Annotated in this window: 38 protein-coding genes and 4 riboswitches (1 of these 42 cut by a window edge); of the genes, 14 read left to right on the top strand and 24 right to left on the bottom strand. The window is 69.9% G+C overall.

From position 1 onward, the window contains the following. The coding region (locus tag BST15_RS01515) for a PPW family C-terminal domain-containing PPE protein (RefSeq protein ID WP_474623349.1) at positions 1-394 on the top strand (394 nt) is incomplete at its 5' end. Between the two features lie 22 nt (positions 395-416). Here the strand turns inward: BST15_RS01515 and BST15_RS01510 are convergent. Beyond that, entirely contained in the window at positions 417-1,073 is a 657-nt protein-coding gene (locus tag BST15_RS01510; RefSeq protein ID WP_046191448.1) for a pyridoxamine 5'-phosphate oxidase family protein, read from the bottom strand. A gap of 40 nt (positions 1,074-1,113) precedes the next feature. On the opposite strand from BST15_RS01510, the gene BST15_RS01505 reads away from it, so the two are divergent. Continuing rightward, positions 1,114-2,430 (top strand): aminotransferase class I/II-fold pyridoxal phosphate-dependent enzyme, encoded by a 1,317-nt coding sequence (locus BST15_RS01505; protein ID WP_046191449.1) that lies wholly within the window; start codon positions 1,114-1,116, stop codon positions 2,428-2,430. 64 nt (positions 2,431-2,494) lie between these two features. After that, positions 2,495-2,614, top strand: a riboswitch (cobalamin riboswitch). A 96-nt stretch (positions 2,615-2,710) separates the two neighbouring features. After that, on the top strand, positions 2,711-4,441 hold the full coding sequence (locus BST15_RS01500) for a PPE family protein (protein WP_083070768.1): 1,731 nt from the start codon (positions 2,711-2,713) through the stop codon (positions 4,439-4,441). Positions 4,442-4,599: 158 nt separating this feature from the next. On the opposite strand, the gene BST15_RS01495 is transcribed toward BST15_RS01500, so the two are convergent. The 4 genes from BST15_RS01495 to BST15_RS01480 are packed head-to-tail and all read right to left on the bottom strand — an operon-like array spanning position 4,600 to position 9,180. Further along, complete coding sequence (locus tag BST15_RS01495; protein ID WP_046191487.1) at positions 4,600-5,178, bottom strand: DUF7676 family protein; 579 nt, start codon at positions 5,176-5,178, stop codon at positions 4,600-4,602. A 14-nt stretch (positions 5,179-5,192) separates the two neighbouring features. After that, positions 5,193-6,956, bottom strand: coding sequence for an ATP-binding cassette domain-containing protein (locus BST15_RS01490; RefSeq protein ID WP_046191485.1), 1,764 nt, complete (start codon positions 6,954-6,956; stop codon positions 5,193-5,195). After that, entirely contained in the window at positions 6,953-7,993 is a 1,041-nt protein-coding gene (locus tag BST15_RS01485) for a FecCD family ABC transporter permease (protein ID WP_083070767.1), read from the bottom strand. Before BST15_RS01485 ends, BST15_RS01490 begins: the two co-directional genes overlap by 4 nt. Next, the gene (locus tag BST15_RS01480; RefSeq protein WP_046191237.1) at positions 7,990-9,180 is read right to left on the bottom strand and encodes an ABC transporter substrate-binding protein; all 1,191 of its coding nucleotides are present in this window, start codon (positions 9,178-9,180) and stop codon (positions 7,990-7,992) included. The genes BST15_RS01485 and BST15_RS01480 overlap by 4 nt, the downstream gene beginning before the upstream one ends. 37 nt (positions 9,181-9,217) lie before the next feature. Further along, positions 9,218-9,406, bottom strand: a riboswitch (cobalamin riboswitch). Then, positions 9,394-9,526, top strand: a riboswitch (cobalamin riboswitch). It overlaps the preceding riboswitch by 13 nt. 83 nt (positions 9,527-9,609) lie before the next feature. On the opposite strand from BST15_RS01480, the gene cobN reads away from it, so the two are divergent. The 4 genes from cobN to BST15_RS01460 are packed head-to-tail and all read left to right on the top strand — an operon-like array spanning position 9,610 to position 16,149. After that, the gene (cobN, locus tag BST15_RS01475; protein ID WP_046191236.1) at positions 9,610-13,191 is read left to right on the top strand and encodes a cobaltochelatase subunit CobN; all 3,582 of its coding nucleotides are present in this window, start codon (positions 9,610-9,612) and stop codon (positions 13,189-13,191) included. Then, a complete protein-coding gene (gene cobF / locus BST15_RS01470) occupies positions 13,188-13,925 on the top strand; it encodes a precorrin-6A synthase (deacetylating) (protein WP_046191235.1) in 738 nt (245 codons plus the stop codon). The genes cobN and cobF overlap by 4 nt, the downstream gene beginning before the upstream one ends. After that, a complete protein-coding gene (locus tag BST15_RS01465) occupies positions 13,925-15,385 on the top strand; it encodes a cobyric acid synthase (protein ID WP_046191234.1) in 1,461 nt (486 codons plus the stop codon). Before cobF ends, BST15_RS01465 begins: the two co-directional genes overlap by 1 nt. Beyond that, a complete protein-coding gene (locus tag BST15_RS01460) occupies positions 15,382-16,149 on the top strand; it encodes a cobalt-precorrin-6A reductase (RefSeq protein ID WP_083070766.1) in 768 nt (255 codons plus the stop codon). Before BST15_RS01465 ends, BST15_RS01460 begins: the two co-directional genes overlap by 4 nt. Here BST15_RS01460 and BST15_RS01455 read toward each other — a convergent pair. After that, complete coding sequence (locus BST15_RS01455) at positions 16,102-16,548, bottom strand: hypothetical protein (RefSeq protein ID WP_046189919.1); 447 nt, start codon at positions 16,546-16,548, stop codon at positions 16,102-16,104. The two genes, BST15_RS01460 and BST15_RS01455, sit on opposite strands and share 48 nt — an antisense overlap. Before the next feature lie 123 nt (positions 16,549-16,671). Between BST15_RS01455 and BST15_RS01450 the strand changes: the two genes are divergently transcribed. Both BST15_RS01450 and BST15_RS01445 read left to right on the top strand, forming a co-directional pair. After that, on the top strand, positions 16,672-16,962 hold the full coding sequence (locus BST15_RS01450; protein WP_046189897.1) for an antibiotic biosynthesis monooxygenase family protein: 291 nt from the start codon (positions 16,672-16,674) through the stop codon (positions 16,960-16,962). Positions 16,963-16,976: 14 nt separating this feature from the next. Beyond that, positions 16,977-17,402, top strand: coding sequence for a nitroreductase family deazaflavin-dependent oxidoreductase (locus BST15_RS01445; protein WP_046189898.1), 426 nt, complete (start codon positions 16,977-16,979; stop codon positions 17,400-17,402). A 74-nt stretch (positions 17,403-17,476) separates the two neighbouring features. Here BST15_RS01445 and BST15_RS01440 read toward each other — a convergent pair whose 3' ends face one another. The 5 genes from BST15_RS01440 to BST15_RS01420 all read right to left on the bottom strand — a co-directional run bounded on the left by BST15_RS01440 (position 17,477) and on the right by BST15_RS01420 (position 25,712). Next, a complete protein-coding gene (locus BST15_RS01440) occupies positions 17,477-19,654 on the bottom strand; it encodes a glutamine synthetase III family protein (protein ID WP_046189920.1) in 2,178 nt (725 codons plus the stop codon). A 163-nt stretch (positions 19,655-19,817) separates the two neighbouring features. Beyond that, positions 19,818-20,747, bottom strand: coding sequence for a cobalamin biosynthesis protein CobD/CbiB (locus tag BST15_RS01435; RefSeq protein WP_046189899.1), 930 nt, complete (start codon positions 20,745-20,747; stop codon positions 19,818-19,820). Next, complete coding sequence (locus BST15_RS01430) at positions 20,744-23,101, bottom strand: bifunctional hydrogenobyrinic acid a,c-diamide synthase/histidinol phosphate aminotransferase CobBC (protein ID WP_234708255.1); 2,358 nt, start codon at positions 23,099-23,101, stop codon at positions 20,744-20,746. The genes BST15_RS01435 and BST15_RS01430 overlap by 4 nt, the downstream gene beginning before the upstream one ends. 2 nt (positions 23,102-23,103) lie before the next feature. Continuing rightward, positions 23,104-23,718 (bottom strand): cob(I)yrinic acid a,c-diamide adenosyltransferase, encoded by a 615-nt coding sequence (gene cobO / locus BST15_RS01425; protein WP_046189901.1) that lies wholly within the window; start codon positions 23,716-23,718, stop codon positions 23,104-23,106. Then, positions 23,718-25,712 carry a VWA domain-containing protein gene (locus BST15_RS01420; RefSeq protein WP_046189902.1) on the bottom strand — a complete coding sequence of 665 codons (1,995 nt, stop codon included), beginning with the start codon at positions 25,710-25,712 and terminating at the stop codon, positions 23,718-23,720. Before BST15_RS01420 ends, cobO begins: the two co-directional genes overlap by 1 nt. 26 nt (positions 25,713-25,738) lie before the next feature. Further along, positions 25,739-25,865, bottom strand: a riboswitch (cobalamin riboswitch). Between the two features lie 44 nt (positions 25,866-25,909). On the opposite strand from BST15_RS01420, the gene BST15_RS01415 reads away from it, so the two are divergent. Continuing rightward, positions 25,910-26,707 (top strand): dienelactone hydrolase family protein, encoded by a 798-nt coding sequence (locus BST15_RS01415; protein ID WP_046189903.1) that lies wholly within the window; start codon positions 25,910-25,912, stop codon positions 26,705-26,707. 2 nt (positions 26,708-26,709) lie between these two features. Then, positions 26,710-27,915 carry a bifunctional cobalt-precorrin-7 (C(5))-methyltransferase/cobalt-precorrin-6B (C(15))-methyltransferase gene (locus BST15_RS01410; RefSeq protein WP_046189904.1) on the top strand — a complete coding sequence of 402 codons (1,206 nt, stop codon included), beginning with the start codon at positions 26,710-26,712 and terminating at the stop codon, positions 27,913-27,915. Here the strand turns inward: BST15_RS01410 and cobM are convergent. The 6 genes from cobM to BST15_RS21170 all read right to left on the bottom strand — a co-directional run bounded on the left by cobM (position 27,901) and on the right by BST15_RS21170 (position 32,748). Further along, positions 27,901-28,671, bottom strand: a complete 771-nt coding sequence (cobM, locus tag BST15_RS01405; protein ID WP_046189921.1) for a precorrin-4 C(11)-methyltransferase — start codon at positions 28,669-28,671, stop codon at positions 27,901-27,903. The genes BST15_RS01410 and cobM overlap by 15 nt on opposite strands. Next, positions 28,659-30,191: a precorrin-3B C(17)-methyltransferase gene (gene cobJ / locus BST15_RS01400; protein ID WP_046189905.1), complete on the bottom strand. Its 1,533-nt coding sequence runs from the start codon at positions 30,189-30,191 to the stop codon at positions 28,659-28,661. The genes cobM and cobJ overlap by 13 nt, the downstream gene beginning before the upstream one ends. A gap of 10 nt (positions 30,192-30,201) precedes the next feature. Next, on the bottom strand, positions 30,202-30,867 hold the full coding sequence (locus BST15_RS01395) for a precorrin-8X methylmutase (protein ID WP_046189906.1): 666 nt from the start codon (positions 30,865-30,867) through the stop codon (positions 30,202-30,204). Further along, positions 30,864-31,715 (bottom strand): nitrite reductase, encoded by an 852-nt coding sequence (locus BST15_RS01390; RefSeq protein ID WP_046189907.1) that lies wholly within the window; start codon positions 31,713-31,715, stop codon positions 30,864-30,866. Before BST15_RS01390 ends, BST15_RS01395 begins: the two co-directional genes overlap by 4 nt. 188 nt (positions 31,716-31,903) lie before the next feature. Beyond that, positions 31,904-32,563 carry an enoyl-CoA hydratase-related protein gene (locus tag BST15_RS01385; protein ID WP_046189908.1) on the bottom strand — a complete coding sequence of 220 codons (660 nt, stop codon included), beginning with the start codon at positions 32,561-32,563 and terminating at the stop codon, positions 31,904-31,906. Further along, positions 32,560-32,748, bottom strand: coding sequence for a hypothetical protein (locus BST15_RS21170; protein ID WP_207572042.1), 189 nt, complete (start codon positions 32,746-32,748; stop codon positions 32,560-32,562). Before BST15_RS21170 ends, BST15_RS01385 begins: the two co-directional genes overlap by 4 nt. Between BST15_RS21170 and trpS the strand changes: the two genes are divergently transcribed. Then, positions 32,747-33,766 (top strand): tryptophan--tRNA ligase, encoded by a 1,020-nt coding sequence (gene trpS, locus BST15_RS01380; protein ID WP_046189909.1) that lies wholly within the window; start codon positions 32,747-32,749, stop codon positions 33,764-33,766. The two genes, BST15_RS21170 and trpS, sit on opposite strands and share 2 nt — an antisense overlap. Further along, a complete protein-coding gene (gene yhjD, locus BST15_RS01375; protein WP_046189910.1) occupies positions 33,763-34,689 on the top strand; it encodes an inner membrane protein YhjD in 927 nt (308 codons plus the stop codon). The genes trpS and yhjD overlap by 4 nt, the downstream gene beginning before the upstream one ends. On the opposite strand, the gene BST15_RS01370 is transcribed toward yhjD, so the two are convergent. From BST15_RS01370 to BST15_RS01340, 7 genes are all read right to left on the bottom strand, one after another. Next, positions 34,655-35,110, bottom strand: a complete 456-nt coding sequence (locus tag BST15_RS01370; RefSeq protein WP_046189911.1) for a carboxymuconolactone decarboxylase family protein — start codon at positions 35,108-35,110, stop codon at positions 34,655-34,657. The two genes, yhjD and BST15_RS01370, sit on opposite strands and share 35 nt — an antisense overlap. Positions 35,111-35,112: 2 nt before the next feature. Further along, entirely contained in the window at positions 35,113-35,400 is a 288-nt protein-coding gene (locus tag BST15_RS01365; protein WP_046189912.1) for a GNAT family N-acetyltransferase, read from the bottom strand. Between the two features lie 9 nt (positions 35,401-35,409). Then, on the bottom strand, positions 35,410-36,534 hold the full coding sequence (nagA, locus tag BST15_RS01360; RefSeq protein ID WP_046189913.1) for an N-acetylglucosamine-6-phosphate deacetylase: 1,125 nt from the start codon (positions 36,532-36,534) through the stop codon (positions 35,410-35,412). After that, the gene (locus BST15_RS01355; protein ID WP_409366534.1) at positions 36,531-37,940 is read right to left on the bottom strand and encodes a sugar porter family MFS transporter; all 1,410 of its coding nucleotides are present in this window, start codon (positions 37,938-37,940) and stop codon (positions 36,531-36,533) included. The genes nagA and BST15_RS01355 overlap by 4 nt, the downstream gene beginning before the upstream one ends. 45 nt (positions 37,941-37,985) lie before the next feature. Beyond that, a complete protein-coding gene (locus tag BST15_RS21995) occupies positions 37,986-38,378 on the bottom strand; it encodes a DUF4345 domain-containing protein (protein ID WP_052734894.1) in 393 nt (130 codons plus the stop codon). Continuing rightward, positions 38,375-39,607 (bottom strand): D-alanyl-D-alanine carboxypeptidase family protein, encoded by a 1,233-nt coding sequence (locus tag BST15_RS01345; RefSeq protein ID WP_046189915.1) that lies wholly within the window; start codon positions 39,605-39,607, stop codon positions 38,375-38,377. Before BST15_RS01345 ends, BST15_RS21995 begins: the two co-directional genes overlap by 4 nt. 81 nt (positions 39,608-39,688) lie before the next feature. After that, positions 39,689-40,681 (bottom strand): SMP-30/gluconolactonase/LRE family protein, encoded by a 993-nt coding sequence (locus BST15_RS01340; RefSeq protein WP_046189916.1) that lies wholly within the window; start codon positions 40,679-40,681, stop codon positions 39,689-39,691. A 52-nt stretch (positions 40,682-40,733) separates the two neighbouring features. Here BST15_RS01340 and BST15_RS01335 point away from each other — a divergent pair, with 52 nt between their 5' ends. Next, positions 40,734-40,913: the beginning of a sigma-70 family RNA polymerase sigma factor gene (locus BST15_RS01335; protein WP_046189917.1), read on the top strand. It continues 720 nt past the right edge of the window; 180 of the gene's 900 nt are visible here — the first part of the coding sequence; the start codon lies at positions 40,734-40,736; its stop codon lies off the right edge, out of view.

The following is a 40,913-nucleotide window of genomic DNA, read 5'->3' as shown; positions in this document are numbered from 1 at the left end:
GTGTCAGCGGCCGCCCGGCCCGCCTCCGCCGGCCGCGCCGCCGCTGACACCGGGGGACAGCCTGGCCGCGATGTACCTGGTGGCCGGTATGGGTCAGCAGGCCCGCCGAGGTGTGGGCACCAGCGCTCGCCGACGCAGAACCCCCGAACCCGAAGATGCCGCTGCGCCGGCGGAGCCTGTGGTGGCAGCCGAACCGGCCAAGGCCCGTCGGCGCCGTCGGGTCAAGACCGACTTGATCGGCCGCGGATACGAATACATGGATCTCGAAGACCCGGACAGTGCCGTTGCGCCGAGTGGGCTCACCGCGCTGAGCGGGGATGCGTTCGGTAGCGGTGCCGTTGCCCCCTTGACGCCGGGTACCTGGATGGCGGCACGCGGCGCTCAATCGCCCTAGCTGGTTGCGCGTCGGCCGGGTGTCACCGGGGCCTGCGGTAATCGCGAAGGTAGGGCGGCAGTTCGATGGCCGGGTCGAGGTCGGCGGCGGGTTCTGGGTGCCCCGCGACCAGGCTCAGCGGAACGACACCCGCCCAGTGCGGCAATGCGACGTCCTCCGGCTCATCGCTGGGGCCGCCGTCTCGCACCGAGGCCGACACTTCTACGAGGTCCAGGGCCAGCACCGCGGTGGCCGCCAACTCCCGGCGGTTCGGCGGGCGGGCATCGACGGCCCGCCCCGGCGCGACGTGATTGAGCAGCGCATCGAGGCCGAGCAGCTTTTCGTCCTCGCTCTCGACCAGGCGCGCCGATCCGATCACCACCACCGAGCGGTAGGTCATCGAATGGTGCAGGGCCGAGCGCGCCAGCACCAGCCCGTCGACCAGGGTGGCGGTGACGCAGACCGGCAGGCCGTCGGGGCCGGCCGCCAGCACCGGGCCGCTACCGGTCGAGCCATGCAGATACAGCGTCTCGTCGACCCTCGCGTGGGTGGTCGGCAGTACCACCGGGCGGCCGCCCCGGGAGTAGCCCAGGTGGCAGATCAAGGCCTCATCCAGGATCCGATGCACCGTGTCGCGGTCGTAGCGTGCCCGCTCCCGGTACCGAGTGGGGGTGGTCTGCGGTGTCGGCGCATAGGACATGGGGTTGCCTCCATTAATGTACTAGTGCAATATAGGAGTTGTGGCAGTACAATACAGCATCACGGGTGAGGGTGCGGAGGCCATCGCGGCCAGCATCGAGGAGGGCGTCGCCCGTGGTGCCCTGGCGCCCGGGTCCGCACTGCCGCCGATCCGCGGCCTGGCCCAGCGGCTCGGCGTGAATCCGAACACCGTTGCCGCCGCCTACCGGCTACTGCGTGACCGCGGTGCCGTCGAGAGTGCGGGACGACGCGGCACCCGGGTACGCGACCGGCCGGCGACCACTCCGCGATCACTGCGCGGACTGGCCGTCCCTCCGCAGGTGCGCGATTTGTCCACCGGAAACCCCAACCCGGCATTGCTGCCGATCGGGGCGGTGACGTCGTTGTCCGCCGGCCCAGCGGTGCTCTACGGGCAGGCGCCGATCGAGCCCGAGCTGGCAGAGCGCGCCGCGATCGACCTGGCCGCCGACGGTGTGCCGGCCGAACACCTGGCGGTCACCTCAGGAGCCCTGGACGGGATCGAGCGGGTGCTCAGTGCGCACCTGAGGCCCGGTGACCGGGTGGCCGTCGAGGACCCGGGCTGGCCCAACCTGCTCGACCTGCTGGGCGCGCTGGGGTTGACCCCGGAGCCGATGGCCGTCGACGACGACGGTCCGCTGCCCGCCGATCTGTCCCGCGCGCTCAGACGTGGGGTGCGCGCAGTGGTGGTGACCAGCCGCGCGCAAAACCCCACCGGCGCAGCGGTTTCCGCGGACCGTGCGGCGGAGCTGCGTGAGCTGTTGGACGGATCGGACGTGCTGCTGGTCGAAGACGACCACGGCGCGGCCATCGCCGGTGCGTCGCTGCACCCGCTGGCAGGAGCCACCCGGAACTGGGCCTTCGTCCGATCGGTGGCCAAGGCCTACGGCCCGGATCTGCGGCTGGCGGTGCTGGCCGGGGACGGGCGCACGGTCGAACGGGTGCAGGGCCGTCAGCGGTTGGGGCCGGGCTGGGTCAGTCATCTGCTGCAGAACCTGACCGTTGCCCTGTGGCGCGACGCCGGCGCGGCGCGGCAGGTGGCCGACGCCGAAGCCGCCTACCGTACGGCCCGCGTCGGGCTGTGTGCGGCGCTGGCGGACCGGGGGGTGGTGGCCTACGGCCGCTCCGGGCTCAACGTGTGGATCCCGGTGCCCGACGAGGCGGTGGCCATGACGCAGCTCTTCGCCGCGGGATGGGCGGCGGCCCCGGGGGCGCGGTTTCGGATTCGCAGTGCCCCAGGTCTGCGGATCACGGTCGCGGAGCTTGGTGCTGCCGACGTCGGTCCGCTGGCCGACGCCATTGCCGAGGCCGTGCGCGGTCCCGGCCGCGCGAGCGTGTAGCCGCGCGCGGGGGTCATCGGACGCCTCGGCATGCGATACTGCAGCGGTACGGCAACGATGGTGCAGGAAGCCGGTGTGAATCCGGCACGGTCCCGCCACTGTGATCGGGGAGCGACCCTCAAACGCCACGGCTCTGCAAAGGGCTGGAAGGCGAGGCGAGCAGTGATCCGAGAGTCAGGACACTCACATCGTCGCATCCTGCGACCCGGGGCGGTGTACCCCGAGAGAGCTGGCAAACCCCTATGTTGCGCCCTGTTTGGGTGGCATCCGGTGGTTGGCGATGACCGCGCCGATCTGGATGGCCTCCCCGCCAGAAGTACATTCAACGTCACTGTCGGCCGGACCGGGGGCTGGCCCCTTGCTGTCGTCGGCCGCCGCCTGGAGCGCGCTGAGCGCTGAATACACCGCTGTCGCCGACGAGTTGGCGGCGGTGCTGGGTGCGGTGCAGGCCGGGTCATGGCAGGGCCCGTCCGCGGAGGCATTCGTCGCTGCCAACGCCCCCTACCTGGCCTGGCTGCTGCGTGCCGCCGCCAACAGCGCGGCCACCGCGGCACAGCAGCAGACCGCGGCCGCGGGCTACACCGCGGCGCTGGCGGCCATGCCCACCATGGCCGAGCTGGTGGCCAACCATGTCACCCATGCGGTCCTCGTGGGCACCAACTTCTTTGGTGTCAACACGATCCCGATCGCGGTGAACGAAGCCGACTATGGGCGCATGTGGGCGCAGGCCGCCGCTGTGATGACCAGCTACCAGGCGGTGGCCGGCGCGGCGGTGGCCACCGCCGCGGCAGCCCAGACTGAACCGGCACCGGCGGTGCTCAAGACGCCCGGCAGCGCGGCGGACACCGCACCGGAGCCCCCGCAGTGGTTTCTGGACTTCGCCAAATGGCTCGAAAGTCTGGTTCCGAGTCCGCCCTATCCCGACATCAGCCAGTACCCGCTGTATATCGAGCTGCAGGAGTTCTTCGCCAAGATCGGCTACACCGGAATCGGCGATCCCTTCGCCGACTTCTTCGCCGCCCTGCAGGCCGGCTCGCCGCTGCTGCCGCCATGGCCGGTCCCCGGTTGGTGGCTGGGCTGGACCGGCAACCCCTTCAGCTTCTTCAACCCCGCCAGTTTGGCCTATGTCTTCTCGGTGCCGCTGGACCCCGGGTCCTACTTCGCGTTCACCAGCATCGTGATCATCGATGACCTGATCGCGATCATGTACACGGCGCTGTTCAATCCCCAGGCGCTGGGCGTGGTCGTACCGTTGGCGATGGTCGAGATCGTCACGTCCACCATCGGCAACACCATTCAGGCGCTGAACTACCTGATCACCCAGACGGCGTTGCTGCCGGCGCTGGCCGCCTCGATGGCCGGAACCACCGTGCTCGGATCCGGAGTGATCGGTGGTCTGGGCATCGGGGCCATGGCGCACCATGCAGCGGTCGCTGCGGCGGTGCCGCCGCCCGCGCCTCCGCCGCCCAGCCTGGTCATGGCCCAGCCGCCGGCTCCCGCCCCAGCCCCGGCTCCGGCGCCAGCTCCGCCTCCCGCACCCGCACCGGCCGCGGCGGCACCGCCGCCTCCCGCCGCCCCACCGCCTACTCCGGCCGGGCCGCCCTCGGTCACCATGCCGGCCTACATGTACATGGTCGGTGGCCTGGATATGGGTGCGCGGCGTGGTTCCGGCACCAGTTCACGCAAGAAGGCCGCCTCGAAGCCGGCCGAAACGGGCGCGCCCGCAGAGGAAGCGGCGGCGCAGCCGGCCGCGCACCGGCGTCGGCGACGGAAAAAGGTCGGCATGCTGGGCCGCGGTCACGAGTACATGGATCTTGAGCCCGATCCGATTCCCGAGCTGGCCGGGGTGGTCGCGTCGGGCCGCGGTGTTGGAGCCCGGGGCCTCGCCGGGGCCGCCCACCGGGTGACCAGTGCGCGGCCGGGCGGCCTGACCGCGCTGGCCGACGACGGGTTCGGCAGTGGCGCGGTCAGCCCGATGATGCCGAACACCTGGCCGGCCGAACCGGACTAGCCGGTAAGGTCGGCCAGGCGCGGTGGCTCTCCTGCGTCGAGCCTCGCTAACCGCCGGTTCTGTTGCGGCGGTTCAGCTTCGGCTCTCCTGCGTCGAGACTCGCTAACCGCCGGTTCTGTTGCGGCGGTTCAGCTTCGGCTCTCCTGTGTCGAGACTCGCTAACCGCCGCAGCGAATCCGATTGCCCCCGCGGTCCAGCGGGTCGGGCCCCAGCCCCAGGTATTTTTCGCGCAGCCTGTCCCATAGCTCGAGCTGCGCCCACTCGGGCTCGTCGCGCATCTGCTGGTCGTTGGTGAGGAACGGGTTGGGCAGCATGATCGTCATCATCTGCTCGTCACGCCCGTTGAACAGGCGCACCCCCCACGACTGGGGGTTGCCGTCCTTGCCGATGCGCCGGTACAGCTCCGCCCGGCTGCAGCGGCGAATGCGGCCCAGCTCCGAGCCGCTGGCCCGGTGCTTGCCGATGCACAGGTGGAAGTGCCAGCGGCCGAAATCGATGGTGGCGTAGCCGTCGAGCATGCCGATCTTGCGTGGCGCGTTGGGGGCGGCCACCTCCCAGGCCGCGCCTTCCATGATGATGCCGAACCAGATCTGGTCCCAGTATTCGTCGAAGCACAGGTGTAGCAGATCCAGCAGGCTCTGCTGGTCGGTCGGCAACGGCCAGAGCTGCTCGCGGCCTCGGTCTTCGGTGTCGATGATCGGGGGATCGGCGACGACGGTGCCGGTGTTCTCGGTCATGGAAATCCCTTCCTTCACAGGTTCATCCGGGTCTGTGGTTTATGAGTCAGCGTGCAGTCTCCGCACAGTCCGCTACCGGGGGTTCGGTAGTACAGGCAGCAACTGTTGCGCCGGTAGTCGGTGCCGGACTCGCTGAAAGACACCGCGCCGTTGAGGTATTCGTGCTCGCACATGCGGCGGGCCAGCTCCCAGCTCGGCTCGGCCGCCAGATCTCCGCCGTGATGCCAGCTCAAGGCGCGCGCGGCGCCCAGGGCGGCGGAGGCGGCATTGCCCAGCAGTAGCCGCTCGGAGATCGGAGTGATCGCTCGCACCGCGGCGACCAACGGCTTCAGGTGCTGCGTCACGACCATGTCGGCCAGCGCCGACTCAAGGCTCTCGCTACCCGCAGAGCCTTGCCATGCAAGCGGATTGGCCAGATGCAGCCGGATGGTTCCTGCCGAGTCGGTGTAGCAGAGCTGCTCGGGGTCCAGCTCGATCAGCAACCCGTGCTCGGCGAGCCCGCCCAGCCCGATCGACCACAGGCGTGCGGCGTACCCCAGGAAGAATGTCGACGCCGCGACGCGCAGATCCTCCGCACAGATCCGCTCCTGCACGTGCGAAAGGGTGCGCGCAAGCAACTCGGGGTCGCAATAGAGCTGGGCCACCGGCCGCCAGTCGGTTTCATCGGAAACTCCGGTCGATACCGCGAAATAGGAACTCACCGAAGATAATTCGGCCAAAGCCGTGATCGCCTGCTCCCGCGGCACGCAGCGCTGCGGGGATGTCGCCAGGGTCCGCAACCGCTGTGGCAGGTCGCGCAGTGTGCTGACCTGGCCCGCGCCCGCGGTGCGCAGTGTGACGGCGCCGGGATCGGCGGCGCAGACCACCAACTCGGCGCAGTCGCCGATGTCCCAGCCCTCCCGGGACAGCACCCGCACCAGTGCCGAACGCAACGGCTCTTCGGCATCGACCCGGGCGGTGCGCGCCGCACCGTCGTGGTGGGCTCGTGCACTGAGCTCGAACATGCCGCTGGCCACGTCGAAACGCAGGGTGTCGTTGCCGAACATCTCACCGATCCGGCCGGACAGCATCAGCTCCTCGCCGACGGCATCCACCAGAGCGCCCGCCGGGTCCATCAACCACACCCGGTCGGCAATTCGTAGCGCCAACTCCAGGTCGTGGGTGCTCAGCACCACTGCCAGCTGCTGTTCGCGGGCCAGTGTGCGCAGCAGCCCGAACAGCGCTGCCCGCGACGACACGTCCAAGAACGCGGTCGGTTCGTCGAGGATCAGCAGACCGGGCTGTTGGGCCAGTGCCCGGGCGGTCAGGACCCGCTGGCACTCGCCGTCGGACAGTTCGGCCGCGGGCCGCGCCGCCAGGTGTTGTGCACCCGTCGCCGCCAGCGCCCAGTCGATGATCTGCTCGTCGGCGGGGCGTAGCCGGCCCCCCAGCCCCAGGTGCGGGATGCGGCCCAGCCCCACCAACTCCCGGGCCGACAGGAAACCCGGATCGATGCGCTCGGTCAGCACCACCGCGACACGGCGGGCCAGCTCGTCGCGTGGCAGTGCGGTCAGGTCGGCGCCGTCGAGCAGAACTCGTCCGCCCAGCGCGGGCTGCAGTCCGGCCAGGGTCCGGATCAGGGTGGATTTGCCGGCGCCGTTGGGCCCGATCAGCACGGTCAACTCGCCCCGGCGGGCCTGGGCGGCCAGTCCGGCCGCCACCGTCACCGGCCGGCGGCGGTTGCGGTAGCCGATCACCAGCCCGGCAAGCTCCACCGCCGGCGCTGCCGAGGGGCTCATGATGCCAACCCCGGGCCGCGGCGAGCCCGCAACAGCACGGTGATCACCACCGGCGCCCCGACCAGCGCGGTCACCGCATTGATCGGGATCACCAAGTCACTGCCGGGCACCTGACTGACGATCCCGCAGCCCAGCGCGGCGACCGCTCCCAGCAGCATCACCGTCGGCACCACAACGCGGTGATCGGAGGTGCCGACCACGATGCGCGCCACGTGCGGCACCACCAGTCCGAGGAACGCTATCGGCCCGCAGAACGCGGTCGTGACACCCGCCAGCAGCGATGCCGACACGACCGTGACGATCCGGGCCCGGTGGACGTTGATGCCCATGGTCGCCGCGTAACTCTCCCCGAGCAGCAGGGCATTGAGCGGCCGGATGGTCAGGGTTGCGGCCACCAGGCCGACGGCCACCAGCGGCAGCAGCAACCGAAGATCGGCCCATCCTGTTCCGGCGAAGCTGCCCAGGCCCCACAACAGGTACTGCTGCACCCGCTGCGGATCGGAGTACACCATCGCCAGGCTCACCAGCGCCGTGCTGGCCGCGCCGATCATGACCCCGATCAGCAGCAGTGTCGCCGCCGAGCGGGTCCACCGCGACAGCACCAGTACCAGCGTGAGCATGGCCGCCGCCCCCAGCGCCGCCGCGATCACCTCCGCGGCGCGGCTGGCGCCGGCGACCGCGGTGGTGAAACCCCCGCCGGCCGCACCGCCGAGCAACACCACCAGCGCCACCCCCAGGCTGGCACCGGAACTGACTCCCAGGATGTAGGGGTCGGCGAGGGTGTTGCGGAACAGGGTCTGCAATTGAAGCCCGGCGACTCCGAGCGCCGAGCCCGCCGCCAGCGCGGTCAGGACCCGCGGCAGACGCATGTTCCACACGATCACCTGCCAGCGTGGATCGGATGCCTCGGCGCCCACCAGTACCCGGACGGTGTCGGCCACCGGCACCCGCACCGGGCCCAGCACCAAACCCAGCAGGGCCAACAACACCACCGCGGCGGCCAGGGCGGTCAGCGCCACGGCGATACGCGGCTTCACCGCTGCACCAGCCGGTAGAACTCGAACTCGTGCTCGCCGGCCAGCTCGGGATGCACGATCGCCACCAGATCGCCCAGCAACAGATCCGGCCGCGCGGTGCCGCGTTCCCAATAGAGGTTGCCGCCCTCGGGGGTCACCGCTTTGGTCGCCGACCACACCTGGCCGGTGCGCACCGCGCTCAGTTCGCCGTACCGGCTATCACGGGCCACCGCGTCATCGACGGTCTGCCAGTTGTCGGTCACCAGCCACAACGGCGCGGTGCCGGCTTGGGCGTAGACCGACTCGAAGTTCAACTGCCTGCTCTCGGAGCCGGTGGAAGACAGCCACGGGTAGACACCGCCGGCGTCGGCGACCAGCCGGCCCGAATAGCTGTCACCGGTGGGCATCGACCAGGTGCCCGAATACAGGGTTCCGACCAGAACGTCGACGGGCTGGGCCGAAGCGGCTCGGCGCGCCAGGTCCTGGTAGCTGCTGCGGATCGAGGCGTAGATCTGCCCCGCCTGCTGCTCGGTGCCGGTCAGCGCGGCGAACACCTTGATCCACTCGGACCTGCCCAGTGGCGTGGATTCCAGCCATTCGGCGTCGGCCACCACGGGAATTCCGGCGTCACGCAGCTTGGGATGGCCGGGATCGTCGACGCCCTCGGTGACCACCAGATCGGGGCCGGCGCCGATCACGCTCTCGATGTTGATCTGCCCTCCGGGGGCATACCCGACGATCTCGCCGGCGGCGATCCGCTCGCGGATCTGCGGGTCGGCGACGGCTGCGGGGCTCGCGACCCCGGTGACCACACCGGCTTGGCCGAGCTCAGTGATCATCGCCAGGTGCGTCGTGGAGCCCGAGTAGAGACTGCGCACCGGCACGGTGATCTGCGGGGCCTGGGCCAACTCACCAGTGAGGGCCGGCGCCGGAGCCCCGCAGCGCACCAGCACATAGCTCACCGGTTTGCCGCCGAGGTAGGGGCGCTGGACGGTGAGGACCTGATAGCTGCCGTGGTAGCTGATGGCGAAATTGGTGGCCTCGGTCAGCGTCGATTTGACCGGGAAGTAGTCGGCGGCCGGATCGAAGTCGGTGATGCAACCGGCACGCGCCTCGTGCACCCGGGCGGCGGGTGCACCGGAGCAGCCGGCCAACACGGTGGCCAGCGCCGTCAACAGCGCAGGGACTACCCGCAGCGCACGGAGCATGGGCGTGAGTCAGCTTCCTCGGGGTACACCGCCCCGGTACGCAGGACGCGATGACGTGAGTCTCCTGGCTCTCGGATCACTGCTCGCCTCGCCTTCCAGCCCCACGTGTGGCGGGCCGTGGCTGATGAGGGTCGCTCCCCGATGACAGTGGCGGGACCGCGCCGGATTCGCACCGGCTTCCTCAATCGTCATCGCCTTACCGGCGACATTCTCGCATGCCGTTCTAGGTTAGGCTGGCCGCCGTCTCGTGGCGTCAGGAACCCGGTGTGATTCCGGGGCGGTTCCGCCACTGTGATGGGGCACGCGTTGACTGCCAGCGCGGCGAAGCCGGGCGCAGCAGGTCAACGCCATGGGCACAGCGCGCCCCCAGCCAGATACGGTCACGAGGCATCCGACGACGAGGGGCGAGAACCCCGAGGAGGTCCTTCGATGCTTCAGGCACGGCGCATAGCGTTGCTGTCCACGTCCGACACCGATCTGCTGTCCGCGCGGGCCAGCGGCGCGGCGTATCGCCTCGGGAACCCGTCGCGTCACGACATCGAACCGCTGCTCGACGGCGTCGACGTGGTGGTGCTGCGCATCCTCGGCTCGTCCGCCGAGATCACCGACGAGTTGGCCCTGCTGCGCGCCACCGGGCTGCCGCTGGTGGTGCTGGGAGGGGAGCGGTCACCCAGCGCCGAGCTGATGGAGTGCTCCACCGTCCCGATCGGGCTGGCCGCACAGGCGCACGCGTATCTCGCCGAAGGCGGGCCGGCCAACCTCGCTCAATTACACGCATTCCTGTGTGACACGGTGCTGCTGACCGGGGAGGGTTTCGAAGAGCCGGCGGTGATCCCGGATTGGGGGTACGGCCGGCGGACGACGGTGGGCGGCCCGGACGCGCTGCGGGTCGGGGTGCTCTACTACCGGGCCCACGAGGTCAGCGGCAATGCCGGTTTCGCGCACGCATTGGCCGACGCGATCGACGCCACCGGCCGCGCGGTCGGGGTGCCGATCTTCGCCGCGTCGCTGCGCAATGCCCCCGATGAGCTCTTCGAGGCGCTCGGCGGGCTGGATGCGGTGGTGGTGAGCATGCTGGCCGCCGGTGGAGCGATGAACGCCACCGCCAGTGTCAGTGCCGGCGACGACGACGGCGCCTGGGACATCGAACGCATCGCGGCACTGGACATGCCGGTGTTCCAGGGTCTGTGCCTGGGATCGTCGCGGGCGGATTGGGCGGCCAACGATGACGGCGTCAGTCCGCTGGACTCGGCCACCCAGATCGCCATCCCGGAATTCGACGGCCGGATCATCACGGTTCCGTTCTCTTTCAAGGAGATCGACGACGACGGGCTGCCGCACTACGTCGCCGACACCGAACGCTGCGCCCGGGTGGCGGCGATCGCGGTGAATCACGCTGCGCTGCGGCGTCTTCCCAATGGACAGAAGAAGCTGGCCTTGGTGCTCTCGGCGTACCCCACCAAGCATTCCCGGGTGGGCAACGCGGTCGGTCTGGACACGCCCGTCTCGGCGGTGCGGCTGCTGCGCCGGCTGGCCGAAGAGGGATATGACGTCGGCGACGGCTTTGGGGTGTTGGACATCGCAGACGAGGCTGCGGCCGGGGATCGGCTGATCCACAACCTGATCGATGCCGGGGGCCAGGACGAGAACTGGTTGTCTGCCGCACAGCTGGCCGACGCCCAAGTGCGGGTCACCGCGCAGCAGTATGCCCAGTGGACCGCCGAGCTGCCCGATGAGCTGCGCGACGCGATGGCCACCGCGTGGGGGCCCGCGCCGGGCAAGCTGTTCGTCAATGACGCCGGCGAGATCGTGCTGGCCGCGCTGCAATCCGGCAACATCGTGCTGATGATTCAGCCGCCCCGGGGCTTCGGGGAGAACCCGGTGGCCATCTACCACGATCCGGAGTTGCCCCCCAGCCACCACTACCTGGCCGCATACCGTTGGCTGGGAAGAGGTTTCGGTGCGCACGCGGTGATCCACCTGGGCAAGCACGGATCGATGGAGTGGCTGCCCGGCAAGACCGCTGCGCTGTCGTCGGCCTGCGCCACCGATGCGATGATCGCCGACCTGCCCCTGATCTACCCGTTCCTGGTCAATGACCCCGGCGAGGGCGCCCAGGCCAAACGGCGGGCGCACGCCATCATCGTCGACCACCTGATCCCGCCGATGGCGCGCGCCGAGTCCTACGGCGACATCGCGCGCCTCGAGCAGCTGCTCGATGAGTACGGCAACATCGCGAGCATGGACCCGGCCAAGTTGCCGGCGATCCGGGGCGAGATCTGGAACCTCATGCGGGCCGCGGAGATGCACCGCGACCTGGGCCTGGACGAGCGGCCCGACGATGACGAGTTCGACGACTTCCTGCTGCACGTCGACGGTTGGCTCTGTGAGATCAAAGACGCCCAGATCCGGGACGGGCTGCACGTGCTGGGCGGTGCCCCGGTGGGCCCGCAGCGAGTGAACCTGGTGCTGGCGATCCTGCGCGCCGCCCAGGTCTGGGGTGGGGTGGACCACGCGGTGCCTGGCCTGCGGGCCGCGCTGGGACTCAAGGACGGGGCCGCCGCGGCCGCCGTCGACGAGATCGAGGGCCGCGCACGTCAGCTGGTCGAGGCCATGGAGGCCGCCGGCTGGGACGCCGGGGCGGCCGACACGCTGCATCCCGACCCGGAGGTGTGCCGAGTGCTGCGATTCGCTGCCACCGAAGTGGTTCCGCGACTGGCCGGCACATCGGGAGAGCTGGACTCGGTGCTGCATGCGCTGGCCGGCGGCTTCGTGCGCCCGGGGCCGTCCGGGTCGCCGCTGCGGGGCTTGGTCAATGTGTTGCCCACGGGCCGCAACTTCTACACCGTCGACCCGCGCGCCGTGCCGTCGCGGCTGGCGTGGCAGACCGGGCAGGCGATGGCGGATTCGCTGGTGCGTCGCTACCTCGATGACACCGGCGGTTACCCGGAGTCTGTCGGGTTGTCGGTCTGGGGGACCTCGGCGATGCGCACTTCGGGCGACGACGTCGCCGAGGTGCTGGCCCTGCTTGGAGTGCGACCCGAGTGGGACGAGGCGTCTCGACGCGTGTCGGGGCTGGAGGTCATGTCTCTGGAGGAGTTGGGGCGCCCCAGAATCGATGTGACCGTGCGCATTTCCGGGTTCTTCCGGGATGCCTTCCCGCACGTGGTGGCCATGCTCGATGACGCGGTGCAGATGGTCGCCACTCTCGATGAGCCCGCGGACGTCAACTTCGTTGCCGCGCATGCTCGGGCCGACCTGGCCGAACACGGCGATCAGCGGCGCGCCACCACCCGGATCTTCGGTTCTGCGCCCGGTTCCTACGGGGCGGGCATCCTGCAGGTGATCGAGGCCGGGACCTGGCGCGACGACAAGGACCTTGCCGAGGTCTACACCACCTGGGGTGGCTTCGCCTACGGACGTGGATTGGCCGGCGCGCCCGCAACCGAGGACATGCGCACCAACTACCGCCGGATCAAGGTGGCCGCCAAGAACATCGACACCCGCGAGCACGACATCGCCGACTCCGACGACTACTTCGTCTACCACGGCGGCATGATCGCCACCGTGCGGGCGCTGTCCGGGGCGGACCCGAAAGCCTATGTGGGGGACTCGACCTCGCCCGATGCCATCCGGACCCGCACCCTGGCCGAGGAGACCGCCCGGGTGTTTCGGGCCCGGGTGGTCAACCCGCGCTGGATCTCCGCGATGCGACGGCACGGCTACAAGGGCGCCTTCGAGCTGGCCGCCACCGTCGACTACCTGTTCGGGTTCGACGCCACCGCCGGTGTGGTGCACGACTGGATGTACGAAAAGCTCGCGGCCGAGTATGTGCTGGACCCGCAGACACGGGAGTTCCTCGACAAGTCCAACCCCTGGGCGCTCCAAGGCATCGTGGAACGGTTGACCGAGGCCGCCGACCGCGGGCTGTGGGAGCACCCCGACCCCGAGACCATGGCGGCGTTGCGGCAGGCTTACTTAGACGTTGAGGGCGACCTGGAGGATCGGTGAAAGTCTGGATTCTCGGCATCGGGATGGGACCGCAGCACGTCACCGCCGAGGTCGCCAGCGCGCTGCGGTCGGCCGACTACGTCATCGCCGCCGAGAAGTCCTCCGACGACGGTCTTTTGGCAGTGCGCCGTGCCGTCGTCGACGCCTATGCCCCAGCGACTCCGGTGGTGGCGGTCGCAGACCCGGCCCGTGATCGCTCCCCGGGGCTCACGGAGCCCGACTATGCCCGCGCGGTGGCCGACTGGCATGCGGCCCGGGCGCAGTGCTACGCCGACGTGCTGCGGACCCGTGGTGGGGTGGCCGCCTTTCTGGTCTGGGGCGACCCTGCTCTGTACGACTCGACCATCCGGATCGTCGAGCAGGTGAAAGATCTTGGAGTGGAACTGGATTACGACGTGTTGCCGGGGATCAGCGCCCCGCAGCTGCTGGCGGCCCGGCATCGGATCGTGCTGCATGAGGTCGGTCGACCCGTGCACATCACCACCGGACGACGGCTGGCGCAGGCTGCAGCCGCAGGTCAGGACAACATCGTCGCGATGCTCAACCCCGATGAGCTCGACCTCTCCGCCGTGGGCGACTGGATGATCTGGTGGGCCGCCAATCTCGGGGCGGTGGGGGAGGCGCTGATCAGCGGCCGGGTCTGTGACGTCGTCGGCCAGATCGCGGCCGCCCGCGCTGCCGCCAGGGCCCAGGCGGGCTGGGTGATGGACGTCTTTGTGGTGCGGCGGATCTGATGCCCGGAATTCTGATCGCCGGAACCACCAGCGATGCCGGGAAGACCGTGGTGGCCACCGGGGTGTGCCGGGCGCTGGCGCGCCGCGGGGTGCGGGTGGCGCCCTACAAGGCGCAGAACATGTCGAACAACTCCATGGTGTGTGTCGACGCCGAGGGCGGGGCCACTGAAATCGGCCGGGCGCAGTGGATTCAGGCCCTCGCCGCGCGCGCCACGCCGGAACCCGCGATGAACCCGGTGCTGCTGAAACCCGGCAGCGACCAGCAGAGTCACGTGGTGCTCATGGGCCGGCCGTGGGGCACCCTGTCGTCGTCGAACTGGATGCATGGCCGCGCTGAGTTGGCAGCGGCCGCGCACAGTGCCTATGACGATCTCGCGGGACGCTATGAGGTGATCGTCGCCGAAGGGGCGGGCAGCCCCACCGAGATCAACCTGCGCCCCGGTGACTACGTGAACATGGGCTTGGCGCGCCACGCCGGCCTGCCCACGGTGGTGGTCGGCGATGTGGACCGGGGCGGAGTGTTCGCGGCCTTCTTCGGCACCGTCGCGCTGCTCTCGCCGGAGGATCAGGCGCTGGTCGCGGGATTCATCGTGAACAAGTTCCGCGGGCAGTTGCGGTTGTTGCAGCCGGGCCTGGCCGATCTGGAGCGCCTCACCGGCCGGCGAGTCTTCGGCACCTTGCCGTGGCACCCGGAGCTGTGGCTGGACTCCGAGGACGCACTCGATCTGGACGGGCGACGATCTGTGCGCACCGGGGCACGGCGGGTCGCGGTGATCCGGCTGCCCCGGATCAGCAATTTCACCGACCTCGATGCGCTGGGCCTGGAACCCGACCTGGATGTGGTGTTCGCCGCCGACCCGCGTGGGGTGTCCGACGCCGATCTGGTGGTGCTGCCGGGAACTCGCGCCACGATTCACGATCTGGGCTGGCTTCGTTCGCGTGGCATCGATGCGGCGATCGCCGCGCACGTCGCCGCGGGCAAACCGGTGTTGGGGATCTGCGGGGGTTTCCAGATGCTGGGAAAGAAGATCCGCGACCCCGACGGCATCGAGGGCGCGCCCGCCGAGGTGGCCGGTCTGGGCCTGCTCGACGTCGAAACCCGTTTTACCGCAGACAAAGTCCTGCGGTTGTCCGACGGCGGCTACGAGATCCACCACGGCCGGATCACACACGGCCCAGCGGCAGGGGCCGATGCGGCGTTTCCCGGCAGTGTCCGCACCGGTCAGGTCTTCGGCACCATGCGGCACGGGTGCCTGGAGGTCGACGCATGGCGTGCGGCGTTCCTGGCCGAGACGTTGGGGCTTGCGGCATCGACGGTCTCTTTTCCCGCGGCCCGGGAGCGCCGGCTGGACCTGCTCGGCGACCTGGTCGAAGAGCATCTGGACGTCGAGGCACTGCTGGAGCTGGCCTTGGGCGGTGCGCCGCCCGGGCTGCCGTTCTTGGCGCCGGGGGCGCCGTGACGCGCCTCCTGCTGCTCGGCGGTACCGCCGAGGCTCGAGCACTGGCCGATCAACTGGTCGCTGCGGGTGTCGCTGTCACGACCTCACTGGCCGGGCGGGTCGCCGATCCGCGGCTGCCGGCCGGGCAGGTTCGGGTGGGCGGCTTCGGCGGCATCGAGGGTCTGCGGGCGGCGTTGGCCGACTACGACGCCGTCGTGGACGCCACTCATCCGTTTGCGACCACGATGTCGGCCAACGCGGCCGCGGCGTGTGTGGCGGCCGGCCGGCCCCTGCTGCGGCTGGAACGGCCCGGCTGGGTGCAGCGCGCCGGCCAGGCCTGGCACTGGGCCGACTCGCACGCCCACGCCGCGCGGCTCGCAGCTCGGTTGGGGGGTCGGCCGGTGCTGACCATCGGCCGCCAACAGTTGGCGGCCTATCTGCCGGCGTTGGCCGATGCGGCGGTGTTGGCGCGGGTCGTGGAGCCGCCCGCGATCAGCCTGCCGCCGCGTTGGTCGGTGGTCCGGGACCGTGGGCCCTACGCGCTGCCCGGCGAGCTCACGCTGTTGCGTGATCACCGCGCCGATGTGGTGGTCACCAAGGACTCCGGTGGTGACTACACCTGGCCGAAGATGCTGGCCGCCGAGCAGCTCGGATTGCCGGTGGTGATCGTGCGCCGCCCGACCCGGCCGACGGGTGTGCCCGCGGTCTACGACGTCGAGCGGGCGGTGTCCTGGGTGTTAGCCGCTGACCAGGGCCAGCTGCAGCGTGACGCCGGCGACCACTAGTGCGACGACCTTGACCACCTCCAGCCCCGCGTAGGCGTAGTGGGCGCGGGAGCGTTCGATGAATCCGCCCGCGGGGTCGGTCTGCGCGGCCAGTACCGCGTCCGAGCGTCGGGTCAGCCGGGGACGGACGGCCAGCAGCTGGGCGGCCAGTACCGCCACCGCGGCACAGACCCCGGCCAGCGCCAGCCGGCCGGTGGGCTCGGCGGCGACCGCGAACACGACCACACTCGCCAGCACGATCTCCACCGCGTTGAGGGCCCGAAACACCAGACGGCCAATGCCCAGGCCCAGCGGCAGGGTAATCCCGGGTGCCCGGAACTTCAGGGGCGCTTCTAAGAACGAGATCGCCAGCACCATGCCCAGCCAGGTAAAGACGACCGCCGCCGCGAGCGCGCCCATGACCACCACCTCCACAAGTATCTGTGTCTTTCGGTTGCGGTTAACCTAGGGGCGTCGCCTCATGACCGACAAGGGTCTTTGGGCGGTAATCGCAGGCGCCCGCGGTCGGGCAGACTGGCAGGCGTGATTGTGGAACATGGAGTACTGCCCATCCGGCCCGGCAGCGAGGCCGATTTCGAAGCAGCGTTCGCCACGGCGCGCCCGTTGATCGCCGCTGCGCCCGGATTCCTCGGGATTTCGATGTCCCGGTCGGTCGAGTCGCCGAATCTGTACCTGCTGCTGGTGCAGTGGGAGAACATTGAGGCGCACACCGAGGGTTTCCGGAAGTCGCCGGAATTCGAGCAGTGGCGTGCGTTGTTGCACCCCTTCTACGAATCACCTCCGGTGATCGAGCATTTCGTCGGTATCGGCTAAGGAGATGGTCGCCCGTGGACGCGCAACGAACCCTGGAGTTCAACGCCCGTAACATCGCGGAGTTCCGTGCCAGCGGTGGAAAGCTGGGTGGACGGTTCGAGGGCGCACCGGTGCTGCTGCTGACCACAATCGGGGCCAAGTCGGGGCAACCACGCACCAGCCCGATGATGTATCTGCCCGAGGGCGAGCGGATCATCGTGTTCGCCTCCAACGAGGGCAAGGACAGCCATCCGAGCTGGTACTACAACCTGCGGGCGAATCCCTCGGCGACGGTGGAACTGGGCACCGACGCCTTTGCGGTGACGGCCACCGAGATCACCGGCGACGAACACGACCGGCTGTACGGCATTCAGGAGCAGCACTACCCGGGTTTTGCCGCCTATCGGGAGCGCACCGAACGGGTCATCCCGGTCATCGAGCTGGTCAGGAGCACGTCCTGAAATGACTCCGCCTGGGGTGCGTCTCTCTTAGAGGAGACCCACCCCAGGCGAGAATCTGACCATTCCCCGCTGAATCAGAGGATGTAGAGCATCTCCTGATAGGTCGGCAGCGGCCACAGGTCATCGGCCACCACACCCTCCAACTGGTCGGCGGCGGCCCGGACGGCATCCATGGCCGGCAACAGCGCCTCTTGGGCGTGCTTGGCCTCATCGAGCGCGGACTGCGCCGAGTGATCTGACAGCGCCTTCTTCAAGGTGTCCAGGGCCTCGATGAGCGCGCTGATCGGCTCCGAGATGTTCTGCAGAAGCGTCAGACTCGGTGTCACACCGGCTGCGGTCAATGCCGCGACGTTCTGCGCGAGCTCGGTTTGGTAGCGGATCGCGGCCGGCAGGATGGTGGTTGAGCCGAGCTCCAAAGCGAGCTTGGCCTCCACCCCGATGGTCAGCGCGTACTGTTCCAGCCGCACCTCGTAGCGGCTGTGCAGTTCGCGCTCGTTGAACACGCCGTACTTCTCGAAGACCTCTACCGCCTCGGGCTTGATCAGCTCCGGGATGGCGTCCAACGTGGTCTTGAGGTTCAGCAGCCCGCGCGTGGCGGCCTCGGCCTGCCAGTTCTCCGAGTAACCGTCACCGTTGAAGACCACCGCCCCGTGTTCGGTGATGACGTCCGTCAGCAGCTTCTGCACTGCGGTGTCGAACTCTTCGCCATCGGCCACCGCCTTCTCCAGGATGGTGGCCATGTAGTCGAACGAGTCGGCCATGATGGTGTTCAGGACGATCATCGGGACGGCGACGGTCTGACCGGAGCCGGGTGCCCGGAACTCGAATCGGTTGCCGGTAAAGGCAAAGGGGCTGGTGCGGTTGCGGTCGCCCGGGTCGGTGGGCAGCTCCGGCAGCGTGTCGACGCCGATGATCATGCTGCCTTTGCCTTTGGAGGACGTCGCAGCGCCCTTGGCGATCTGCTCGAAGACATCCGCGAGCTGATCGCCGAGGAAGATCGAGATGATCGCCGGCGGCGCCTCATTGGCGCCCAGCCGGTGGTCGTTGGTGGCCGAGGCCACCGAAACACGCAACAGCCCGCCGAACTTGTGCACGGCGCGGATGACCGCCGCGCAGAACACCAGGAACTGGGCGTTCTCGTGCGGAGTGTCACCCGGCACCAGCAGCGAACCCAATTCGGCATTGCCCACCGAGAAGTTGACGTGCTTTCCGGAGCCATTCACCCCCGCGAAGGGCTTCTCGTGGAACAGGCATTCCATGCCGTGCTTCTTGGCGATGGTCTTGAACACGGTCATCAGCAACTGCTGGTGGTCTGAGGCGATGTTGGCCCGCTCGAACATCGGGGCCACCTCGAACTGAGCCGGGGCAACCTCGTTGTGGCGAGTCTTGGCCGGAATGCCGAGCTTGAACAGCTCCCGCTCGGTGTCCATCATGAAGCCCAGCACCCGCTCGGGGATCGCCCCGAAGTAGTGGTCATCGAACTCCTGCCCCTTGGGTGGCTTGGCGCCGAACAGGGTGCGTCCGGCGTTGATCAAGTCGGGCCGAGCCAGGAAGAAGTGCCGGTCGACCAGGAAGTACTCCTGCTCGGGGCCGCAGAACGAAACCACCTTCTCCAGGTCTTTGTGCCCGAAGAGTTTCAGAATGCGCTCGGCGTGCACACCCATGGCCTGTTGGCTGCGCAGCAGGGGAGTCTTGTAGTCCAGAGCCTCACCGGTCATCGACACGAACACCGTGGGGATGCACAGGGTGTTGCCGTTGGGGTTCTCCAGAATGTAGGCGGGGCTGGTCACGTCCCACCCGGTGTAGCCGCGGGCCTCGAACGTCGAGCGCAGGCCTCCGGACGGGAAGCTGGATGCGTCAGGCTCGCCCTGGGTCAGGGTCTTTCCGGCGAACTCAGCCAGCGCCTGTCCGTCCGAAACCGGCTCGAGGAAGCTGTCGTGCTTCTCTGCGGTCAGCCCGGTCATCGGGTAGAAGACGTGCGCGTAGTGGGTCGCGCCCTTCTCCATCGCCCAGTCCTTCATCACAGCGGCAACCGCGTCGGCCACCGTCGGATCCAGCTTGGCGCCCTTTTCGATGGTCGCTACCACCGATTTGTAGGTCGCCTTAGGGAGTCGGGAGCGCATCTCCGCCTTGGTGAACACGTTGGCGCCGAAGATCTCACCCGGGGCCTCTGCAGGGTCAAAGCTGATAGCGGGGGGCACTTGGGCCTCGACTTGCGCAATCGCCTGCAAGCGGGTGGCGTTTCCACTCAATGGACTTCCTTCCGTTTCACTGGCCGTGAGTTGCTTCACCATAGGAAGGTTTGATGGCGGAGCTGTTACGGCAATGTCACGGGCGCAATTCGCGGATTGGCACAATCGTCAATTCATTGATGGTTATCGGCAGACCTGGTCACTGCGGGGGCAACCAGTCCTTTTACCGCCGCAACCCGCCGGCCAGACACCACATCACCGCAGTGAGCAGGGCGCCGGCGCCCACCCGCTGGGCCAGCCGCGTCGTCCGCGGAATATCCGACGGCATGGGCGCTCGCCCGCGTCCCATCCGCGCCCGATCCTCACGCCGATTCCCGTAGTAGGTGTTCACCCCGCCGAGCTGCAGGCCCAGCGCCCCGGCAAACGATGCCTCGACCACCCCGGCATTGGGACTGGGATGCCGGCGTGCATCGCGGCGCCACGCCCGCAGCGCGCCGCCGGGATCAGGGCCCAGCGCGGCCGCCAAGACGCCGCTGAGCCGGGAAGCAGGCAATCCGAGCAGGTCGTCCAGGCGGGCAGCCGCCCAGCCGAACCGGTCGTAGCGGGCGTTGCGGTGGCCGATCATGGCGTCCAGCGTGTTGGCGGTGCGGTGGGCGACCAGACCCGTGACGCCGCCTACCGCGCCCCACACCAACGAGGCCACCACTGCGTCGGAGGTATTCTCCGCCACCGATTCGACCACCGCCCGGGCGATCTCGCCGGGTTCCAGTGCGGTCGTGTCACGACCGACCAGATTGCGTACCCGCGTCCGCGCGGAATCCAGGTCCCCGTCGGCCAGGAAGGCATGTACGGCATCGGCTTCACGCTCGAGCGATCGTCCGCCGAGTACCGCCCAGGTCACGGCGGCCGTCAGTGCCGTGCGGGCCCAGGGCGTTCGGGCCGCATGTTCGGCCGCATACGCCATACCGGCGGCACCGCCGACCAGGATCAGCACGTGGGCCACCCCGCGGGCCCGATCGTCGTGGTAGATCCGCCGCTCCAACTCCAGCGCGCAGGTCCCGAATCCGGCGACCGGATGCAGCCGCCGCGGATCGCCCCAGGCGCGGTCGGCGGCATAACCCAGCGCCAGGCCCAGGGCCCGTGGCACGCTCACCGCCGTGTCCGGTCGAGCCCGGCCAGCAGCCGATCGGTGAAGTCCGGTGGGCGAACCGCGATCCGCACCCAACTGTCGTCCAGCCCGGGAAAGGTGTCCGCGCGCCGCACGGCAATACCGTTGTCGCGCAACGTCGCATGCACCCCGCGACCCACCTGGGCCAGGACGAAGGGGGCCTGACCTTCGACGAACGGCACCCCGCGAGCGGCAAGCCCCGCATCCACGTGCGCCCGCCAGGACGCCAACTGCCTTGCCCGGCGGCCACTTTCGTGCGCTGCCCGCTCATCGGAACACACCCGCATGGCGGCCAGCGCCGAAGCGGACACCGACCAGGGGATCTGCAGTCGTGCCGCTTCGGCCAGCAGGGCCGGATCGCCGAGCAGGTACCCCGCGCGAACCCCGGGGATCGACCAGTGCTTGGTCAGGCTCCGGCTCACCAGCAACCCCGGGTGAGGCTCCGCAGAGAGGGTTTCCGGTTCACCGGGGATCGCGTCGAGGAACGCCTCATCGATCAGCACCACCCGGCCCGGGCGCAGCAGTCGGCGCAGCGTCTGCGCCGGATGCAGCACCCCGGTGGGATTGGTCGGATTGCCCACGATCACCAGGTCGGCATCTTCGGGCACCGCGTCGGGGTGCAGCGTGAAGCCGTCCTCGGCCCGGCACAGCACCGTGGTGACGGTGTGACCGGCGGTGGTCAAGGCGGCGTGGGGGCCGGTGTACTGCGGGTGCACCATCACGGGGTGACGCCACGGGCGCATGCGGGCCACCAGGTCGAAGGCCTCCGAGGCTCCGGCGGTGGGCAGTACCTGTGCGGCGGTGACACCATGGCGGGCGGCCAACGCGGTGCGCGCGGCCGATGTCTGCGGGTACGCCGCGGCATCGTCGAGCGAGGCGTGCAGGGCGTGCTCGAGCCAGTCCGGGCGTGGTCCGGCGTAGACGTTGACCGCGAAGTCGAGCAGCCCCGGCGCCGCCTCGACATCGCCGTGATGGTGCAGATCGGGCCCGCTGAAGCCGTGCACCGCCTCGGCGAAACGCTGCGCCAGCGTGGGGTGCCCGGCCCAATGCGTGTGCAGGTAGGAGGCATGCAGGCTCGCCGAGGCGTAGCCGTCCGGCCCGCCGGGAAGCTGCCAGGCCGCCTCGACCGCACGATCGAAAGTGACCTGTGTGCGGTGGAATTCGTGGCCGGTGATCTGATCGCCGGCTCGCGCCAGCAGGTTGTCGACTGTCGCGGTGGCCGCTCGGTAGCCCAGCGTCAGACCCGGGGTCATCGCCGCACAGCCCGGCACGGCCCCGACGCCGGCGTCGTCACCCACGCGGCGGCACAGGTAGGCCAGCCCGCCACACTCGGCGACGGTCGGCACTCCCGCCGCGATCGCGGCCCGCAGCGCACCCAGCAGCGCGGTATTGGCGCCGAGGTGCTCGGCGTAGACCTCGGGGAACCCGCCCCCCAGGTAGATGCCCGCGGTGCCGGCCGGCAGCGCAGTGTCGGTGAGTGGATCGAAGCTCACCACCTCGCACCCGGCGGCGCGCAGCAGCTCGAACGTCTCGGTGTAGCCGAACGTGAACGCCCGCCCGGCAGCGACGGCCACCACCGGCCGGCGCCCCGACGCGGCAGTGATCTGGGCCGTGGGGTCCCAGGCGCTGCCGGCCAAACCCGGAGCCCGCCCTGCCAGTTCCAGCAGCGTGTCCAGATCCACACACTGCCGCATCAGCTCGGCCAGCCGAGTGATCATGACGGCCGACTCGTCGCGCTCGGCCGCCGGCACCAGGCCCAGATGCCGCGACGGCGTGTGAACTGCTGTGTCGCGCGGCAGCACCCCGAGCACCGGAATGCCGCTGGGGCGCAACGCGGCAACCACTTCTTCGGCGTGTCGAGCGCTGCCGGCCTTGTTCAGCACCACCCCGGCGACGTGGACCGCCGGATCGAAGCCCGCCAGGCCGGCCACTACCGCCGCATGCGTCCGCGAGGCGTGCGAGATGTCGACCACCAGCACCACCGGCGTGGCCGTCAGCGCAGCGACATGGGCGGTGGAGGCCTCGCCGCCGGTGCCCAGGCGCCCGTCGAAGAGCCCCATGACGCCTTCGATCACCGCGACATCCGCGCCCGCCGCACCGTGCAGCAACAAGGGCACGACGCGCTGCGGCCCCACCAGGTAGGGATCCAGGTTGCGGGCCGGCCGTCCGGTGGCCAGCGCGTGATAGCCGGGGTCGATGTAGTCCGGGCCGACCTTGTGGCCGCTGACCTGCATGCCGCGGGCGAACAGCGCGGCCATCAGCCCGACCGCCACCGTGGTCTTGCCATGCCCGGATGCGGGCGCAGCGACGACCAGACGGGGCAGGGAGGCGCCCACCACGCTCACCATTCGATGCCGCGCTGGCCCTTCTGGCCGGCGTCCATCGGATGCTTGATGTTGCCCATCTCGGTGACCAGATCGGCGATCTCGATCAGCCTCGGGTCTGCACGCCTGCCGGTGATGACGACGTGCTGATGGCCCGGACGGTTGGCCAACGTCTCCACGACGTCGTCGACGTCCACCCATCCCCAGCCCATCGGATAGGTGAACTCGTCCAGGATGTAGAGATCATGGGTCTGCGCCGCCAGTCGTTCCTTGATCTGCGCCCAACCCTCGGCCGCGTCGCCGGCGTGATCCTCCACGCCGCCGGCCTTGCGGCTCCATGACCAGCCCGACCCCATCTTGTGCCACTGCACCGGGCCGCCCTCACCGGTCTCGGCGTGCAGTGTTCCCAGGCGCTCCAGCACGCTCTGTTCGCCGACCCGCCATTTCGCCGACTTGACGAACTGGAAAACGCCGATGTCAAAGCCCTGATTCCAGCCGCGCAGCGCCAAGCCGAAGGCGGCCGTTGACTTCCCCTTGCCGTCACCGGTGTGCACCATCAGCAGCGGCCGGTTGCGGCGCTGGCGGGTGGTCAGGTTGTCGTCGGGCACCGTCAACGGTTGTCCCTGCGGCATCAGGCGGCTCCTCTTCCGGTGGCGTCGCGTACGACGCCGGTCAGTGCCTCGGCGCTCACCTGGGGCAGGGGGACGTATTCGGCCCGCAGGCGCTCGGCCAGGGTGCGGGCCAGCCCGAGCCGCATCCGGCCGCTCTCGCAATCCACCACCACCGACGAAAAGCCTTGTCGGGCAATGTTGTCGGCGGCCAGCAGGGATCGCTTAACCGGGTCGGGTCCGGAAGTGGCCCGGCCGTCTGTGAGCACCACCAGCAGTGGGCGGCAGGCCGGTTCGCGCAGGCGTTCCCGGCGTATCAGCTCGGTGGCCTCCAGTAGCCCCTCGGCCAGGGGAGTGCGGCCACCGGCGGGCAACTCGTCCAGCCGGACGGCGGCCACCTCCACCGACCCGGTGGCGGGCAACACCAACTCCGCCCGGGTATCGCGGAAGGTCACCACGGCCACCCGGTCGCGGCGCCGGTAGGCGTCCAACAGCAAAGACACGATCGCGGTCTTGACGTGGCGCATCCGCTCGGCGGCGGCCATCGAACCGGAGGTGTCGACCACGAACAGCACCAGGTTGGCCTCGCGGCCCTCGCGGACCGCTCGCCGCAGGTCGCCGGCCGCCAGAATCATCGGACCCTGGTCGCGGCCCCGGGCGCCCTGATGCGGTGCGGCGGCACACAGCGTCTCGAACAGGTGCAGGCCACCCGTGCCGGCGCCCGCGGTGGCACCTACCCGGCGTCCGGAACGGGTGCGCGCCCTGCTGCGCCGTCCGGAGCGTCCCTGGCCCACACCGGCTACCGAGAAAAGCCTTGCCCGGTAAGGGGAGTCGGCGCCCACCGTCGAGGTAGAGCCGGGTGTCGACTGGGGCGTGCCGGACTGATCCGGCCCGGGCGGGACGTGCCCGCCCTCGGGTGGCCCCTCGGGCTGCGGACCGTCCGGATCGGGGTCGGGATCTGGATCGGGATCCGGCTCGGGGCCGCTGTCCGGCGGCAGCAACTCGTCGAGCTCGGACTCGTCCAGCCCCGGGGCATCGAAGGGCTTGCGCCTGCGCCGATGCGGCAGGGCCAGCCTGGCCGCCACCCGCAGATCCTCCAGCGTCACCGCATCACGCCCCTGCCACGCCGCATGCGCGACCGCGGTGCGGGCACAGACGATGTCGCCGCGCAGACCGTCGACGTCCAGTGCCGCGCAGATCTCACCGATCTTCACCAATACGGCGTCGGTGAGCGCCACCTGCGGCAGCAGCTGTTGGGCCTGCCGGATCCGGGACCGCACCCGCTCTTCGGCCGCCGCGTAGGTCGCGGCGAAACCGGCCGGATCGGCGTCGAAGGCCAGCCGCCGGCGCACCGCTTCGGCCCGCAGGACCGGATCGCGCGGAGCGCAGACCTCGACGGTCAGTCCGAAGCGATCGAGCAGTTGCGGACGCAGTTCGCCTTCTTCGGGGTTCATGGTCCCGACGATCACGAAACGTGCCGCGTGGGTCACCGAGATCGAGTCGCGCTCCACAGTGAGGCGCCCCATCGCGGCGGCATCCAGCAGCAGGTCCACCAGATGGTCTGCCAGCAGGTTGACCTCGTCGACGTAGAGAATTCCGCGGTTGGCGCGGGCCAGCAGTCCGGGCTCGAATTCCACGGTGCCACCGCCGAGCGCTCGCTCCAGGTGGATGGAGCCCACCACCCGGTCCTCGGTGGCACCGACCGGCAGCTCCACCAGGCGAACCGGGCGGGTCTGCACCGGGGTGCCGCTGGGAAACGGGCCGTCGGGCGACAGGGGATTCGGCTCAGTGGGATCCGAAGAGAACCGGTCACCGGCCACCACGTCGATCGGCGGCAGCACCTGGGCCAGCGCCCGGACCAGCGTCGACTTGGCGGTGCCCTTCTCGCCGCGGATCAGCACGCCGCCGATACCGGGGGAGATCGTGCTCAGGACAAGCGCCAGCGCCATATCGTCGAGGCCGGCCGGATCGTCCGGGTCCGCACCGAGGACGGCAGGAAAGGGGTACAGCTGTTGCATTGAGGCTCCGCTCGTGTGGCCAACACCTGCGTTGGCGACGCGAAGCCGGTATTCGGACTGACCGGGGCGCATCGGAATGCGCCGCGGAACACCGTAGCGGGCCTGTGTCGGACTCACACCGACTTCCCTGGCACTTCGCGCCGATACCCTAACACCCGGGGCCTTTGGCCCCGACCGAGAGAAAGGGCACCAGACCAGTGAGTGCACCCGAAGCAGACTTGACCGGATGGATCGCCGAGCCGTTCACCAGCGGCGAGTTCACCCACGACGTATACCGCAAGGGCCAGGGCCCCGGGGTGGTGTTGATTCCCGAGATCCCCGGCGCGCACCCCGGCGTGCTGGCACTGGGAAATCACTTGGTGGACAACGGTTTCACCGTCGCCATTCCCTCACTGTTCGGCCAGCCCGGCAAGGCGATCACCCCCGGCTACGCAGTGGCGACCATCGCCCGTGCCTGCGTGACGCGCGAGTTCGCCGCGTTCGCCACCGACAAGCAGCGGCCGGTCACCCAGTTCCTGCGGGCGCTGGCGCGTGACCTCAACGAGAAGACCCCCGGAAAGGGAGTCGGGGTGATCGGTCAGTGCTTCACCGGCGGCTTCGCCCTGGCCGCGGCCGTCGACGATGCCGTGCTGGCCCCGGTGCTCAGCCAGCCGTCCGTGCCGATCCCGCTCACGCCGAAGCAGCGTCGCGACCCCGGCCTCTCGGAGGTGGAGCTGGGCATCGTCGCCGACCGGGCCGCAGGAGAAGGCCTGTGCGCGCTGGGTCTGCGGTTCAGTGAGGACAAGATGGCACCCGGTGACCGCTTCGCGACGCTCAAGGCCCGGCTCGGGGACGCCTTCGAGGTGATCGAGATCGACTCGTCGTCGGGCAACCCGCACGGTCTGTCGCGGATGGCGCACTCGGTGCTCACCGACCAGGTCCGCGAAGTCGACGGCCACCCGGCCTACGAGGCGCGCAAACGGGTGGTGCAGTTCCTGACCGAACGCCTGACGTAGCGGTGCCCGTCGCCGAACGTATCGCCGTCGTCGGGATCGGGGCCGACGGCTGGGCCGGCCTGGCCGAGCCGGCTCGCGAGATCGTGCTGGCGGCCGAGGTCGTGCTCGGCGCGCCCCGCCAGCTGGCCCTGCTGCCGCACGCCGACGGTCAGCGACGGCTCCGATGGCCGACTCCGCTGCACGCCGGCCTGCCTGCCCTGTTCGACGATCTGGCGGGCCAGCGGGTCGTGGCGCTGGCATCGGGTGACCCCCTGCTCAGCGGCATCGGCACCACGCTGCTCGGGCTGTTCGGTAGCGAACGGGTGACGGTGGTGCCGGCGGTCTCGTCGGTGGCTCTGGCCCGTGCTCGGCTGGGCTGGCCCGCCGAAGCCGCCGCGGTGGTCAGCGTGGTCGGTCGCGACGTGCACGCGGTGCTGCGTGAGCTGGCGCCCCAGCGGCGGGTGCTGGTGCTCTCCTCCGATGAGGGCACGCCGCAACAGTTGGCCGATCTGCTGGCCGACCGTGGCTACGGGGCAAGTCGCATGACGGTCCTGGGGGATCTCGGGGGTGCGGCCGAATTCCGGCTGGACACCACCGCGGCGACGTACACCGGCCCCGTCCCGCGGCTCAACATCGTGGCACTGGATCTGGCCGGCCCGCTCACCGCCGGCTGGGTGGCCGGGCTGCCCGACGACGCCTATGACCACGACGGCCAGCTCACCAAACGCGACCAACGGGCGGCCGCCCTGGCCCGACTCGCCCCAGCGCCCGGGCAACTGCTGTGGGACGTCGGCGCGGGTGCCGGCTCGGTGAGCATCGAATGGATGCGGGCTCACCCGACCTGCCGTGCCGTCGCCGTCGAGGCGAATGAATCACGGGCCCAACGGGTCTCGCAGAATGCCCGCAACCTCGGGGTGCCCGCACTGCAGGTGGTCTGCGGCGCGGCCCCACAGGCGCTGGCGGATCTGCCCGCGCCCGACGCCGTGTTCATCGGCGGCGGGTTGAGCCGAGCTGGTGTGCTGGATGCGGTCCTGGCGGCCCTCGCGCCCGGCGGCCGCTTGGTGGCCCACGGCGTCACCCTGGAAAGCGAGACGCTGCTGCTGGCCGCGTACCGCGAGCACGGCGGCGAGCTGACCCGCATCCAGGTGGAACACGCCGCGCCGCTGGGCTCTTTCACCGGCTGGACACCCGGTCGGGCGGTCACCCAGTGGGCTTTAGCCCGGCCCTGAGCGATCCCGTCCCGGGTCGTAGAGATGGCTTTCGCCGCCGCACGGATCCGGCAGATCCGCGACCGCCCGGCCGACCAGGATGACCGCAGCCGACCGCAGGCCCGCAGCCTCGACGGCGTCGGCGATTCCGGCGATCGTGCCGCGCAACACCAGCTCGGTCGGCTGCGAGGCGCGGTAGACCACCGCCACCGGGCAGTCCGGGCCGTACTCGGGCGCCAGCTCCGCCATCAGTTCGCGGATGCGGGTGATCGCCAGGTGCAACACCAGTGTCGCCTGGGTCGCGGCGAAGGCCCGAAGTGCTTCGCGCTGTGGCATCGCGGTGGAGGCAGCCTGAGTGCGGGTCAGCACCACCGACTGCGCCACGAGCGGCACCGTGAGCTCCCGGCCGAGGGCCGCGGCCGCCGCCGCGTAGGCCGGCACCCCGGGGGTCACCGCCCACGCCACCCCGGCGGCATCGAGGCGGCGGGTCTGCTCGAAGACCGCGCTGTACAGCGACGGATCCCCGGAGACCAACCGCACCACGGCGCGCCCGGCCCGATGCGTGGCGACCAGCCGGTCGATGATGCCATCCAGATCGAGATCGGCGGTGTCGACCAGCTCGGCCTCCGGTGAACAGTGCGCCAGCACCTTCGGGTCCAGGTAGCTACCGGGGTAGAGCACCACGTCGGCGGCGGCCAGCAGTCGGGTGGCGCGCACCGTCAGCAGATCCGCGGCGCCCGGGCCGGCGCCGACGAACTGGACCGCTACCGCACCCATCTCGGTGTCCACACCCTTCCCGACGGGGTCGCCCGGGTCGACGAGGAACCCACCAGAACAAGGCATTTCATGTCGATGGTGTCGGTGTCCAGGTCGCCCAGGGTGGTCACGGTGAGTTCCTCGGACTCCCGTCCGACATCGCGGCCCACCACCACCACGGTCTGGGCGTCTCGATGCTCCAACAGCACCTTGCGCGCGACCGCGATCTGATCGGGCCGGGCGCGCGAGGCAGGGTTGTAGATCGCCAGCACCAGATCGGCCTCGGCGATCGCGCGCAGCCGGGACTCGATCACCGCCCACGGCTTGAGTCGATCGGACAGGCTCAGCACCGCGAAGTCCGCCCCGATCGGGGCGCCCGCCGCCGCGGCCACCGCCTGCACCGCCGAGACCGCCGGCAGCACCCGCACCGACACGTCCCGATAATGCTCGGCCGTAGCCGGATCGGAGGCAGCCTCAAACACTGCGGCAGCCATCCCGAACACCCCGGCATCACCACCGGACACCACGGCCACCTTCTCGCCGCGGGCGGCCAGATCCAGCGCAAATCTGGCCCGCTCCAGCTCCACGGTGTTGCCCGAGGTGTGGCGTTGCAGCCCTTCGCGCTGCGGCACCCGGGCGACATAGGGGCCATAGCCCACCACGTGGTCGACGGTGGCCAGCGCCGCGGATGCCTCGGCGGTCAGCCACCCCTCGGGACCCGGGCCCAGCCCGATCACCAACAGTTCGGCGGGCTGAGCCGCCGCGGCGGCCTGAGCAGGTTGCGGCTCGGCTGAGGTGCGTGAGCGTTGCCCGTTGCGGGAATCGCCGTCGACCACGATCAACGACAGGTAGGGAATGGCGGCCTCCTGCGCTTCGTCGATGTCGGCCACCGGCATCCAGCGTTGTTGCGGATGGCTGGCGCGCTCGACGTAGTAGGCGTGCTCGAGCCGTCCGGCCGCGGCCAGGGCCCGGCGCACGGCCGGAAATGTGCGGCCCAGTTTCATGATGATGGCGCCGTCGGTGTCGGCCAGCCGCATCGCCAGCTCGTGCTCGCTCAGCGTGCCCGGCAGCACCGTCAGCACGTCCGTCTGGCGTACCAGCGGCATGCCGAGAGCGGCTGTGGCGGCGCTGAACGCCGGGACCCCGGGAATGATCTCGGTGGCGAACCGGGTCGAGAGCCGGTCATGCATGTACATGAACGAGCCGTAGAACAGGGGATCGCCCTCAGTCAGTAACGCCACTGTGCGGCCAGCGTCCAGGTGGGCGGCCAGCCGCGCGGCGGAGGCCTCGTAGAAGTCGGCGAGCGCGCCGGCGTAGCCGCCGGGGTGGTCGGTGACACCGGTGGTGACGGGGTAGCGCAGCTCCTCTTCGAGGACACCGGGCCGGATCAGATCGGCGGCGATGGTGCGGGCATAGGAGGACTTGTTGACTCCCGCGTGATAGGCCACCACGTCGGCCTCGGCGATGATCCGGGCGGCCTTGAGGGTGATCAGCTCGGGATCGCCGGGCCCCAGGCCCACCCCATAAAAACGGCCGGTCATGCGGTGCCCCTCATTCGGCGTCCGATGCCAGTGCGTTCAGCGCCGACGAGGTGATCGCCGAACCGCCCCGCCTTCCCCGCACGGTCACAAACGGGATGTCTACGCCGTGATCGTGGTGTAGCGCGGCCAGCGCGGCTTTGGACTCGGCGGCACCGATGAAGCCCACCGGACAGCCGACGATCACCGCCGGGCGCGGCCCGCCGTCGAGGATCATCTCCAGCAGGTGGAACAGGGCGGTGGGCGCGTTGCCGATCGCGACGACGGCGCCGGCCAGCTCGGGTCCCCACAGGGAGACGGCTGCGGCCGAGCGGGTGGTTCCCCATTCCTTCGCCAACCCGGGCACACGCTCGTCACGCAGATGGCAGCGCACCTCATTGCCGGCCGGCAGTCGGCCGGCAGTCACCCCGACGGCCACCATGCGGGCATCGCAGAAGATGGGTGCGCCGTTGTCGAGGGCGGCGCGCCCGGCCGGTACCGCTTCCGGGTGGATCAGCAGGTCCTGGGCGACGTCGGTCTGGCCGGCGCCGTGAATCATCCGTACCGCGAGCCGCTCGGCGCCCGCGGGGATGTGCGACAGGTCGGACTCCCGACGGATGGTCGCAAACGATTCCACGTAGATGGCGGGACCGTCGTCGATGTAGTCGTAGTGCCGAGACGGGCGCGTAGGCCTGCTCACGGTTTCGCCTCCTGGGCTTGCGGGATGAACACACCGTGCCACGGCGTCACCACCAGCTCGGCGTGCTCCATCAGGGCTTGCCCGCGGTCCGGGGTGAGCACGCCGTCGGGCACACGCACATGGGTGCCGCCGGGCACGCTGCCAAACGGTAACGGACCCGACGGGGCCGGCATGCGGGGGTCCGGGGCTGCTCCGGCCGCTACGGACGGCGGGGGCCCGGCGAGTTCCCGGATATGCCAGGGCGCATCCGGGCGGGCACCGCGGGCTTGCTGGAACGCCACCGCCAGCTCGGCAAGGCGGGCGGCGGACTCCGCGATGGGGATCACCGCGCCCCAGCCTTCACCGATCCGCAGCTGGGCGGCCGTGTCGCTGAGCGCCACCAGGCCGGCGTCGGTGGAGCGGTCCAGCAGGTCGCCGCGGCCGTCGTCGAGGACGAACAGGAAACGCCCGGGCAGCGCGGCCAAGCGTGGATCGGCACACACCAGTGCGTCCAGCTGTGCGGCCACCGGGCGCAGGTCGGCCCGCCCGCCGGCAGAGCCGGTCTGGGGCGACACCAGGATGTTGCGGACCAGCTCGTGGCTGCGCGACGGCACCAGCCCGGTCGACTCCAGAGCGCTCACCGCGTCGGGGGCAAGCTCACCTCCGTGATCGGCCAGCCCGCGCAGCTGCAGGTTGGCCCGCTTGGTCAGGTAGACCGAGCCGTCGGCGAACTCGGCACTGACCTCAAGTAGCCGGGCCAGCGAGGCGGCCGGAAGCCGGCCACCGACCAGGCGTAGCCGCACCAGCAATCCGTCGTCGGCCACCCACGGGCGCAGCACGCCTGGGCACCGGTCGGGCCTCGTCCTCATCGGTCAAGTCCTCATTCGTCGCACCCGCCACGCGGCGGAGGGCATAGAAGAGTTGCCCGCCTTTGAGCGACAACACCCGTTAGCTCAGCGCTGCCGGTGGCGGGTTTGGCGTGCACGGACTGAATTGTCGCTCAGAGGCGGGCAACCGCCATGCGCCCGCCCTCTGGTGACGCAGGGGGCTGGTGGGGTCACCCGCCGAGCGCCGCCACCGCCGGGCCGAACATGGTGTCCTTGATGGCGCCCAACGTGCCCGGGTCCTTGCCGGCCAGCGGTCGCAGCAGGGCGGTCGCCACCGGGGTCACCGCTCCCTCGGCCGCGGTGTCGTCCACGATCCCGAACCGCTGCGCGTCCACTCCGCCGAACCGGCGACCCGTCGTCATCGACGCCACCTGCGCCTGTGGGGTCAACTTGGCCTGGATGAGGGCGGCCATGCCCGGGGTGAACGGAATCCGGATGTCGACCTCGGGCAGGCAGAAGAATCCCCGGTCGGCGCGCATCACGCGGTAGTCGTGGGCCAGAGCCAGCATGGCGCCCGCCCCGAAAGCGTGCCCGACCACCGCCGCAGCGGTGGGGATGGGCAGGGTCAGGACCCGCGCCAGCAGTGCGTGCACCCGCCCCACGTACCAGTCGGTGCGATCGCCGTTGGCCATCAGCCAGTCCAGGTCCAGTCCATTGGTGTAGAACTTGCCGCCCGCGGTGGTGACCAAACCGTGGGCCTTGCCTGCGGCGTTGGCGGCCAGCACCTCGTCGAGCACGCCGTTGATCTCGTCGAGAAAGTCCGGGGAGAATCGGTTCTCGTCGGCGCCGAGGTCGAGTACGGCGACCGTGTCGTCATAGGTGAGGTTCACAGCGGTGGATCCTTTCTCGGGGGTGGCCCGACCGGCCGCAGGGCGCGGACCGCCGCCTGCAGGTGGTTGCGGGCGCAGGCGTTGCCCAATCGGTTCCGGTTAAGCACGATAGCGGTGGGCAGCGTCCCGGCGTTTCCACCAGGTGCGCCGCCGTGCTCCACGGCGTGACAGGATCGAGTCATCATGAGCACTCCCGGATCCCGTCCCGTCGTATTCTCCGGCGCCCAGCCCACCTCCGACTCGCTCCACCTCGGAAACGCCCTGGGTGCGGTCGCGCAGTGGACGGCCCTGCAGGATGACAACGAGGCCTTCTTCTGCGTCGTCGACCTGCACGCGATCACCGTTCCGCAGGACCCCGAGACGCTGCGGCGCCGCACCCTGGTCACGGCCGCCCAGTACCTGGCGCTGGGCATCGACCCGGCGCGCAGCACCGTCTTCGTGCAGAGCCACGTGCCCGCCCACGCCGAACTCGCTTGGGTGCTCGGCTGTTTCACCGGGTTCGGGCAGGCATCGCGGATGACGCAGTTCAAGGACAAGTCCCAGAAGCAGGGCACCGACTCCACCACGGTGGGCCTGTTCACCTACCCGGTATTGATGGCCGCCGACGTCCTGCTCTACGACACCGATGTGGTACCGGTCGGGGAAGATCAGCGCCAGCATCTGGAGCTGGCGCGTGACGTCGCGCAGCGCTTCAACGCCCGTTTCCCCAGTACCTTCGTCGTACCCGAGCCGATGATCCCCAAGGCCACGGCAAAGATCTACGACTTGCAGGACCCGACGGCCAAAATGAGCAAATCGGCGGCCTCCGATGCCGGCCTGATCAGCCTGCTCGACGATCCGGCGAAGAGCGCCAAGAAGATTCGCTCGGCGGTCACTGACTCTGACCGCGAGATCCGTTTCGACCCGGAAGCCAAGCCAGGGGTGTCGAACCTGCTGACGATTCAGGCCGCGGTCACCGGCGCGGACCTGGGCGCCTTGGCGGCGGGCTACGCCGGCCGCGGCTACGGCGACCTGAAAAAGGAGACCGCCGAGGCCGTCGCGGAATTCGTCACGCCGATCAAGGCGCGGGTGGATGAACTGCTCGCCGACCAGGCCGAGCTGGAGGCGGTGCTGGCCAAGGGCGCCCACCGCGCCCGCGAGGTGGCGGCGACAACGCTCGCGCGGGTGTACGACAACGTGGGATTCCTCCCGCCGCGGGGATGAACAAGGCCGTGGCCGAGCAGACCGAACCCTCGAAACCGGGCATCATCGACCGGTTACGCGCTCGCTACGGCTGGCTCGATCACGTGGTGCGGGCCCAGGAACGCTACGACGACCGCCAGGGCAACTTCTTCGCGGCCGGGATGAGCTACTACACCATCTTCGCGCTCTTCCCGCTGGCGATGGTCGGCTTCTCCGTTGGCGGTTTCCTGCTCTCGCGCCGGCCCGAGGTGCTCGATGAGATCGAGCGCCGGATCAAGCACTCGATCCCCGGCGAGTTCGGTACCGAGCTGGTCACCCTGATGGACAGCGCGATCTCCTCCCGTGCCTCGGTGGGAGTGATCGGACTGGCGACCGCCGGCTGGGTGGGGCTGACCTGGATGGCCAACCTGCGCGAGGCACTGTCGGAGATGTGGGAGAGCCGTTCGGAGAAGCAGGGATTCGTCTCCTCGAAGCTGTCGGATCTGCTGGCGATGGTGTGGGCGTTCGGGGCGATGCTGATCACCATTGCACTGACGGCGCTGGCCGACCCGAAGCTGATGCGCAATGTGCTGCGCTGGATGGGGGTTCCCGACTTCACGTTGTTGGGCGGGCTGCTGCGGGTCGCTTCGCTGACCATGGCGGCCGGAGTGTCATGGCTGCTGTTCACCTGGATGATCGCCCGGTTGCCCAGGGAATCGGTGAGCCTGGACAGCGCGATGGAGGCCGGTGCCATCGCCGCGGTCGGGTACGAACTGTTCAAGCAAGCCGGATCGGTGTACCTGCAGTCGGTGATCAACGGTCCGGCCGGGGCGGTGTTCGGACCGGTGCTGGGCCTGCTGGTGTTCGCCTACGTCACCACCCGGCTCATTCTTTTCGCCACCGCCTGGGCGGCGACCTCGACCGACGCGGCTACTTCTCGGCCCGCACCGGGAACCGGCTCATGATCGACACCCGGTTGAACGCGTTGATGGTGATCGCCGCCCAGACCAACAGCGAAATCTGATCGTCGGAGAGGTGCTCGCGCAGCAGCCCGAACTCCTCGTCGTCCAGGTGCGCCTCGGAGATCCAGGTGACTGCCTCGGCAATCTCCAGGGCGGCCCGTTCGGTGTCGGAGAACAGCTGGGTGTCCCGCCACGCCGGCAGCACCGCGATCCGCTGCACGGTATCACCGGCCTCCAGCAGTGCTTTGCTGTGCATGTTCAGGCAGAACGCGCACCCATTGATCTGTGACACCCGAAGATTGACCAGCTCCAGGACCGTTGGGGACAAACCGGCGTCTGTGGCACGTGCCTGAACCTCGGCCGCGGCGTCGAGGTAGGCCTGGTGGACCGAGGTGGACTGCTTGTTGAGGGCGATACGCGTCATGATCAGTCGGTCCCCTGGTCGACGAGATCGGAGTACTCCGGGTGTTTGGTGATGTACGCCTCGACGAACGAACAGGTCGGCACCACACGCTTTCCGGCCGCGCGGGTGTCGTCCAGCGCGGCGCGAATCAGCGTGCTGGCCAGCCCGCGCCCGCCGAACGCCTTGTCGATCACCGTGTGGTGAAAGATCCGCTGATCGCCGTCTTCGATGTAGTCGGCGAACCCGGCCTGTTCGCCGTCGACGGTGATCTGGAACTGCCGGTTGTCGTGGGTGACGGTCGGTTCGCTCATCACCGCAGCCTATCGGAGCCAGCTGCCGCGCCGCATGACCCGCGTGACCCGCCAATCCCGATCCAGCACAACCAGGTCGGCGTCACGTCCGGTCGCCAGGACGCCGGACCGATGCAATCCCAGGGCGCGCGCCGGGGTGGAGGAGGTCATGCGCACAGCGGCGGTCAGGGCCGCATCGTCGGCACCGAGCAGTCGCACCGCGGTGGCGAACAGCCGGTCCATGGTGGCGGTGCTGCCGGCGATGGTCGCGGTGCCGCGCAGCCGGGCCACTCCGCCGTCGACGTCGACATCGAGCCCACCGAGTGCGAAGGCGCCGTCACCGACTCCGGCTGCGGCCATCGCGTCGGTCACCAGCGCCACCCGGTCGGGTCCCACGGTGGTCACCACATGGCGGATGACGCCCGGGTGCAGGTGCACTCCATCGGCGATCAGCTCCACGGTCACCCGGGGGTCCTCCAGCAGTGCCGGGACCGGTCCAGGATCTCGATGATGCAACGCACGCATCGCGTTGAACAGGTGCGTCCCCACCGTCGCGCCGGCATCGACGGCGGCCTGCGTCTGGTCATAATCGGCGTCGGTATGCCCTACGGCCACAACAACTCCCGCGTCGACCAGCCGCCGGACGGCCGCAATGGCGCCGGGCAGTTCCGGCGCCAGGGTGGCCATCCGGATCGCGCCGCCGCCGGCCGACAGCAGGGCATCGACCTCCGCAGCCTCGGGGGCGCGCAACTGGCCGCGGTCGTGAGCCCCGCAATGCGCCGTGCTCAACCACGGCCCCTCCAGGTGGATGCCGTCCACCACAGCGCGCCGAGTCGCCGCGGCCAGGTTGCGCACCTGCGCCACGAGCTCCTCGGGCGAAGCGGTCACCAGGCTCGCCAGCCCGCCGGTGGTGCCGTGCGCGGCATGCAGGGCCGCCGCCCGCTCCGGATCATCGGGGTAGGAGGCGCCGTTGCCGCCGTGCACATGCATGTCGACGAAGCCCGGCACCACCACGGCGTCTGCGAAGGCGGCGTCTGCGGATACCGGAGGCGCCCCGGAGCCGCAGTCGCTGATCCGCCCATCGGTCACCGCAAGCCAGCCCGGCCGGTGTACCCGACCGTCGAGCACGACGGTGCCCGCGGCGATGACGGTCATGCCGGCGCCTCCAGATCCGCGGTCGTGGCCCCGGCCTCCTGGGCGGGCCAGCGACCGTCGTTCTCCCAGAAGTACCGGATGTCTTCCAACTGGCGGCCTTTGGTCTCCGGGGCGTAGCGATACACAAACGCCAGGCTGAGCATCGCCAGCGCCCCGAAGACCGCGAAAGTCCCGGCGCCGCCCAGTGCGGTGAGCATGGTCAAAAAGACCGCGGCCACGATCGCATTGCCCACCAGGTCTGACGTCAGCATCGCCGAGGAGCCCAGCGACCGCATCCGGGCCGGCAGGCTCTCCCCGGCGTACACCCACACCAGGGAGCCGAAGCCGAACGTGTAGCCGACGGTGAACAGCAGCACCCCGCCGAACTTCACCGCTGCCAGCGCTCCACCGAAGGCCTCGCCGGCGGCGAAGACGGCGACCAGAAGCAGGTTGGCGGTGACCATCGCGGCGATACCCGAGAGCAGGATCGGCCGCCGGCCCACCCGGTCGATCAGCACCAGGGAGACGATCATGGCCGCCAGGGCGGCGACCTGCACCAACGCCGGCAGAATCAGCAGCGCGAAATCGCCGTGGAAGCCCATCTTCTCGAACAGCCGGGGGCTGTAATACACGATCGCGTTGATCCCGGTGATCTGGATGAAGAACCCCAGCGTCACCACGAACACCGTCGCCCGCAGATAGGGCCGCCGCAGCATCTCGCGCAGCACGCCCAGCCCGCCGGCCTGCTCCTCGGCCAGGGTGGCGCCGATCGCGGCCAGCTCCCGCTGGGCGTCGGCGCCGGGTTCGATGCGCCGCAGGGTGCGTTGCGCCTCGTCGACTCGGCCCTTGAGCAGGTACCAGCGGGCGGTGTCGGGGATGCGGGCCAACACCCACGTCACCACTACCGCGGGGACGGCGGCCAGTCCCAGCATCGCCCGCCAGTTGCCGGCACCGGCCAACAGATAGGCGATCACATAACCGGCGATGATCCCGATCACGGTGGCCACCCCGTAGGTGACCAGCAGCGCACCGCGGGCGTGGGCTGGCGCGGACTCGGCCACGAACACCGGGACCACCACCACGGACACTCCGATGGTGATGCCCAGCAGCAGCCGCGCCAGGGTCAACGTCGACACCGAGGTGGCGGCCGCCCCCAGCAACGCGAAAACCGCGTAGCCCAGGGTCACTGCGACCATCGAACGTTTGCGGCCGATCGCGTTGGCCAGCCAGCCGCCGGCCAGCGCGCCGCCGATCTCGCCGATCACCGTGGCGGTGGCGATCATCTCCTGCTGCGCGGACGACAGCCCGAATTCCCGCTCGATGAACAGCAGGGCGCCGGCGATATTGGACAGGTCGTAGCCATAGATGACCCCGACGCTGGCGGCGGCCAGGCCCACCAGCAGCGCCAACGGCGAGGAGCGGCGCAGTTCCCCGATACGGCCCATCTGGCTCACGGTAGGGGATGCGGTTGGCTACCGAACGTCCGCGTCGTGCCGGTCGGCCAGGGTGGCATACCAGTAGGTCAGCGCCGCAGCAAGGAATTCAACGGCACACGCCGCGGTGAAGGCCGGATGCGGCATACCGACGTCGGCCATGGACATCAGCCGCGACACCCCGAGCAGCGCCATGGTGGCGGCCAGCAGGCGCACTGCTCCGGCGGGGATGGGCGAGCGCCGAAACGCCTCGAGGTAGCCGACGCCGAAGCCGATGAGCAGTGCCCCGGCCGCGCGGGTCTCGCTGTCCACCGTGGCGTTGACGGCCTGGCCGTCGGGAATGGAGTCCAGCGAGAACGCCATCCGGCTGATTCCGAGCCCGATCAACAGCAGCCCGGTGAGCCAGCCGAATGCGCGCAGCGCCTTGATCACCAGGCCGAACTCCGTCCGGGGCGGCGGTTCACCGCCCGGGCTCCCATGATGAGCCCGAACACCACGATCGTCCCGAAGATAGCCACCCCGACCCGGACCGGCACGGTGTCGTCCGACGGCGTCAGCATCATGGCCTGCGGGCTGGGGGCATCGGCCAGGGCGCGGGGTGCCACCAGCGAGGGGTCCGGTTCGATGAGCGTGCCCACCCGGGTGCCAGGCGGGACGGAGAATCCATAGTCGAGCAGCTGGGCGGCCTGCTGCCACGGGGGGATGGGTTGGCGAGTGCCGCGCAGGAGCACCGCGACCAGGCGGCGCCCGTCGCGGGTTGCCGCGCCGACGAACGTCTGCCCGGCATCGTCGGTGTAGCCGGTCTTACCGCCGAGTGCGCCCGGGTAGTTGTAGAGCAGTTGGTTGTCGTTCTCGAGCTCGTATCCGGGTGTGTCGCCGTAGCCGGGGAAGTCGAAGGTGCGGGTCGCGACGATGTTGGCGAATGCCGGGTTGTTCCAGGCGTAGCGGTAGAACAGCCCGATGTCGTAGGCCGAGGTGCTCATGCCTGGGCCGTCGAGCCCGGAGGGAGTGGCGGCGCGGGTGTCGCGGCCGCCGAGTCGAGCGGCCAGGGTGTTGATCTTGTGCAGCGCGACATCCCAGCCGCCGAGTTGCATGGCCAGCGCGTGGGCGGCGTCGTTGCCCGATCCCATCAGCAGGCCGTGCAGCAACTGGTTGACGGTGAAATGTCCGCCGGGGCCCACACCGACCCGGGTTCCCTCGGCGTTGGCGTCGTCCTGCGTACCGACGACGACCGCCTGGGGGTCCAGTTCGTTGAGCGATGCCATCGCGGTCAGCACCTTGATCACGCTGGCCGGTCGGTGCCGGCCGTGCGGATCGCGGGCGGCGATCACCGCGCCGGTGTCCATATCGGCCACCAGCCATGATTCGGCCGAGACTTCCGTCGGCACGGGAGGGGTGTCGGGCGCGGTCACGATCCCGCAGCCGGCCAGGGCCTCGCCGCCGACCGGGGTGGCCGGGACCGGCAGCGGCAGCGGGGGATCGCCGGCCTGGGGCACCTCGGAGGTGTCGACGGCGGGCGGGGTGCTGACCTGATAGGGGCAGCCGACCGTGCCTGCGCCCCGGCCCGGCGTGGGGTCCGCCCAGGCGGCAGGGGCGGCCAGCGGAGCGGCGACCAGAAAACCGGCCGCCACCAGGGCAGACAGTGAACGCAGAGAAGTCATCGTGTGTGCAGGGTAAGTCACGGGCACGGTGAAATAGGGGAGCCACGCTGTGGCTGGTGGGACGGAAGTTACTGCCCGGGGCTAGAGCCGGAAATACGCCAGCCCAGGCCCGGCGATCCGGCCCATCCACAACCGGCCGTCGGCCTCCACCACACCGGTCACCAGACCGAAGTCACGGTGTTCGGCACGGAACTGGGTGAGCACCCGCCCGTCCTCGGGATCGAAGGCGACCACCCACACCACCGGGGCGGGGTCGGGCAGCCAGCGATACGGCGTCAGCCGCCACAGCAGCCGGCGCAGCACCGGCGCGCGCGGACTCAGCCAGTCCGACAGGGCATTGCGATCGGAGACCATCGCCACCCAGATCCGGCCGTCGCGCCCGGTGGAGATGTTGTCGGGATGGCCGGGCAACTCCTCGACCAGTGGGGTGATCGAACCGCGGCGCGGCCCGCTGAGCCAGTAGGTGGACAGTCGCCGCCCGGTGCTCTCGGCGAACACCACCGCCGACTCGTCGGCGGTCAGTGTCACGCCGTTGGCGAAGTGCAGGCCCGCGGCCAACACGCTCACCGAGCCGTCGGGATCGCGGCGCAGCAAGGATCCACTGCCGCGCGCCTCGATCACCGAACCCTTGTAGTGCTCGTAGTGGAAACGATTGGTGGACTCGGTGAAATAGATTGTCCCGTCGCTGGATTCGACCGCGTTGGAGCAGAAGGTCAGCGGTTTGCCGGCCACCTCGCTCACCAGGGTCTCCATCTGGCCGGTGCCGGGGTCATACCGCAGCAGACCGCGATGGCTGTCGCAGATGAGCAGTCGGTGGTCGCGGGTGAAGGCCAAGCCCAGCGGACGCCCACCGGTGTCGGTGATCACCCGTGGCGCACCGCCTGCCGGATCGACGGAGATGATCCGGCCGTCCTCGACCCCCGTCCAGATGGTGCCGTCGGCCGCCACGACGACATCTTCGGCTGCGGTGCCGGGAATCTCGACGATCGTCAGTGCCGGCGTGGGATCGGGCGGGGGCAGCGGCCGCGATCCCGGGGGCTGCCAGCGGACGGGGTCGATCGGCGGCTTGGGCACTGTTGCATTGTGTCGGACCGAGCGCCTTGCGCGCAGGCCTAGGCTGGTGGCGATGACGGCGTCGGTGCAGGACTTCGAGGCGCTGCGGCCGCACCTGCTGGCGGTGGCCTACCGGCTCACCGGCGTATTCGCCGACGCCGAGGACATCGTGCAGGATGCCTGGCTACGTTTTGAGGCCGTCGAGCCAGACACGATCGTCGACCCGCGGGCCTGGTTAACCACGGTGGTGAGC

This window comes from Mycolicibacter arupensis (assembly GCF_002086515.1).
Classification (GTDB): domain Bacteria; phylum Actinomycetota; class Actinomycetes; order Mycobacteriales; family Mycobacteriaceae; genus Mycobacterium; species Mycobacterium arupense.
The sequence above is the reverse complement of the archived record's forward strand: the minus strand, read 5'-3'. Positions and strand labels throughout refer to the sequence as shown.

What these genes read in the sequence shown, in the direction of transcription:
- BST15_RS01510 (WP_046191448.1), bottom strand. Translation starts at nt 1,073, where the DNA reads ATGTCCTATGCGCCGACACCGCAGACCACCCCCACTCGGTACCGGGAG.
- BST15_RS01500 (WP_083070768.1), top strand. Translation starts at nt 2,711, where the DNA reads ATGACCGCGCCGATCTGGATGGCCTCCCCGCCAGAAGTACATTCAACG.
- BST15_RS01495 (WP_046191487.1), bottom strand. Translation starts at nt 5,178, where the DNA reads ATGACCGAGAACACCGGCACCGTCGTCGCCGATCCCCCGATCATCGAC.
- BST15_RS01490 (WP_046191485.1), bottom strand. Translation starts at nt 6,956, where the DNA reads ATGAGCCCCTCGGCAGCGCCGGCGGTGGAGCTTGCCGGGCTGGTGATC.
- BST15_RS01480 (WP_046191237.1), bottom strand. Translation starts at nt 9,180, where the DNA reads ATGCTCCGTGCGCTGCGGGTAGTCCCTGCGCTGTTGACGGCGCTGGCC.
- cobN (WP_046191236.1), top strand. Translation starts at nt 9,610, where the DNA reads ATGCTTCAGGCACGGCGCATAGCGTTGCTGTCCACGTCCGACACCGAT.
- BST15_RS01465 (WP_046191234.1), top strand. Translation starts at nt 13,925, where the DNA reads ATGCCCGGAATTCTGATCGCCGGAACCACCAGCGATGCCGGGAAGACC.
- BST15_RS01455 (WP_046189919.1), bottom strand. Translation starts at nt 16,548, where the DNA reads ATGGGCGCGCTCGCGGCGGCGGTCGTCTTTACCTGGCTGGGCATGGTG.
- cobO (WP_046189901.1), bottom strand. Translation starts at nt 23,718, where the DNA reads ATGCCGCAGGGACAACCGTTGACGGTGCCCGACGACAACCTGACCACC.
- BST15_RS01420 (WP_046189902.1), bottom strand. Translation starts at nt 25,712, where the DNA reads ATGCAACAGCTGTACCCCTTTCCTGCCGTCCTCGGTGCGGACCCGGAC.
- cobM (WP_046189921.1), bottom strand. Translation starts at nt 28,671, where the DNA reads ATGGGTGCGGTAGCGGTCCAGTTCGTCGGCGCCGGCCCGGGCGCCGCG.
- cobJ (WP_046189905.1), bottom strand. Translation starts at nt 30,191, where the DNA reads ATGACCGGCCGTTTTTATGGGGTGGGCCTGGGGCCCGGCGATCCCGAG.
- BST15_RS01390 (WP_046189907.1), bottom strand. Translation starts at nt 31,715, where the DNA reads ATGAGGACGAGGCCCGACCGGTGCCCAGGCGTGCTGCGCCCGTGGGTG.
- trpS (WP_046189909.1), top strand. Translation starts at nt 32,747, where the DNA reads ATGAGCACTCCCGGATCCCGTCCCGTCGTATTCTCCGGCGCCCAGCCC.
- BST15_RS21170 (WP_207572042.1), bottom strand. Translation starts at nt 32,748, where the DNA reads ATGATGACTCGATCCTGTCACGCCGTGGAGCACGGCGGCGCACCTGGT.
- yhjD (WP_046189910.1), top strand. Translation starts at nt 33,763, where the DNA reads ATGAACAAGGCCGTGGCCGAGCAGACCGAACCCTCGAAACCGGGCATC.
- BST15_RS01370 (WP_046189911.1), bottom strand. Translation starts at nt 35,110, where the DNA reads ATGACGCGTATCGCCCTCAACAAGCAGTCCACCTCGGTCCACCAGGCC.
- BST15_RS01365 (WP_046189912.1), bottom strand. Translation starts at nt 35,400, where the DNA reads ATGAGCGAACCGACCGTCACCCACGACAACCGGCAGTTCCAGATCACC.
- nagA (WP_046189913.1), bottom strand. Translation starts at nt 36,534, where the DNA reads ATGACCGTCATCGCCGCGGGCACCGTCGTGCTCGACGGTCGGGTACAC.
- BST15_RS01345 (WP_046189915.1), bottom strand. Translation starts at nt 39,607, where the DNA reads ATGACTTCTCTGCGTTCACTGTCTGCCCTGGTGGCGGCCGGTTTTCTG.